The sequence below is a fragment of the Pseudochelatococcus sp. genome (genome assembly GCF_050946405.1).
Lineage (GTDB): Bacteria > Pseudomonadota > Alphaproteobacteria > Rhizobiales > Beijerinckiaceae > Pseudochelatococcus.
In genome coordinates this window covers 1-56,804 of the sequence record NZ_JBMNUS010000002.1, presented here as the reverse complement: position 1 = coordinate 56,804, position 56,804 = coordinate 1, and the positions used below count along the sequence as shown (strand labels likewise).

At 67.9% G+C, this 56,804-nt stretch carries 48 protein-coding genes and 1 tRNA gene (1 of these 49 running past the window's edge); 29 read left to right on the top strand and 20 right to left on the bottom strand.

The genetic code is table 11. The features are described 5' to 3' along the window. On the top strand, window positions 1–751 hold the 3' portion of the coding sequence (locus ACOYJQ_RS03760) for a LysR family transcriptional regulator (RefSeq protein ID WP_433456534.1). It extends 167 nt beyond the left edge of the window; 751 of the gene's 918 nt are visible here — the last part of the coding sequence; its start codon lies beyond the left edge, outside the window; the stop codon is at window positions 749–751. Here ACOYJQ_RS03760 and ACOYJQ_RS03755 read toward each other — a convergent pair. After that, window positions 726–1,370: an alpha/beta hydrolase gene (locus ACOYJQ_RS03755; protein WP_433456532.1), complete on the bottom strand. Its 645-nt coding sequence runs from the start codon at window positions 1,368–1,370 to the stop codon at window positions 726–728. The genes ACOYJQ_RS03760 and ACOYJQ_RS03755 overlap by 26 nt on opposite strands. Window positions 1,371–1,464: 94 nt before the next feature. Further along, entirely contained in the window at window positions 1,465–2,397 is a 933-nt protein-coding gene (locus ACOYJQ_RS03750) for a VOC family protein (RefSeq protein WP_433456530.1), read from the bottom strand. Between the two features lie 405 nt (window positions 2,398–2,802). Here ACOYJQ_RS03750 and ACOYJQ_RS03745 point away from each other — a divergent pair, with 405 nt between their 5' ends. Further along, window positions 2,803–5,037 carry a FepA family TonB-dependent siderophore receptor gene (locus ACOYJQ_RS03745; RefSeq protein WP_433456528.1) on the top strand — a complete coding sequence of 745 codons (2,235 nt, stop codon included), beginning with the start codon at window positions 2,803–2,805 and terminating at the stop codon, window positions 5,035–5,037. 71 nt (window positions 5,038–5,108) lie between these two features. Here the strand turns inward: ACOYJQ_RS03745 and ACOYJQ_RS03740 are convergent, their stop codons facing one another. Next, window positions 5,109–6,584: a protein adenylyltransferase SelO gene (locus tag ACOYJQ_RS03740; protein WP_433456526.1), complete on the bottom strand. Its 1,476-nt coding sequence runs from the start codon at window positions 6,582–6,584 to the stop codon at window positions 5,109–5,111. Window positions 6,585–6,740: 156 nt separating this feature from the next. Here ACOYJQ_RS03740 and ACOYJQ_RS03735 point away from each other — a divergent pair, with 156 nt between their 5' ends. The 8 genes from ACOYJQ_RS03735 (at window position 6,741) to ACOYJQ_RS03700 (ending at window position 14,647) form a co-directional block, all read left to right on the top strand. After that, the gene (locus tag ACOYJQ_RS03735; protein WP_433456524.1) at window positions 6,741–8,117 is read left to right on the top strand and encodes a V-type ATP synthase subunit B; all 1,377 of its coding nucleotides are present in this window, start codon (window positions 6,741–6,743) and stop codon (window positions 8,115–8,117) included. Between the two features lie 14 nt (window positions 8,118–8,131). After that, window positions 8,132–8,749, top strand: a complete 618-nt coding sequence (locus tag ACOYJQ_RS03730) for a V-type ATP synthase subunit D (RefSeq protein ID WP_433456522.1) — start codon at window positions 8,132–8,134, stop codon at window positions 8,747–8,749. Then, window positions 8,746–10,575, top strand: a complete 1,830-nt coding sequence (locus tag ACOYJQ_RS03725; protein WP_433456520.1) for a V-type ATP synthase subunit I — start codon at window positions 8,746–8,748, stop codon at window positions 10,573–10,575. Before ACOYJQ_RS03730 ends, ACOYJQ_RS03725 begins: the two co-directional genes overlap by 4 nt. A 12-nt stretch (window positions 10,576–10,587) precedes the next feature. After that, complete coding sequence (locus ACOYJQ_RS03720) at window positions 10,588–11,034, top strand: ATP synthase subunit C (protein WP_433456518.1); 447 nt, start codon at window positions 10,588–10,590, stop codon at window positions 11,032–11,034. Between the two features lie 24 nt (window positions 11,035–11,058). Beyond that, the gene (locus tag ACOYJQ_RS03715; RefSeq protein WP_433456516.1) at window positions 11,059–11,751 is read left to right on the top strand and encodes a hypothetical protein; all 693 of its coding nucleotides are present in this window, start codon (window positions 11,059–11,061) and stop codon (window positions 11,749–11,751) included. Continuing rightward, entirely contained in the window at window positions 11,748–12,443 is a 696-nt protein-coding gene (locus tag ACOYJQ_RS03710; RefSeq protein WP_433456514.1) for a hypothetical protein, read from the top strand. Before ACOYJQ_RS03715 ends, ACOYJQ_RS03710 begins: the two co-directional genes overlap by 4 nt. Next, window positions 12,440–14,266, top strand: coding sequence for a V-type ATP synthase subunit A (locus tag ACOYJQ_RS03705; RefSeq protein ID WP_433456512.1), 1,827 nt, complete (start codon window positions 12,440–12,442; stop codon window positions 14,264–14,266). The genes ACOYJQ_RS03710 and ACOYJQ_RS03705 overlap by 4 nt, the downstream gene beginning before the upstream one ends. Before the next feature lie 108 nt (window positions 14,267–14,374). Further along, entirely contained in the window at window positions 14,375–14,647 is a 273-nt protein-coding gene (locus tag ACOYJQ_RS03700; protein WP_433456510.1) for a hypothetical protein, read from the top strand. 100 nt (window positions 14,648–14,747) lie between these two features. On the opposite strand, the gene ACOYJQ_RS03695 is transcribed toward ACOYJQ_RS03700, so the two are convergent. Both ACOYJQ_RS03695 and ACOYJQ_RS03690 read right to left on the bottom strand, forming a co-directional pair. After that, entirely contained in the window at window positions 14,748–15,506 is a 759-nt protein-coding gene (locus tag ACOYJQ_RS03695; protein WP_433456508.1) for a M48 family metallopeptidase, read from the bottom strand. A gap of 108 nt (window positions 15,507–15,614) precedes the next feature. Further along, a complete protein-coding gene (locus ACOYJQ_RS03690) occupies window positions 15,615–16,919 on the bottom strand; it encodes a polyhydroxyalkanoate depolymerase (RefSeq protein WP_433456506.1) in 1,305 nt (434 codons plus the stop codon). Between the two features lie 552 nt (window positions 16,920–17,471). Between ACOYJQ_RS03690 and ACOYJQ_RS03685 the strand changes: the two genes are divergently transcribed. From ACOYJQ_RS03685 to ACOYJQ_RS03675, 3 genes are all read left to right on the top strand, one after another. Further along, window positions 17,472–18,815 carry an ActS/PrrB/RegB family redox-sensitive histidine kinase gene (locus ACOYJQ_RS03685; protein WP_433456504.1) on the top strand — a complete coding sequence of 448 codons (1,344 nt, stop codon included), beginning with the start codon at window positions 17,472–17,474 and terminating at the stop codon, window positions 18,813–18,815. 121 nt (window positions 18,816–18,936) lie between these two features. Then, window positions 18,937–19,506, top strand: coding sequence for an ActR/PrrA/RegA family redox response regulator transcription factor (locus ACOYJQ_RS03680; RefSeq protein WP_433456502.1), 570 nt, complete (start codon window positions 18,937–18,939; stop codon window positions 19,504–19,506). A 54-nt stretch (window positions 19,507–19,560) separates the two neighbouring features. Next, window positions 19,561–21,585: an SDR family NAD(P)-dependent oxidoreductase gene (locus tag ACOYJQ_RS03675; RefSeq protein ID WP_433456500.1), complete on the top strand. Its 2,025-nt coding sequence runs from the start codon at window positions 19,561–19,563 to the stop codon at window positions 21,583–21,585. Here the strand turns inward: ACOYJQ_RS03675 and ACOYJQ_RS03670 are convergent. From ACOYJQ_RS03670 to ACOYJQ_RS03660, 3 genes are read right to left on the bottom strand one after another with little or no spacing between them, the layout of a single operon-like run. Beyond that, window positions 21,521–22,453: an NAD-dependent epimerase/dehydratase family protein gene (locus ACOYJQ_RS03670; protein ID WP_433456498.1), complete on the bottom strand. Its 933-nt coding sequence runs from the start codon at window positions 22,451–22,453 to the stop codon at window positions 21,521–21,523. The two genes, ACOYJQ_RS03675 and ACOYJQ_RS03670, sit on opposite strands and share 65 nt — an antisense overlap. Window positions 22,454–22,467: 14 nt before the next feature. Beyond that, complete coding sequence (locus tag ACOYJQ_RS03665) at window positions 22,468–23,460, bottom strand: glycosyl transferase (RefSeq protein ID WP_433456496.1); 993 nt, start codon at window positions 23,458–23,460, stop codon at window positions 22,468–22,470. A 1-nt stretch (window position 23,461) separates the two neighbouring features. Continuing rightward, window positions 23,462–24,514, bottom strand: a complete 1,053-nt coding sequence (locus tag ACOYJQ_RS03660) for an NAD-dependent epimerase/dehydratase family protein (RefSeq protein ID WP_433456494.1) — start codon at window positions 24,512–24,514, stop codon at window positions 23,462–23,464. A gap of 193 nt (window positions 24,515–24,707) precedes the next feature. On the opposite strand from ACOYJQ_RS03660, the gene ACOYJQ_RS03655 reads away from it, so the two are divergent. The 3 genes from ACOYJQ_RS03655 to ACOYJQ_RS03645 all read left to right on the top strand — a co-directional run bounded on the left by ACOYJQ_RS03655 (window position 24,708) and on the right by ACOYJQ_RS03645 (window position 25,957). Beyond that, window positions 24,708–24,920: a CsbD family protein gene (locus ACOYJQ_RS03655; protein ID WP_433456492.1), complete on the top strand. Its 213-nt coding sequence runs from the start codon at window positions 24,708–24,710 to the stop codon at window positions 24,918–24,920. A gap of 213 nt (window positions 24,921–25,133) precedes the next feature. Further along, window positions 25,134–25,469, top strand: coding sequence for a DUF883 family protein (locus ACOYJQ_RS03650; protein ID WP_433456490.1), 336 nt, complete (start codon window positions 25,134–25,136; stop codon window positions 25,467–25,469). Next, window positions 25,466–25,957: a phage holin family protein gene (locus ACOYJQ_RS03645; RefSeq protein WP_433456488.1), complete on the top strand. Its 492-nt coding sequence runs from the start codon at window positions 25,466–25,468 to the stop codon at window positions 25,955–25,957. The genes ACOYJQ_RS03650 and ACOYJQ_RS03645 overlap by 4 nt, the downstream gene beginning before the upstream one ends. Before the next feature lie 132 nt (window positions 25,958–26,089). Here the strand turns inward: ACOYJQ_RS03645 and ACOYJQ_RS03640 are convergent, their stop codons facing one another. Continuing rightward, a complete protein-coding gene (locus ACOYJQ_RS03640) occupies window positions 26,090–26,914 on the bottom strand; it encodes a response regulator (RefSeq protein ID WP_433456486.1) in 825 nt (274 codons plus the stop codon). Window positions 26,915–27,290: 376 nt separating this feature from the next. Here ACOYJQ_RS03640 and ACOYJQ_RS03635 point away from each other — a divergent pair, with 376 nt between their 5' ends. The 3 genes from ACOYJQ_RS03635 to ACOYJQ_RS03625 all read left to right on the top strand — a co-directional run bounded on the left by ACOYJQ_RS03635 (window position 27,291) and on the right by ACOYJQ_RS03625 (window position 30,419). Continuing rightward, window positions 27,291–27,584, top strand: a complete 294-nt coding sequence (locus tag ACOYJQ_RS03635) for a NepR family anti-sigma factor (RefSeq protein ID WP_433456484.1) — start codon at window positions 27,291–27,293, stop codon at window positions 27,582–27,584. Between the two features lie 39 nt (window positions 27,585–27,623). After that, on the top strand, window positions 27,624–29,519 hold the full coding sequence (locus ACOYJQ_RS03630) for a histidine kinase dimerization/phosphoacceptor domain -containing protein (protein WP_433456482.1): 1,896 nt from the start codon (window positions 27,624–27,626) through the stop codon (window positions 29,517–29,519). Window positions 29,520–29,807: 288 nt separating this feature from the next. Beyond that, window positions 29,808–30,419, top strand: coding sequence for a sigma-70 family RNA polymerase sigma factor (locus ACOYJQ_RS03625; protein ID WP_433456480.1), 612 nt, complete (start codon window positions 29,808–29,810; stop codon window positions 30,417–30,419). Window positions 30,420–30,543: 124 nt separating this feature from the next. Here the strand turns inward: ACOYJQ_RS03625 and ACOYJQ_RS03620 are convergent, their stop codons facing one another. Continuing rightward, window positions 30,544–30,909, bottom strand: a complete 366-nt coding sequence (locus ACOYJQ_RS03620; RefSeq protein ID WP_433456478.1) for a hypothetical protein — start codon at window positions 30,907–30,909, stop codon at window positions 30,544–30,546. A 437-nt stretch (window positions 30,910–31,346) separates the two neighbouring features. Between ACOYJQ_RS03620 and ACOYJQ_RS03615 the strand changes: the two genes are divergently transcribed. Both ACOYJQ_RS03615 and ACOYJQ_RS03610 read left to right on the top strand, forming a co-directional pair. Next, window positions 31,347–33,191, top strand: a complete 1,845-nt coding sequence (locus ACOYJQ_RS03615; RefSeq protein WP_433456476.1) for a ShlB/FhaC/HecB family hemolysin secretion/activation protein — start codon at window positions 31,347–31,349, stop codon at window positions 33,189–33,191. Between the two features lie 179 nt (window positions 33,192–33,370). After that, window positions 33,371–33,446 (top strand) — tRNA-Glu (locus tag ACOYJQ_RS03610). Window positions 33,447–33,901: 455 nt separating this feature from the next. Here the strand turns inward: ACOYJQ_RS03610 and ACOYJQ_RS03605 are convergent. Further along, window positions 33,902–34,789: a class I SAM-dependent methyltransferase gene (locus ACOYJQ_RS03605; RefSeq protein WP_433456474.1), complete on the bottom strand. Its 888-nt coding sequence runs from the start codon at window positions 34,787–34,789 to the stop codon at window positions 33,902–33,904. A 127-nt stretch (window positions 34,790–34,916) separates the two neighbouring features. Here ACOYJQ_RS03605 and ACOYJQ_RS03600 point away from each other — a divergent pair, with 127 nt between their 5' ends. The 3 genes from ACOYJQ_RS03600 to ACOYJQ_RS03590 all read left to right on the top strand — a co-directional run bounded on the left by ACOYJQ_RS03600 (window position 34,917) and on the right by ACOYJQ_RS03590 (window position 37,080). Next, a complete protein-coding gene (locus tag ACOYJQ_RS03600; RefSeq protein ID WP_433456472.1) occupies window positions 34,917–35,723 on the top strand; it encodes a ComF family protein in 807 nt (268 codons plus the stop codon). 88 nt (window positions 35,724–35,811) lie between these two features. Further along, entirely contained in the window at window positions 35,812–36,075 is a 264-nt protein-coding gene (grxC, locus tag ACOYJQ_RS03595) for a glutaredoxin 3 (RefSeq protein WP_433456470.1), read from the top strand. Window positions 36,076–36,186: 111 nt separating this feature from the next. Further along, on the top strand, window positions 36,187–37,080 hold the full coding sequence (locus tag ACOYJQ_RS03590; RefSeq protein ID WP_433456468.1) for a carbon-nitrogen hydrolase family protein: 894 nt from the start codon (window positions 36,187–36,189) through the stop codon (window positions 37,078–37,080). A gap of 497 nt (window positions 37,081–37,577) precedes the next feature. Here the strand turns inward: ACOYJQ_RS03590 and ACOYJQ_RS03585 are convergent, their stop codons facing one another. Next, the gene (locus tag ACOYJQ_RS03585; protein WP_433456466.1) at window positions 37,578–38,396 is read right to left on the bottom strand and encodes a protein-disulfide reductase DsbD domain-containing protein; all 819 of its coding nucleotides are present in this window, start codon (window positions 38,394–38,396) and stop codon (window positions 37,578–37,580) included. A 124-nt stretch (window positions 38,397–38,520) separates the two neighbouring features. Between ACOYJQ_RS03585 and ACOYJQ_RS03580 the strand changes: the two genes are divergently transcribed. Continuing rightward, on the top strand, window positions 38,521–39,129 hold the full coding sequence (locus ACOYJQ_RS03580) for a YqgE/AlgH family protein (protein WP_433456464.1): 609 nt from the start codon (window positions 38,521–38,523) through the stop codon (window positions 39,127–39,129). Between the two features lie 39 nt (window positions 39,130–39,168). Here the strand turns inward: ACOYJQ_RS03580 and ACOYJQ_RS03575 are convergent, their stop codons facing one another. The 8 genes from ACOYJQ_RS03575 to hemC form a co-directional block, all read right to left on the bottom strand. Further along, window positions 39,169–42,018, bottom strand: a complete 2,850-nt coding sequence (locus ACOYJQ_RS03575; protein WP_433457173.1) for an EAL domain-containing protein — start codon at window positions 42,016–42,018, stop codon at window positions 39,169–39,171. A gap of 255 nt (window positions 42,019–42,273) precedes the next feature. Continuing rightward, the gene (locus ACOYJQ_RS03570) at window positions 42,274–42,873 is read right to left on the bottom strand and encodes a GNAT family N-acetyltransferase (RefSeq protein ID WP_433456462.1); all 600 of its coding nucleotides are present in this window, start codon (window positions 42,871–42,873) and stop codon (window positions 42,274–42,276) included. Window positions 42,874–43,227: 354 nt separating this feature from the next. Beyond that, entirely contained in the window at window positions 43,228–44,517 is a 1,290-nt protein-coding gene (locus tag ACOYJQ_RS03565) for a M16 family metallopeptidase (RefSeq protein WP_433456460.1), read from the bottom strand. Between the two features lie 20 nt (window positions 44,518–44,537). After that, on the bottom strand, window positions 44,538–45,941 hold the full coding sequence (thrC, locus tag ACOYJQ_RS03560) for a threonine synthase (protein WP_433456458.1): 1,404 nt from the start codon (window positions 45,939–45,941) through the stop codon (window positions 44,538–44,540). Window positions 45,942–46,198: 257 nt separating this feature from the next. Next, window positions 46,199–47,944, bottom strand: a complete 1,746-nt coding sequence (locus tag ACOYJQ_RS03555; RefSeq protein ID WP_433456456.1) for a heme biosynthesis HemY N-terminal domain-containing protein — start codon at window positions 47,942–47,944, stop codon at window positions 46,199–46,201. Between the two features lie 4 nt (window positions 47,945–47,948). Further along, on the bottom strand, window positions 47,949–49,565 hold the full coding sequence (locus ACOYJQ_RS03550) for a hypothetical protein (RefSeq protein WP_433456454.1): 1,617 nt from the start codon (window positions 49,563–49,565) through the stop codon (window positions 47,949–47,951). Window positions 49,566–49,689: 124 nt separating this feature from the next. After that, complete coding sequence (locus ACOYJQ_RS03545) at window positions 49,690–50,448, bottom strand: uroporphyrinogen-III synthase (RefSeq protein ID WP_433456452.1); 759 nt, start codon at window positions 50,446–50,448, stop codon at window positions 49,690–49,692. Continuing rightward, window positions 50,448–51,422 (bottom strand): hydroxymethylbilane synthase, encoded by a 975-nt coding sequence (hemC, locus tag ACOYJQ_RS03540; protein ID WP_433456450.1) that lies wholly within the window; start codon window positions 51,420–51,422, stop codon window positions 50,448–50,450. Before hemC ends, ACOYJQ_RS03545 begins: the two co-directional genes overlap by 1 nt. A 232-nt stretch (window positions 51,423–51,654) precedes the next feature. On the opposite strand from hemC, the gene tsaD reads away from it, so the two are divergent. The 4 genes from tsaD to acs all read left to right on the top strand — a co-directional run bounded on the left by tsaD (window position 51,655) and on the right by acs (window position 56,281). Further along, window positions 51,655–52,746, top strand: a complete 1,092-nt coding sequence (gene tsaD, locus ACOYJQ_RS03535) for a tRNA (adenosine(37)-N6)-threonylcarbamoyltransferase complex transferase subunit TsaD (RefSeq protein WP_433456448.1) — start codon at window positions 51,655–51,657, stop codon at window positions 52,744–52,746. Continuing rightward, window positions 52,743–53,738: an NAD(P)H-dependent glycerol-3-phosphate dehydrogenase gene (locus tag ACOYJQ_RS03530; RefSeq protein WP_433456446.1), complete on the top strand. Its 996-nt coding sequence runs from the start codon at window positions 52,743–52,745 to the stop codon at window positions 53,736–53,738. Before tsaD ends, ACOYJQ_RS03530 begins: the two co-directional genes overlap by 4 nt. Window positions 53,739–53,741: 3 nt before the next feature. Next, entirely contained in the window at window positions 53,742–54,155 is a 414-nt protein-coding gene (locus ACOYJQ_RS03525) for an EVE domain-containing protein (protein ID WP_433456444.1), read from the top strand. Between the two features lie 182 nt (window positions 54,156–54,337). After that, window positions 54,338–56,281, top strand: coding sequence for an acetate--CoA ligase (gene acs, locus ACOYJQ_RS03520; RefSeq protein WP_433456442.1), 1,944 nt, complete (start codon window positions 54,338–54,340; stop codon window positions 56,279–56,281). Window positions 56,282–56,804 lie beyond the last annotated feature (523 nt).

The following is a 56,804-nucleotide window of genomic DNA, read 5'->3' as shown; positions in this document are numbered from 1 at the left end:
CCGCCGCCTGTCGCTGACGCAGACCGGTGAGGCGATACGCGAGCGCGCCTTGCGCATTCTCGCCGAGGGCGAGGCGGCGGAAGCCGAGGCGGCCGACGCCGCCGTCACGCCGCGCGGGCTGGTGCGGGTGGCGGCGCCGATGTCTTTCGGCACCCGCTATCTCGCGCCGCTGATGCCGCGTTTTCTGGATCTCCATCCGCAGGTTGAAGTCGAACTGTCGCTCGCCGACCATCAGGTCGATATCGTCTCGGGCGGTTTCGACATCGCGCTGCGCATCGCGGCGCTGACGGATTCCTCGCTGCGCGCGCGCCGGCTGTGCACCGTGCGGCGGCCGCTGGTGGCCACTTCCGCCTATCTGGAGCGGCACGGGCGGCCCGCCCACCCGCGGGATCTCGCCGGGCATGCCTGCCTTCTCTACACCAACCTGCCCTCGCCGCATCTCTGGCGCTTCCACCACGCGACGGAGGGCGAATATACCGTCACGGTGCAAGGGCCGGTGCGCGCCAACAACGCCGATGCGCTGACCCCCGCCCTGCTGGCAGGATGGGGGCTCGCGCTGCAACCCGAGTTCCTGATCTGGGACGAACTGTCGGACGGGCGGCTGGAAGAGGTGCTGCCCGGCTGGAGCTTCAGCGCCATCGCGCTCAACCTCGTGATGCCGCCGGGCGGGTTGCGCCCGGCGCGCGTCACGGCGCTCACGCATTATCTGGCGCAGTCGCTGGCCGTCACGCCGTGGGCGCAGAGCCCGTGAGCGGAGCGCCGGCCGCGTTCTTGAGAAACGCCTCGACATCGGCGAGTTCGCCCCGCGACACCTCATGACCGCCGGGATGAAGGCTGACGCCGACCCGGCTGCCCTGTGCGCCGAAAAAGTCGACGAGCGCCTTCGTCAGCGGCCAGGGGCAGACGGGATCGCGCTCCCCGGCGGTGATCAGGATGTCGAGCGCGGCCAGCCGCGGATCGGGCGCCGGCTCCCACGGAACGAGCGGATGCATCAGCACCGCGCGGTCGTACAGCGCGGGCGCGTGAAGTATCGTTGACGCGAGGATGTTCGCGCCGTTGGAATAGCCGAGGCCGACCGCCGGCGATCGCGGATGCCGGGCGCGATGCGCGACGACGAAGCCGGCCATCCGCTCCGTGCGCATGGCGAGATCCGGCATGTCGTAGACGCCCTCGCCCGTGCGGCGGAAAAAGCGGTTCGCGCCGCGTTCGGACACGTCGCCGCGCGGCGAGACGACGCCGGCGTCGGGCAGCATGTCCCGGATCAAGCCGAAGAACTGGCTTTCGTCGCCGCCCGTGCCGTGAAAGGCGAAGACCAGCGGCGCGCCGGGCGCGGGATCGCGGTGCAGGTAAGGATAGGCATCGATGGACATGGCATGATCCTCCGGGATGAAGAGATAAGGCGCCCGCCGGCGCGCTCCGTCCGGGACGGGGCGCGCCGGCAGGCTTGAAGGCTTCCCGCGACGCTCAGTCGGCGATGGGATCGAGATGCGTCTCGATCTTTCCGCGCATCCCCTCGTAGCGCGCCGGCAGCTTCAGCGCCTCGCCGAGATGGGCGGTGTCCTCGTCCCGGTCGAAGCCGGGCTCGTTGGTCGCCACCTCGAACAGCACGCCGCCGGGAGTGCGGAAGTAGATCGCCCAGAAGTAGTCCCGGTCGATCACCGGTGTGACCTGGTAGCCCGTGTCGAGCAATGCGCGGCGCACCTCAAGCTGCGCGGCGCGGTCCTTCACCGCGAAGGCGATGTGATGGACGGAACCCGCGCCCAGACGCGCGCCGCCCGCCGACGGCAGTTCTTCCAGATCGATCGTGCCGGCCCCGTTGCCGCCCGGCACGGCGAGACGGATCAGGTTCTTCCGCATGTCGACGCGCTCATAGCCCATGAAGCGCAGCAGTTCCTCCGTGGCGTCCGCGTCATGCAACCGCAACCGCGCGCCATGGAAGCCGCGAATGGCCGCATCGGCCGGAACGGCGCCGCCCGTCCAGGGCGCGCGCGCGTCGTCCGCCGCCTCGACAAGCGCGAAGGCGTCCTGATCGGGGCCGAGAAAACGCAGCCGCGCGGCCCCGAACGCCTCGTCCCGCTCAAGCCCCGCGACGCCCTCGCCCGCGAGCCGCTCCTGCCAGTAGCCGAGCGAACCCGCCGGCACCGCGAACTCCGTCTCGCCGACCTCGCCGACACCCGGCCGCCCCTGCCCGATCAACGGAAACGGAAAGTAGGTCATCACCGTGCCCGGCGTGCCAACCTCGTCGCCGTAATAAAGATGATAGACGCTCGGCTCATCGAAGTTCACCGTCTTCTTGACGCGCCGCAAGCCGAGCGTCTTCGTGAAAAACGCGTTGTTGTCGTTCGCGTTGGCCGCCATGGACGTGACATGGTGCAGCCCCCTGATTTGCGTAAGCATTGCATTCCTCCTGTCCGCGCGCCCTTCGCGCCGGCCTTGTTGTCCGCCGATATTTGCGCATCTGCCGGTACGGTTTAAATGGCAATGATGGAACTTCATCATTTCCGTTTGTTTATTGATCAATGCGGAAACATCGTCGCAAGGCGTCGCCGCGCGCCGCGCGCAATCATGCAAATTATTATATTTCCAATTCGCGGCATAATTGACACAAGCATCCGCAAACTAAATGAGCGCCCCAAAAAATATTTCTGATTCTCCATGTAGTGAGTAATAAGCGCACAACAGGCGCACGGCGCAGCTATAGCCATTCACTGCGCGGCGAAGACTGGGACAGGAGTCGAATCGCCGCTTTAAAATAGATCAATTATAAAAAGGACACTGGACATGATACGTCGTGAGGAGTTGATGCGCGCTACCGCTATGGCGCTATTGTTTTCTCTCGTGTGCGGCGGCGCCCATGCCCAGAGTGCCCGGACGCAAAACCAGGAGGCGAACGCCGAGCTGGAGTTGACCGGCGACGAACTGCTGCTCGACGAGGTGGTGGTCGTCTCCGCGCGCGAGCAGCTCAATCAGGCGCCGGGCGTGTCGATCGTCTCCTCCGAGGAAATCCAGCGCCATCCGCCCGCGCGCGGCGACCTGTCGGAGATCATCCGCCGCCAGCCGGGCGTCAACCTGACCGGCAACTCGCCCAACGGCCAGCGCGGCAACAACCGCCAGATCGATATCCGCGGCATGGGCCCGGAGAACACGCTCATCCTCATCGACGGCAAGCCGGTGTTCTCCCGCAACTCGGTGCGCATGCGCCGCGGCGGCGAGCGCGACACGCGCGGCGACTCGAACTGGGTGCCGGCGGAAGCCGTCGAGCGTATCGAGGTGCTGCGCGGCCCCGCCGCCGCGCGCTACGGCTCCGGCGCCTCGGGCGGCGTGGTCAACATCATCACCAAGCGCCCCGACAAGCACACGTTCAGCGCGACGAGCTTCGCCAACATTCCCGAAAGCGACAAGGAAGGTCGCACCTTCCGCTCCACGATCGTCGCCGGCGGGCCGATCGACGAGCGCTTCTCCTATCGGTTCACGGCGAACTACAACCGCGCCGATGCCGATGACGTCGACATCAACGAATCCGCGACGCCGGAAGGCGAGAGCGTCGCGGCCGGCAACGAAGGCGTGATCAACACCGACTTCCGCGGCCTGCTGTCGTGGAAGATCGACGAGCGCCACGTGGTCGATTTCGAGGCAGCCTGGAGCCAGCAGCGCAACATCTATGCCGGCGACTCGCTTTTCCAGGATTCGCTCGATGCCGGCATCAACGAGGAACTGGCGCGCGGCGGCCGCGAGACCAACCGCGTGACGCGCACCACCCTTTCCGCCACCCATCGCGGCAAGTGGGACTTCGGCACATCGAATACGTATATTCAGTGGGAAAACACCAAGAACAAGCGTCTCGGCGAAGGTAACGCCGGCTCCGTCGAGGGCAAGATCAACTCCCAGTACGCCCAGGACCGTCACACGATCACGCTCGACAACGTGACCGCCAAGAGCGAGTGGAACTTCCCGCTGACCGTCGTGGTGCCGCAGACCCTGACGCTGGGCGCCGAGTTCCGCGGCGAGTGGATGGACGACGAGAACGCCAATCTCTCCACCGCGATCGTGTTCCCGGGCATCAACGCCGGCACCGGCACCATCTCCGATCCCACGCTGCGCAATCCCAAGAGCCAGGCGCTGCTGTTCGGCCTCTATGTCGAGGACAACATCCTCGTCACGGACAAGTTCATCCTCACGCCGGGCCTGCGCTTCGATCACCACTCGCAGGCCGGCAACAACTGGAGCCCCAGCCTCAACGCGTCCTACGCGATCACCGACGAGATCACGCTGAAGGCCGGTATCGCGCGTGCCTTCAAGGCGCCCAACCTGTTCCAGCTCAACCCCAACTATGTCTACACCTCGCGCGGCAACGGCTGCCCCTACATCTACGGCGGGCCGTGCTACGTCGTGGGCAATCCGAATCTCGACCCCGAGACCAGCATCAACAAGGAAATCGGCATCAACTATACCAACGAGAAGGGTTGGAACGCCGGCATCACCTACTTCCACAACGACTACAAGGACCGCATCCAGGCCGGCACCACGCCGCTCGGCCGCTACAACGGCCAGGTCGTCTACCAGTGGGAGAACGTGCCGAAAGCCGTCATCTCCGGGCTTGAGGCCAATCTGCGCGTGCCGGTGCTGGAAACGGTGACGTGGAGCACGAACGCCACCTACATGATCGAGTCCGAGGACAAGAGCAACGGAGAGCCGCTCTCGCTGGTGCCGGAATATACCATCAATTCCAACATCGAGTGGCAGGCCACGAAGGAATTGCAGCTCAACCTCGGCGTGACGCATTACGGCGAGATCGAGGCGCCGTCGCTCAACCTGTCGACGGGGCGCGACGCCACGAACACCCGTTCGCGTTCGCCCTACACCCTCGTCAACATCGGCGCGCGCTACGAGTTCAACGAGAACCTGCGCCTGCTCGCCGGCGTCAACAACGTGTTCGACAAGAGCGTCAAGCGCGAGGGCACGGGCAATGCCGCCGGCGCCAACACGTTCAACGAACCCGGCCGCGCCTATTACCTCTCGCTGACCGGCTCGTTCTGAGCCTTGCGCTCAGGCGCCGCCTTCGCGGGGCATTCGCCGGACCGGCGGGTGCCCCGCTTTCGTTTCATGCGTCAGGTGCCGCAGAACGTCTCGCGGACGATCTCGCCGGGCGTCGGCGGCAGGGCGTGGCGCGCGTGTTGCGGCCGGTCCGCGAACGGATCGGCCAGCACGTCGAGAAGCGTTCGCGCCGGCCCGGGATCGCCCGCGTAGGCGGCGGCGAGCGCCTCTTCGACGAGATGGTTGCGCGGGATGAAAAGCGGATTGGCCGCCTCGAGCCGCCGCGAGACGGCCGACGGATCGCTCCGGTCGGCTCCGGCCCCGTCAGCTTCGAGCCGCCTGCGCCAGCGCCCCAGCCAGCCGTCGAACGCCGGCGCGAAAGGCCGCTCCGCGCCGGCGGCCGGTGCGATCACCGCGCGCGCCAGCCGGCGGAAGGTGAGCGTGTAATCCGCCCCTTGCCCGTGCATGAGCGTGAGCAGATCGCGGACAAGCGACGCATCGCCCTCCTGCGCCGAAACGAGCCCGAGCTTGCGGCGCATCACCGCGAGCCACGCGGCTTCGTAGCGATCCGGGAAGCCGTCGACGGCTTCCTGCGCCGCATGCTGCGCCTGCGCGGCGTCCGGCGCGAGCAACGGCATCAGGGCCTGCGCGAGGCGGGCGAGGTTCCAGTAGACGATGCTCGGCTGGTTGCCGTAGGCATAGCGGCCCATGCTGTCGATGGAGCTGAACACCGCGCCGGGGTCGAAGGCGTCCATGAAGGCGCATGGCCCGTAGTCCAGCGTCTCGCCGGCGATGGACGTGTTGTCCGTGTTCATCACGCCATGAATGAAGCCGACGCCCATCCATTCCGCCACCAGCGCCGCCTGCGCGCCGATCACCGCGTCGAGCAGGGCGCGGCAAGGGTTTTCGGCCTGGCGCGCATGGGGATAGAGGCGCGCGACGGCATGATCCGCGAGCTCCCTCAACCCCTCGACATCGCCTGTAGCAGCGAAATACTGGAAGGTGCCGACACGCAGATGGCTGCGCGCCACGCGCACGAGCACGGCGCCGGGCAACGGCGTGTCGCGGGTGATCGTGTCGCCGGTGGCGATGGCCGCGAGCGCGCGCGTCGTCGGAATGCCGAGGCGGGCCATCGCCTCGGCGACGATGTACTCCCGCAGCACCGGGCCGAGCGCCGCCCGCCCGTCGCCGCCGCGCGAGAAGGGCGTGCGCCCGGAACCCTTGAGGTGGATGTCGCGTCGCTCGCCCGCCGGCGTCACCACCTCGCCGAGCAGCAGCGCGCGCCCGTCTCCCAGACGCGGCACCCAATGGCCGAACTGATGCCCGGCATAGACCATCGCCAGCGGCTGCGCCCCTTCCGGCAAATCATTGCCGCATAAAAGTGCGGCGATCTCGTCGGGCGTGCGCGAGGCGGGATCGAAACCGAGTTCGCGGGCAAGCGCCGCGTTGAAGAGCACGAGACGCGGCGCGGGCATCCGCTGCGGCTGCTGGCGGTGGTGGAAGCGCTCCGGCAATCTCGCGTAACTGTTGTCGAATGTTAACGACACCACGGCCTCCGTATGCGACGATCGCCCGTTCCATCGGGAGCCTGTTCCGAAACCGCCCGTCCGTCAACCCCGCGGCGCGACACGGTATTGCGGCAGATTAACATTTGTTTCACAGGAAATAATTACACGCAGCACGAACGGGTCCACGGGTAACGGCTGATGAACACGCTCTCCATCTACTACGACAAGGTATTGTCGATCGTCGGCGAAGTCGTGCGGATCGCCCTGCCCTCCCCCGGTCGCGACATCTCCGGCAGCGATATGGCCGGCGGAAACGGCGACGGGCCGCGCTACGGCGATCTCGCCGTCGTCAGCGAGGGCGACGGCCCGGCGGCGGGGCGGCTGGCGCAGGTGGTGCGCCTCGACGCCGGCGAGGTATCGTTGCAGGTCTTCGGCGGCACGCAGGGGCTTTCCACGCGCTCGAAGGCGCGCTTCCTCGGTCATGCGCCGCGCGTGGCGTTTTCCGGCAATATCCTCGGCCGCGTCTTCTCCGGCGACGGGCGCGTGTCGGACGGGGGCCCGGCGCTCGACCACGAGCCGCAGGCGGATATCGGCGGACCGTCGGTCAACCCGGCGCGGCGCGCGCTGGCCTCGCGCATGATCCGCACCGACGTGCCGATGATCGACGTGTTCAACTGCCTCGTCGAAAGCCAGAAGATCCCGATCTTCTCCCGCGCGGGGGAGCCGCACGACGCGCTGCTGGCGCGCATCGGCGTGCAGGCCGACGCCGACATCGTGGTCTTCGGCGGGCTTGGCCTCACCTTCGACGATTACTGGCGCTTCCGCTCCGCCTTCGAGGACGCGGGCATGTTCGCGCGCACGGTGATGTTCGTCAACCAGGCCGCCGACCCGCCGCTGGAGCGCCTGCTGGTGCCGGACATGGCGCTGGCGGTGGCGGAAAAGTTCGCTGTCGAGGAAAAGAAGCGCGTGCTGGTGCTGCTTACCGACATGACGGCCTTCGCCGACGCGCTGAAGGAGGTGGGCGTGGCGATGGAGCGGGTGCCATCCAACCGCGGCTATCTCGGCGATCTCTATTCCCAGCTCGCGCGCCGCTACGAGAAGGCGGCGGTGTTTCGCGGCGCGGGCTCCGTTACCATCCTGTCCGTCACCACCATGCCGGGCGGCGACGTCACCCATCCGGTGCCGGATAACACGGGCTACATCACCGAGGGGCAGTTCTACCTGCACGACGGGCAGATCGACCCCTTCGGCTCGCTGTCGCGCCTCAAGCAGCACGTCATCGGCAAGGAAACGCGCGAGGACCACGCGGCGGTGATGAACACCATGATCCGCCTCTTCGCCGGCGCGCGCGAGGCGGAGCGCAAGCAGGCGATGGCCTTCGAGCTCTCCGCCTACGACGAGCGGCTCGTGCGTTTCGGCGAGGCGTTCCGGCGCCGTTTCATGGATCTGTCCGTCGCGCTGCCGCTCGAGGATGCGCTCGATCTTTGCTGGCGCACGATGGCGGAAAACTTTTCGCCCGAGGAATTGTTGATCCGCCAGAGCCTTCTCGGCAAATATTATCCGCAGGCGGCCTGAAGGAAAGCGGGAGCATGACGCGGATTCCTCTCAACAAGGCGCAATTGTCGCGCGAGAAGGAAAGCCTGGCCGCGGGCCGGCGCTTTCTGCCCGCTCTCGACCTCAAGCGCCAGCAGCTCATGGCGGAGCGCAACCGGGCGCGGCGCGCGGCGGGCGAGGCGCGGGCGGCGGCCGAGCGAGCGGTGATCGAGGCCGGCGCGGCGGTGCCGATGCTCGCGGACCGGCGCATCGATCTCAAGGGGCTGGTGAAGGTCGAATCCGTGCGGATCGGCGAGCGCAACATCGCCGGCGTGCGGCTGCCGGTGGTCGAGGACGTGCGGATCGCGCTGCGCCCCTACGGCCGTTTCGCGCGCCCGCACTGGGTGGACGAGGTGGTGCGCCGGCTGGCGCTGGCCGCGCGGCTGCGCATCGAGGCGGAGGTCGCGGAACGCGGCGTCGCCCTGCTGGAGCGGGCGGTGACGCGCACGGCGCAGCGCGTCAACCTGTTCGACAAGGTGCTGATTCCGCAGGCGGAACGGAACATCCGCCGCATTCTGGTGGCGATCGGCGACAGCGACCGGGCGGCGGTGGTGGGCGCCAAGATCGCCAAGCGCAAGCGCGTCGCGCACGAGAGCGGGGAAGCGGACGCATGAGCATCGTTCCCATGCGCCGCATCACGCTGTGCGGATTGATCGGCGAGAAGGAGGCGATCCTCGCCGCCTTGCAGGAACTGGGCGTGGTGCATCTCATCCCGCTGCGCAAGCCCGGCGCGCTCGCTCCCGAAGATCCGGCGATGCGCCGGCGCACGGAAACGGCCTTCCGCCATCTCGACGAGGCGCCCTACAGGCTGCGCCCCTATCGCCCCGCGACCGCGTTCGATCTCGCGGCGGTGGTGGACGAGATCGTCGCCAACCGTGCCCGCCTGCGCCAGTTGCGCGACCGGCGCGACGCCATCGAGCAGCGCATCGCCACGCTGGAGCAATGGGGCGATTTCCGCCTGCCGCCGGTCGGGGCGATCGGCGGACAGCGCCTGTGGTTCTATGCCCTGCCGATCCACCAGCGCGCCGCGCTCGACAGGGTGGCGCTGCCGTGGCAGATCGTCGGCAAAGGCACGACGACGCTCTTCGTCGCCATCGTCTCGCCGGACGAGCCGCCCGTCGACGTGCTGCCGGTGACGCGCGCCCGCACGGGCGGCGTGCCGCTCGGCGAGCTGCGGGAAGCGCTGGAGGATACGCAGGTAGACATCGAGGACGCGGAAGTGAAACGGGCGGAGCTGACCCGCTGGCGTCTCGCGCTCGGCCTGCATCTGGCGGAGGCGGCGGACGGCGACGAGCGCCGCGCCGTCGCCGAGCAGACCCTTGACGACGACCGCGTGTTCGCCCTGCAAGGCTGGGTGCCGGCGGAGGCGGAAACGGCCCTGACAGCCTTCGCGCAACGGCGCGGCCTCGCCCTCGTCGTCGAGGAACCCGCTGCGGCGGACCGTCCGCCGACCCTGCTGCGCCCCGCCGCGCAGGTGGGAAGCGGCGCGGACCTGACCCTGTTCTACACCAGCCCCGGCTATCGGAGCTGGGACCCCAGCCTGATCGTCTTCATATCCTTCGCGGCCTTTTTCGCCATGATCGTGGCCGATGCCGGCTATGCCGCCGTCATCGCCGCCGCCACGGCGCTGTTCTGGCGCCGGCTCGGCGGGAGCCCCACCCTGCGGCGCGGACGCACGCTGCTGGCGGCGCTGTCCGGCGTCTCGCTTCTTTACGGCGTGCTGGCGGGCGCGTATTTCGGCGTTCCGCCGCCTGCGGGGAGCCTCGCGGCGCGCGTCGCCGTGATCAATGTGCATGACTTCGACGGCATGATGCGCCTGTCGGTGGGCATCGGCGTGCTGCATCTGACGGTGGCGCTCGCGGCGGCCGCCAGCGTCAACCGGGGTTCCGGCAAGGCGATCACCGCGCTGGGCTGGATCGCGACGATCTGGGCAGGCTTCGCCATGTGGATCGGCGGCGGCGAGACGGTCGCGACCTCCGTCGCGTCCGCGGCGCTCGCGGGCGGCCTTTTCGCGGTGGCTTTCGGCGGAGCGATGGAGCAGCCCGCCGGCGGCGGCGCCGGCTGGGGCAGGCGCGCGCTCGCCGGCGCTCTGGCGCTCACCGGCATCACGAAGATCTTCGGCGATATCCTCAGCTACCTGCGCCTTTTCGCGCTGGGCCTCGCGAGCGCCTCGCTCGCCGCCACCTTCAACACGCTGGCGCTGGACATGCGGGGCGACAATCCCGGCATCGGCACGCTGCTGTCGCTCGTGGTGCTGGTGCTCGGCCACGGCGTCAATTTCCTGCTCGGCGTCATGAGCGGCGTGGTGCACGGCCTGCGGCTCAATTTCATCGAATTTTTCAGTTGGGGGCTGACGGAAGAGGGCTATCCCTTCCGCGCCTTCGCCAGACGCCCGGCGGAAATGTCGCCTGTCGAAGCATCGCCTGTCCACGCCAGATGAAAGAGGCAATCCATGAATGAGTTCATCATCGCGCTCGGTTGGCTTGGCGTCTTCGCGCCGATGGGGCTCGGCGCGCTCGGCAGCGCCGTCGGCGTGGCGCTCGCGGGACAGGCGGCCATCGGCGCCATGCTGGAGACGGACGGCAATTACGGGCGCTATCTCGGCGTCTCGCTCATGCCCTCGTCCAACGTGATCTACGGCATCGTGGTGATGTTCTCGCTGCAACAGCCGATCACCGTCGAGAACGGCGGAGCGTTATTCGGCATCGGCTTCGTCACGGCGGTGGTGCTGCTCTATTCGGGCATGTGGCAGGGGCGCGTGTGCGCCAGCGCCATCGCCGCCTCCAAGAACAAGCCCGAGATCTTCGGCCTGAGCCTCGCGCCGGCGGCGATCGTCGAAGGATTTCAGGTCTTTTCCTTCGTGTTCGCGCTCGTGCTGGCGGGCTATATCGGGTCCTGATCCGGCAGTAACAGGAGGTCGCGCATGAGTGAACGGACAGCGGCGCAGCGCACGGCGTCGGGCGTCGAGGCGCTGATCGCCCGCCTGCGGGACGAGGGCGTGGAAGCGGGCCGGCAGGAGGCCGAGCGGATCGTGGGCGAGGCGCAGGCGCTGGCGCGCGCCACCATCGAGGATGCGGAGGCGCAGGCGGGCGCGATGCTGGAAAAGGCCCGCCGCGAGGCCGCCAATCTCCAGCGCGCCGGCGAGGATGCGCTGAAGGCCGCCGCCCGCGACGCGGTGCTCGACCTGCGCGACTATCTCTCCCGCCGCTTCGCCGGCGACGTGCGCCGGATGACCTCCGCTTCCATGCGCGACGAGGAACTGCTGAAACGCATGATCCTCGCGGTCGCCGGCCGGATGCGCGAGGAAGCGGGCGTCGACGCGGCGCGGGAGGTGGTGTTTCATCTGCCGCGCGCGGCCGTGGGGCTCGACGAGCTGCGCCGCAACCCGGAGGAGCTGAAGGAAGGCTCCCTCGCGCATTTCGCCGCCGCCTGCGCGGCCGGCATGCTGCGCGAGGGCGTGACCTTCACGCGCGCGGAGGACGAGGCGGACGGCCTGCGCATCCATCTGTCCGACAGGGGCGTCAGCGTCGATCTCACCGACGGCGCGGTCGCCGACATGCTTCTCGCGCACCTGCAACCGCGCTTCCGCGCGCTGCTGGAAGGCGTCGTCAAATGAGCGGCGCGGACCGCTACGTCATGCTGGTGGCCAGCCTGCCCGACCTCGGCGGGTTTCTGGAGGCGCAATCGCCGCCGATCACGTGGCTCCAGATCGAGGAGCGGCTCTCCGAACTCACCCCGGCCGACCGGGCGCAGCTCGACGACATCGCCAATGTCGTGGCGTGGGAGCGCCTGCGCGGCGACATCGAGGACGCGACCGTGCTCGCCCGCGCCGGGCGGGTCATCGCTTCCCTCGAAAGCGAGACGCTGCGCGAGCTGGTGCGCGACCGGCTGGAAATCCGCACGCTGGTGGCCGCGTTGCGCCGCCGCCACGCCGGCGAGGACGCGCCCGCAGCCGGCACGCCGCCCTGGGGGTTCGGCCGCTTCCTCGCCACCATCCGCGCGCATTGGGCCGATCCGGCGTTCGGCGTCGCGCGCGCCTTTCCGTGGGTGACGGAAGCGCAGGAGAAGCTGGCAAGCGGCGATACGGCGGGGCTCGAACGGGTGATCCTGCAAGCGGTCTGGAACGCGACAGGCCGCCACGCGCCGGCCCATACGTTCGACCTCGAGGCCGTCGCCGTCTACCTGCTGCGCTGGTCCATCGTCGACAACTGGGCGAAATACGACACCGCCGCCGCCACGTCGCGCTTCGCCCGCCTGCTGGACGAGGCGCTTGCCGACAGCCTTCCGACATTCGAGAGCGCGACATGACCCAGACATCCGCCACCGCTGCCGCCCCCGCGCCGACAGCGACCGTCGCCGCCGTGCAAGAGGATATCGTCCGCCTGCGCCTTGCCGATCCCGAGCGCGGCCGCCTCGTCAAGAACGAGGTCGTCTACATCCTGCCCGCCCGCGTTCCCGGCCGGAGGCTCAAGGGCGAGGTGCTGCGCGTGCGCGGCGACACCGCCGACGCGCAGGTGTTCGAAAGCACCGTGGGCATCGGCCTCGGCGACCCGGTGGAGCAGACCGGCCGCCTGCTGTCGATCCGCCTCGGTCCCGGCCTGCTGGGGCAGGTCTACGACGGCCTCCAGAACCCGCTGGAGGGCCTCGCGGCCGGGCACGGGCTGTTCCTGCCGCGCGGCGTGGAGGTGGCGGGCCTCGACCCGGCGGCGAAATGGGCCTTCGCCGCGACCCGGCGCGTCGGCGACAGGGTGAAGGCCGGCGACGTGCTCGGCCTCGTGCCGGAAGGGCCGATCAAGCACAAGATCATGGTGCCGTTCGATCTCGACGAGATGGTGACGGTCGACTGGATCCGCGACGGCTCCATGACCGTGGCGGAACCGCTCGCGCGCCTGAAGGCGGATTCGGGCGCCGAGCGCATCGTCACCATGCAGCAGGAATGGCCGGTGCGCGAGCCCCTGCCCCGCCGCCTGCTCGCCAGGGGCTTTTCCACCCGCCTCTATCCCGACGAGCCGATGGTGACGACCCAGCGCATCGTCGATACGTTCTTCCCGGTGGCGCAGGGCGGCGCGGCCTGCATTCCCGGCCCGTTCGGCGCCGGCAAGACCGTGCTGCTCAACCTCATCGCCCGCCATTCGGATGTCGATGTCGTCATCCTCGTCGCCTGCGGCGAGCGCGCCGGCGAGGTCGTGGAAACGATCACCGAGTTTCCGCAACTGGTCGACCCGAGAACCGGCAATGCATTGATGGACCGCACGGTGATCGTGTGCAACACGTCCTCGATGCCGGTCGCCTCGCGCGAGGCGTCCATCTATACGGGCATCACCATCGGCGAATATTATCGCCAGATGGGGCTGCGCGTGCTGATGATCGCGGACAGTTCCTCGCGCTGGGCGCAGGCGATGCGCGAGATATCCGGCCGGCTGGAGGAGATCCCCGGCGAGGAAGCCTTTCCCGCCTATCTCGACAGCGCCATCAAGGGCGTCTACGAGCGGGCGGGCCTGCTCGCCACCAACGACGGCGCGCGGGGCGCGCTCACCATCATCGGCGCGGTGTCGCCGGCAGGCGGCAATTTCGAGGAGCCGGTGACGCAATCGACGCTCGCCGCCGTCAAGTGCTTCCTCGGCCTCTCCTACGACCGCGCCTACAAGCGTTTCTACCCCGCCATCGACCCGCTGCAATCGTGGTCGCGCTACCGTCAGCAACTTGAAGGCTGGTACGCGGAACGCATGGGCGCGGGCTGGAACCGGCAGGTCGACGAACTGGCCGCGCTGCTGCGGCGCGGCGACGAGATCGCGCGCATGGAGCAGGTGGCGGGCGAGGAAGGCATCAGCACCGACGACTTCGTTACCGCCGAGGCGGCGCGCTTCGTGGACATGGTGTTCCTCCAGCAGGACGCCTTCGATCCCGTCGACGCCTCCTCTCCGCCGGAGCGCCAGAAGGAGCTTTTCGGCCTCGTCCACTCCATCGCCACCCGCCCCTACGCCTTCGAGGACAAGGAGGCGGTGCGCCGCCACTTCACGAAGCTCGCGGGCCTGTTCCGGAACTACAACTACGCGCCGGGCGGATCGGGCGAGGCGAAGCGGCTGCTGGAGGACATCGGGAAGCTCGACTCCAGCGCGCCCGTGAGCTGAGGCGGCCGCCGCCGCAAGCGTCATCGTCATCGGCCGGACGCGCCGCCTGTCTATCATCGCTTCAAGGAAATCGGCACCTACGCCGACATCCTCGCGCCCTACAAGACGTTGATCGTTCCCTTCAAGGACGGCAAGGCGGGCGAGCCCACCGGCCTCGCGGAGCGCGCGCATAACGCCGGCCTGCCGGTCGTCATCTGGACGCTGCGCCCGGAGAACAACTTCCTGCCCGCAAGCTTCCGCAAGGAGCCGGCCGGCGACAAGACAGCGCGCGGCGACAGCATCGGCGAGATCACCGTGTATCTGAACGCCGGCGTCAACGCCGTTTTCTCGGACGACCCGCAGGTCGCCCGTGCGGCGGTCGACGCATTTCTGAAGAAGTAACGCCAACGGCCGATGGGCTTGGCTCATCGGCCCCCGTCAGGCCCGCCTGTCGTTCGGAGCGCGTTCCGCCCGAACGGAACCGGCGGTTGCCCGCGCTCCTCTATCCGTATCGGTGCAACAGACTGCCGTGGCGCTTCAACCATGCCTCGGCCTGCGGCGTCGCGGGGCAGAGTTCGTGGGTGAGCGCCCAGAAACGGTCCGAATGGTTGAGTTCGCGCAGATGGGCGACCTCGTGCGCGGCCAGATAGTCGAGCACCAGCGGCGGCGCGAGGATGAGCCGCCAGGAGAAATTGAGCCGTCCCTGCGCCGAGCACGAGCCCCAGCGGCTTTTCGTGTCCCGCAGGGTGATGCTGCGGGCCGGCACGCCGAGCGCGCGCGTATACCGGGCGACGGCCTGCGACAGATCGCGGCGCGCTTCCGCCTGAAGAAAATCCCGCACGCGGCGCGCCACATGCGGCGCCTCGCCGGTCACGGAGATGATCGGCGCGCCCGCCGCGTCGACCGTCGCCGATGCCTGCCCGCGAAGGCCGCTCCAGTGCACGATCCGGTGCGGCACGTCGCGCAGCGGGATGAGCGCGCCGGGCTCGAAAGGCACGCGGCCGGGCACGCTTTGCATGCGTTGCGCCAGCCAGTCGCCGTGCGCGTCGAGAAACCGGCGCGCGGCGGCGATATCGCTGCGCGCCGGCATGGTCATGGTCGCCGTGCCGGTCGCCAGCGAAACGCGCAACGTGAAGCGTTTCACGCCCGCGCGGCGAACGACCCGCACGCGAAACACGCTTCCCGCGTGCGCGACATCGACATAGTCCGGGGCGGGATCGGGCGCCGGAGGCCGGCGGCCGCGGAACAGACGGGTCAACATCGGCTGTCAGATCGGCAAGAAGCGGGACATGGCCTGGATCACAGGAAAGGAGCGCCTATCTGTGCGCCATCCGCGGCCGCTGTCAACCCGACTGCGTCCGCCGCCCGGTCAGGCCACCGCCTCCAGCGCCGGGCGCAAGGCCGGACGCCGCTGCGCCGGGCGTTCGCCGGCCTCGCCGTCGCGTATCGCATCCACCCGCTCGATGAAGGCGGCGATGCGCGGGGCGATTTCCGTCACGAAGCGCCGGCCGTTGAACACGCCGTAATGCCCGACGCCAAGTTGCAGGTGGTGCTCGCGCAAATCATCGGGCAGATGCGGACACAGCCGATGCGCGGCCTTCGTCTGCCCCACGCCGGAGATATCGTCGCGCTCGCCTTCCACCGTCATCAGGGCGGTGCGGCGGATGGCGGAGAGGTCGACCCGCTCGCCGCGATGCTGCAAGCCGCCCCTCGGCAACAACTGCTCGACGAAGACGTTTTCCACCGTCTGCAAATAGAACTCGGCGGTGAGATCCATCACGGCCAGATATTCATCGTAGAAGGCGCGCTGCTTCTCGGCCGAATCGCCGTCGCCGGCCACGAGATGCTGGAACATGTCGTGGTGGGCGATGAGATGACGGTCGAGATTCATCGCCATGAAGCCGGAGAGTTGCAGGAAACCCGGATAGACGTCGCGCATGAAGCCGGGGCGCGTGAACGGCACCCGCGTGATGCAGTTGCGCCGGAACCAGGCAATGCCCCGCTCCTGGGCGAGACGGTTGACCTCGGTCGGGCTCTCGCGCGTGTCGATCGGGCCGCCCATCAGCGTCATCGAACGCGGCGCGGCCGGATCGTCCATCGCCTCCATGCGCGCCACCGCCGCGATCACCGGCACCGCCGGCTGGCACACGCCCATGACGTGAACGTCGGGACCGAGCAGGCGCAACATGGCGATGACGTAATCGATGTAGTCGTCGAGATCGAAACGCCCCTCGGACAGCGGCACCGTCGAGGCATCCACCCAGTCGGTGATATAAACGTCGTGCGTGGCGAGGAAGCGCTCCGCCGTGCCGCGCAGCAGCGTGGCGTAGTGGCCGGACATCGGCGCCACGATCAACAGTTTCGGCTGCTGGCGCGGGCCGCCCTGCCGCTCGAAGCGGATCAGCCGGCAGAACGGTGCCGTCCAGACCTCGCGCTCGCGGATGGCGACGCGGCGCCCCTCGATCTCGACCTCGCCGAAATCGAACGCCGGCTTGGCGTAACGGCGCGTGGAGCGCTCGAAAAGCTCGCAGGCGGCCGAAACCGTGCGCCCATACGTCGTATGGCTCAAGGGATTGACGGGAACGCTGAACGCGTAGCGGGTTGCATTCGTCACCGTGCGGGCGGGCCGCGCGAAAGCATAAGCCGCCTCATACCAGTAATAGGCGAGATTCATGATCCCGGCCTCCATCATTGTGGCGCCATGCGCTCTGACACGCACGAACGCGCAAGTCCTCCCAGGGGAAACGCGACAAGCGCGCCTCCCCGCCGGTCTGTGCCTTCACCGGGATTGGCCCGGCGGGAACGCCGCGCTGGATCTTCCAGCTTCCGGTTTCCCCTGTTCCCGATCCGGGCTTTTCCTGAGCGCCTCCGGCATGCGCGGAGCGCCTGCCTTCCCCGCTTTCATCCTCGTGAACGTTAGCCGGAGCGTAATTGTTTCAATCAAAACTTTCAAATTCAGTTAACGCGAATCAGGGAACTTTTTTGCCCTGCAACAAGTTTCTCTTGTAACTATTAACATATTTTTAACAGCCTTGCCGCATCCGCGAGCAACGCCGTGCTGCGCCGGCGTCGGAAAAACGGCCTCCGAAAGGCCACGGCGCGAATCACCCTGCGGCGTCGATGGACGATTCGCACGGCCCGTCCCCGGATGATCTGTGGACATGACTCGCCGCGCTTCGTCGGGTATAGCGTCCGGGCGGCCCGGCGCGGCCGCGAGGGGGCGGCGATGGACAGGGACGGAGGCGTCGAGACGGTACACGGCGCTCACAGGCTGAAGGTCGACACGCTGGTGCGCCTGCGCTGGCTCGCGGTCATCGGCCAGAGCGCGGCCGTGGCGGGGGTGCATCTGGGGCTCGGTTATCCGTTGTCGTTCGGCCCCTGCTTTCTGACGATCGCCTGTTCGGCCCTGCTCAACATCGTGCTGCGCATCCGGTATCCGATGAGCGCGCGGCTCGATCCGGCGCTGGCGTCGCTCATTCTGGGCTTCGATGTCCTGCAATTATGCGTGCTGCTGTTTCTGACCGGCGGCCTGCAAAACCCCTTCTCGCTGCTGGTTCTCGCGCCGGTGATGATCTCCGCGACGGCGCTGCCGCCCTGGCGCACGCTCCTGCTGGGGGGCTTCGCGCTGGCGCTCACCACGGGCCTCGCCTTCTTCCACCTGCCGCTGCCCTGGATTCCGGGCGAGACGCTGGCCCTGCCGCTGCCCTATGTCATCGGCATCTGGTGGGCCATCCAGCTCGGGCTCGGCTTCACCGGCGTCTACGCCTGGCGTGTGGCGGAGGAGGCGCGCCAGCTCGCGCACGCCCTTTCCGCGACGGAACTGGTGCTGGAGCGCGAGCAGCACCTGTCGCAGCTCGACGGCCTCGCCGCCGCTGCCGCGCACGAGCTGGGCACGCCGCTGGCCACCATCGCGCTCGTGGTGCGCGAGCTCGATCATTCCATCGGTCCGGGGCATCCGATGGCGGAGGATATCGCGCTGCTGCGGGAGCAGGTCGGCCGCTGCCGCGAGATCCTGGCGACGCTGACCTCGCTCGGCACGAACGACGCCGGCCCGCTGGACAGGCTCACCCTCTCGCATCTCATCGAGGAAGTGGCCGGCCCGCAGCGCGGCTTCGACGTGCCGATCGCCATCACCTGCGAGGGAGAGGGCCGCGAGCCCGTGACCGCCCGCAACCCCGGCGTGCTCTACGGGCTCGGCAACATCGTCGACAACGCGGTCGACTACGCCCGCACGCAGGTGCGCATCGAGGCACGCTGGACGGCGGATACGGTGTCGCTGACGGTGCGCGACGACGGGCCGGGCTTCACGCCGGACATCCTGCTGCGGCTGGGGGAACCCTATGTCACCTCGCGCGGCGCGGAGCGGCGGGGCATCACGCGGCGAAGCGACGACGGCGACGGCGACGCCAACGGCCACGGGCTCGGCGTGTTCATCGCCAAGACGCTCATCGAGCGCTCCGGCGCCGAAGTGCACTGGACGAACGCGCCGACGCCGGAGGAAGGGGCCATCGTGACGGTGATATGGCCGCGGCGGGCATTCGAGCCGGCGCAGGTCAACGGCAAGGCATGACGGCGGCCCGGAGTTGTCAACACCCGCGCGCGATATCTTGCCCGGCAATTTCCGTCCTCCCGGAATTTGCGAACGCGGCGAAATGGTGCATAAAGTGATGCCGGCGTTAAGGAGGAGTGCAATGACTGACGCGCAGGAGCCCGAAACGGACACGGATGGCCCGGCCGGCGACAGGAGCCTTGTGATCGTCGACGACGACCACGCCTTCCTCACCCGCCTCGCCCGTGCGATGGAACAGCGGGGATACGAGGTCCGCACCGCCGATACGGTGGCGGGCGGCATCGCGCTGATCGAGGAAGATCCGCCGGCCTACGCCGTCATCGACATGCGCCTTGCCGACGGCAACGGCCTCGACGCCATCACCCGCCTGAGCGAAGTGCGGCCCGATGCGCGCGGCATCATCCTGACGGGATACGGCAACATCGCCACCGCCGTGACGGCGGTGAAGCTCGGCGCGTTCGACTATCTGGCCAAACCGGCGGATGCGGACGAAATCCACGCCGCGCTGATCTCGCGCTCCGGCGAGCGCGCGCCGGTGCCGGAGAATCCGATGTCGGCGGATCGCGTGCGCTGGGAGCATATCCAGCGCATCTACGAGGCATGCAGCCGCAACGTGTCGGAAACGGCGCGCCGCCTCAACATGCACCGGCGCACGCTGCAACGGATACTCGCCAAGCGGGCGCCGCGCTGATGCGGCGGCCCGGACATTGACAACAGGCGCCGCGCGGCGGATACCCGGCGGGCAATGACCACGACGCACACCCGCTCATCGACCGGTTTCAAGAAATTCCTCATCATCGCCCATGACCTCGTCATGACCGGGCTGGCGGTGGCGCTGGCCTTCGCCATGCGGTTCGAGGGGCCGATGCTGGACACGCGCCTCGACGCGTTGCCGATCATCCTGCCCGGATTCGTGGCCTACGCGGGCATCGTCTACTGGATCTTCGCGCTCTACAAATCGCGCTGGCGCTTCGCCTCCCTGCCCGATCTCGCCAACATCCTGCGCGCCGTCACCGTTCTGGCGCTGACGTTGCTCGTGGTGGACTACGTGCTGGCGTCGAGCACGTTCTACGGCTTCTTCTTCTTCGGCAAGATCACCATCGTCCTCTACTGGATGCTGCAACTCTTCCTGCTGGGGGGGCCGCGTCTCGCCTATCGCTACCTGAAATACGCGCAATCGCGGCAGACGCTGGTACGCGAGGGCGCGGTGCCCGCGCTCATCCTCGGGCGCGGCTCGGATGCGGAAGTGCTGCTGCGCGCCATCGAATCGGGGGCGCTGCGCAAGATCCAGCCCAAGGGCATCCTGACGCCGCGCGACAGCGATCTCGGCCAGTCCATTCGCGGCGTGCCGGTGGTGGGCCGCTTTGCCGATCTCGAACAGGCGGTCGCGGATTTCGCCGAGCGCGGCTACAACATCCGCCGCCTCGTGCTTGCGCCGAGCGCGCTGGGGCAGGAGGCGGAGCGCGAGCATCTGCTGGCGCGCGCGCGCAAGCTCGGCCTTCCGCTCTCGCGGCTGCAAGGGCTCGATGTCGGCAAGGGCGAGATGACGGGCGAGATTGCCGGCGGCATCGCCTCGCTCGCCCCCGTCGAGATCGAGGATCTGCTGTTGCGCCCCACCGTGGAGATCGACCACGAACGGCTGGCGCGCTTCATCCGCGGCAAACGCGTGGCGGTGACGGGCGGCGGCGGCTCCATCGGCAGCGAGATCTGCATGCGGGCGGCCGCCTTCGGCGCCTCCGACATCCTGGTGATCGAGAATTCCGAACCGGCCCTGCACCAGATCACCGAGGAACTGCGCGCGCTCGATGCCGCATCCGCTGCCGGCCTCGTCGTCCACGGGGCCATCGCCGATGTGCGCGACAGCGCGCGGCTCCACCGGCTGCTCGCCGACTATCGCCCCTACGTGGTGTTCCATGCCGCCGCGCTGAAGCATGTGCCCTATCTGGAGCAGGACTGGGCGGAGGGCGTCCGCACCAACGTCTTCGGCTCCGTGAACGCCGCCGACGCCGCCCTCGCGGCCGGGGCGCGCGCCTTCGTGATGATCTCCACCGACAAGGCCATCGAGCCCGTCTCCATGCTCGGCGCGACCAAGCGGTTCGCGGAGATGTACGCGCAGGCGCTGGACAGCGCGCGGGCGCACGATCCCGGCGCGCCGCGGCTCATCGCCGTGCGCTTCGGCAACGTGCTGGGCTCGAACGGCTCGGTGGTGCCCAAGTTCAAGGCGCAGATCGCCCGCGGCGGGCCGGTGACGGTGACGCACAAGGACATGGTGCGCTATTTCATGACGGTGCGCGAGGCGTGCAATCTGGTGCTCACCGCCGCCTCCCATGCAGATCGCGACATGCGCGAGGCGCCGGCCGAAACCGAGCGTCCTTCGGTCTACGTGCTGAAGATGGGCCAGCCGGTGCGCATTCACGACATGGCCGAACGCATGATCCGGCTCGCGGGCTTCGAGCCCGGCACCGAGATCGAGATCGCCGTCACCGGCATCCGGCCCGGCGAGCGCCTGCACGAAATCCTGTTCGCGCACGACGAAACCATCACCGAAACCGGCATCGACGGCGTGATGGCGGCGCGGGCCGTCTTCGCCAGCCGGATACAGCTCGGCGTCTGGCTCGCGCAACTCGAGGACGCGGTGACGCGCTACGACCGGGCGGCGGCCGAAGCCGTGTTCGATGCCGCGATTCCCGATTTCGCCCGCCGCCCTATCGCCGCGCCAGCAACGCACCAAGCCGACGCAGCCCCTCCCGCGACGAAACGGCCGGCGTAAAGCCCGACCGGGCGAGCCGCCCGCCGTCGACGACGAGCGGGCTGTCGAGCCGCTCCAGCAGCGCCGCGCGTCCCACCGGTATCAGGCCGGCGCGCAGCAGAGGCAGCGGCACGCCGAGAAGGCCGGGCCGGCGCCCCATGCCCGCCCGCAGGGCGGCGACGATCTCCCCGACATCGAGCGGCCCCGGATCGGCGACGATGAACGGCCCCGCGAGCGGCGCGCCGTCGGCGTCGCGCGCCGTGAGCAGATGGCGCACCGCATCCGCCACCGTCTCCACCGCCACCAGCGAGCGCCGCGCGCGCAACGCGCCGAACGGCAGCGGAAGCGGCAGGCGCGCAAGGCGGATGAGCGCGCCCATGTTGCCGCGCACGCCCTCCCCGTAAACCAGCACCGGCCGCAGCGACGCGGCGAACAGCCCGTCGATCTCGGCCAGGTCGCGCTCGGCCGCCAGTTTCGAACGGCCGTAGTCGTCGGTCGGGTGCGGCGCATCCGCCTCGCTCAGCACCGTGGCGCTGGAAGGCCCCGTCTGGGCGCGGATCGAGGACAGGAAGACGAAACGCCCCACCCGCCCCCGCGCCGCATGCGCGAGATGCAGCGTGGCGGCGTGATTCACCTGCCGATAACGCTCCGGCAGAATCTCGGGGCCGGCATGGGCGATGCCGGCGGAATGGACAACGGCGTCGACGCCCGCCAGCGCCGCCCGCCAGTCCGGCGAACCGCCGATGTCGCCGACGACAGCGCGCTCCACCTCCGGCGCAAGGGCGATGTCCTCCCGCAGCGCGGCGCGCACGACATGGCCATCGCGCAGCAGCGCCGCCGTCAGATGACGACCGATGAAGCCGCTCGCCCCCGTGAGCAATATCCGCATCCCGCCCGCTCCCGCTATCGCCTCACCGAAAAACGAAACAGCACGAGGCCGACCAGCGCCCCCCCCGCCGCCAGCGCCGCCCCTTGCCAAACGGGCGCGTCGACGGCCAGCGTCAGCCCGGCGAGCAGCGCGAGCAGCCCGTTGAGCCCTGCCACATGGGCGATGACGGCCGGCACGGACCAGCCGTTGTCGGTGGCGCGCTGGTAGAAATGGCTGCGATGGGCCTCCCACACCTTTTCACCGCGCGACAGGCGACGCAGCAGCGTGATCGTGGCATCGCACAGATAGTAGAGCGGCAGCAGCAGCGCCGCCGCAAGCCCACCCTCCCCCGCAAGCCGGTAGAGCAGAAAACCGACGATGAGCCCGATGGGCAGCGATCCGACATCGCCGAGAAAAAGCCGCGCCACAGGCCGGTTGAACGGCGCGAAACCGATGAGAGCGCCGAGCAGCGCCGCCGCGATGACGCCGCTCGCCGGATCGAGCCGACCGAAAGCCGCGAACAGTGCCAGCGCCGCCGTGACGGGCGCCATTTCGGCGACCGTCATCCAGTCGAGCCCGTCCATGAAGTTGACGAGGTTGACGAACCAGATGCCGGCGAGCGCGACCAGCAGCCACTCGGCCGCCGCCGGCAGGGCGGGAAACAGCGTGCCCACCCCCGCGCCCGCCAGCGCAAACGCCACCGCCAGCGCCTGAATGACAAGCCGCAACGAGGCCGGAAGCGGACGGATGTCGTCGACGGCCCCCACCACGGCAAGCCCGACGGCCGCCGCCGCCAGCAGCAGGAAGCCCGGCAGGTCCGCCGCCGGCCCGGCGAGCGCGAGCCCCGCGCCCGCGCAGACGAGCGCCGCCGCGACAACCGCGATGCCGCCGCCCTGCGGGGTCGGAATCCGGTGGCTGGAACGGGCGTTGGGACGCGCCAGCGCATAGCGCTGCAACAGCGGCCGCAGCGCGACGATCAGCCCGTATGACAGCGCGAGCGCGGCAAGCAGAACGGCGACGGCCAGCACGTCATGCCCCGTGATAGGCGCGATACCAGTCCACGAAGCGGCGCACGCCGTCCTCAAGGGCCGTCGCGGGCGCGAAGCCGGTGTCGCGGACGAGATCGGCGATGTCCGCCGCCGTCTCCAGCATGTCGCCGGGCGGCAGCGGCATGTCGGTGCGCACGGCCTTGCTGCCCAGCGCATCCTCGATGATCGCGATCAGCCGGTTGAGTTCCTCGGGACGGTTGTTGCCGATATTGTAGACGCGATGCGGCGCCGACGAGGTGGCGGGGTCCGGCGCAAGCCCGTCCCAGAGCGGGTTCGGCGCGGCGGGGCGATCGAGCACGCGCAGCACGCCTTCCGCCACGTCGTCGACATAGGTGAAGTCGCGCCACACCTGCCCGCCGTTCGCGACGCTGATCGGCAGCCCGCGCGCGATCGCATCCGTAAAGATGTAGACGGCCATGTCCGGCCGGCCCCAAGGCCCGTAGACGGTGAAGAAACGCAGCCCCGTCGCCGGCAGGCCGTAGAGATGCGCATAGGAATGCGCCATCAGCTCGTTGGACTTCTTCGTCGCCGCGTAGAGGCTGACCGGATGGTCGACATTGTCGCGCTCGCAAAAGGGCACCTTGCGGTTGGCGCCGTAGACGGAGCTGGACGAGGCATAGACCAGATGCGCGATGCCGGCATGGCGGCAGCCTTCCAGCACGTTGAGAAAGGCCACCACGTTGTCGCCGACATAAGGATGCGGATCGACCAGCGACTGACGCACGCCCGGCTGGGCGGCAAGATGCACCACCTTGCGCGGCGCGACCTCGGCGAACGTCGCCGCCGTCGCGGCCGCATCGGCGAGATCGAACCGCAAGGCGCGAAAACCGGCATATCCGCCCAGCGCCGCGAGCCGCGCCTCCTTCAGCGCGGGATCGTAATAGGGCGACAGGCGGTCGACCCCCACCACCGTCTCGCCCCGCTCCAGCAGGCGGCGGGCGACATGGAACCCGACGAAACCCGCAACCCCCGTCACCAGAACGGGCGAGGCGGCGGAAACGGCGGGCGTGGATAGCGACGGGTCGTTTGGCAAGTGGTGTTCCGCTCAGGTCACGGTTCGATCATCAGCCAGCGGACAATAAAGCAATTTTTTGGGAATGGGAGAGCGAAAGCGCGCTTTCGCGCGCCGCATACACGCCTTTCGGCCGCAAGGTGAACAGACGTATACGGAACCTTTCCTCTGTGCGCACGTTCCTCTGTTGTCCAACCTACAGGGAGACATTATCATGAGCACTGCACAGAACACTTGGGATCGGATTCAAGGCAACTGGAAGCAGTTCACCGGTCAGGTGAAACAACAATGGGGCGAGCTCACCGACGACGACCTCACCGTCATCGACGGCAAGCGCGAGGAACTCGCCGGTCGCCTCCAGGAACGTTACGGCTACGCCAAGGAGCAGGCGGAGCGCGAGATCGACGACTGGACTTCGCGGCTCTGAGCCGGCCGTCCAGCGTTTTTAGAGCGGAGTGCATTCAAGTGGAATCGTCACGCCGCTCCAAATTCTATATTTTACCGCAACTTGCGTTCAATTCGATGGATCGGTTTGAACGCAAACTGCTCCAGTTCACCGCGTCACCGACAGGCGTCAGCCCGCAGGCCGGGGCTGGCGTCGCCCTTCACCCCACAATCTCACCCCCGAAAGGATCGCATCATGGCAGAGAAAACCGAAAACGCGTTCAACGCCGACATCGAGACCCTGCGCAACGATATCCGCACGCTCACCGATTCGGTGGCGGACCTTGTGCGCCGGGAGACGGAGAGCGCGCGCGCCGGCGTCAAGGGCGCGGCGGACAGCATCGCCGAAACCGTTTCGTCCACCACGGCGTCGGTCGGCGAAGCCGGGCGGCGTCTGGCTTCCGACGCCCAGGACAGCGTGCGCTCCGCCACGTCGCAGGTCGAGGCCTGCATCGAAAAGAACCCGGTGCAATCGGTTCTCATCGCCGCGGGCGTGGGCTTCGTGATCGGCCTGTTGAGCCGGCGGGTATGATCGGCCTTATCAGGGCGTTGCTCGGCGCGCAGGTTTTCGCGGCGCAAACCGCGCGCCTGCGCGATGATGCACGGCGCGCCGTCTTGCGCGCCGTCGGGCTTGTCGTTGCGGCCATCTTCGCTGCCGTCGGCGTGGGCTTTCTCACCGCCGCCGGGCATCGAACGCTCGCACGCATGCTGGACCCGGTCAGCGCATCGCTGATCGTGGCGGGCGTCTACCTGGGAGCGGCCGCCATCATATGGCTGGCGACAACGCTCGCCGCGCGCAGGCGTACCCGCCCCCCGCAACCGGCGGCGGATCTCGGCGCGGCGACGATGAGCGCGATGCAGGGGCTCGGCGAGACGGTGCGCGACCTGAAACCCGAGGAACTGGCGTTGAAGGGCGGGCAGAAACTGGCCCGCGCCGTGGGGCCGTGGACGCTGGCGGGCGTGGCGGTGCTCGCCGGCTACGTTCTCGCCCGCCGCGTCGATCGCGACACGCGATCGTGATCCGGTCGTCTGCATCGGACCACCGGAGCGCTTTCCGATGAGAGCGGGATGCGATCAGATTGAATCGCCATCCCGCTCTTTGCGTTTCGCTGAAATGCAAAAAGCCTATCGAAGCCCGGCAAAGAAACCCGCTCAGCCCGCCGCCGCGAGAGAAGCGGGGCCGCGCGCCTGCTGGCCGAAGAACAGCGCCTGACTGATCACGGCGCGCACCACGTCGACGCTGAACGGCTTGGTGATCAGGAATGCGGGCTCGGGGCGCTCGCCGGTGAGCAACCGTTCGGGATAGGCGGTGATGAAGACGACCGGCACCTCGATCCGCGTCAGAATCTCGTTCACCGCGTCCAGCCCCGAACTGCCGTCGGCGAGTTGAATGTCCGCCAGCACGAGGCCGGGCGGATGCGCCGCAACCGCGGCGACAGCCTCCGCATGCGTGCGCGCGATGCCCGTGACCCGATGGCCGAGCCCCTCGACAAGCGCCTCGATATCCATGGCGATGATCGGCTCATCCTCGATGATCAGCACGTCGGAGGCGATCTGGGCGGAAATCTCGCGGCTCGCCTGCTGCACGAGGTCCTCCACCTCATCCATCGAGACATCCAGCGCTTGGGCGATTTCTTCCCGCGACAGCCCTTCGAGCACATCGAGCAGGAAGGCCGCGCGCGGTTGCAGGCCGAGCGCGGCGAGCGCCCGTCCCGCATGCTGCTCGATCGCGCCGGCGACCGCCGCTTCCGGCGGGCTTTCCCGGCCGTTGGTGGGCACGCGCTGCCAGATATCGAGCAGCACGCGGAACAGCGCCACGCGCGGCGCGATGTCGCGGCGCAGCAGGCCGGGATCGGCGACGAGGGCCTCGAGCGCCGCGACCGCATGCGCATCGCCGCTCGCCTGGCTGCCCGTGAGCGCGCGCGACAGACGGCGCAGATAAGGCAGATGCGGCGCAACCAGTTGGGAAAGAGACATCGGAAACACCCCTTCGAGGAAATACGGGTGGAGGAACGCTATTCACGCGGATCAGCGGCCGCCAAAGGCACCGTGAACGGAGAATATACATATTTTCCGGATCTGCCTGCGGAAACAACCGCGCATCTTCGGACGTTTCCGTCTTGCCGACCGCGCGTCTTGCCGATTGCGCGCTGCCGGCCCGGCTGATCCGTGATATTAACGCCGCGCATCGCGAAAAGTTCCACCGCCGGGGAACCTTTTGCATGCATTGACGTTCCCCAACAGATTATGAGCCATCGTCAGGATATAGTGGACTGGATGCGAATTGGACATGAGGAATGAAGTGGCTGCGGATATGTCGACATATCCGGCGGCGGGACGGTTGGAGGCCGCGATGAAGGATACAGGTCGTTCCGGCAAAGGACAGCGGTCGCAAGCCGATGGTGCGGGCGCGCCCGGCGCGGGCGCGGACCATGAGGCGGCGCAGGCCGGCATCAGCGCGGACCGGCCGGAGCGCCAGGCGGATAAACGGACGCCGGACAAGCAGGCGTTGCCGCTGGCGCCCGATGTCCAGAACCGCATCGGCGAGCAGTTGCAGATGCTCTACAGCGATCTCCTGACGCAGGCGACGCCGGACCGTTTCCTCAAGCTTCTCGACGATCTCGATCGGAAGTCCCGGCAGCATTGACGCGCCCGCGATCCGGCGCGACGCAGGGGAGCGACGCCAGTGACGGCTTACGAGCGACAGCAGTCCGTGCGGCGCGCCCCTCTTTCCGCCACCGTCGAAAGGAAGGAGGGCGCGCCTTCCCGCAGGGGCCATATCGGCGGGCTCGGTCTGCGCAACCAGATCGTCGTCGTGCTGGGGCTCGTGCTGCTGCCCGCCGCCATTCTTTCGGGCATCTGGACTTTCTCGCAATACCGGCACCTGTGCGCCCTCAAACTCGCCGGGGCCGAGCGCGCGGCGGAGCGCATGGCGAGCGACGTCAGCGATTTTCTGCGCAACAACGGCACCATCGCGGCCACACAATTCGCGCCGGACGACCCGGCGGTGACGCAACGCGGCCGGTGCGAGGCCCGCCTTTCCGATGTGCTGCGGGAGAGACGCGAATACAGTTTCTCCGCCGTTTTCGTCGACGACGCGCTGATATGCGTCGTCGATTCGGGCGGTCATTTCATGTCCGACGAGCACGCCAGAGCGGAAACGAGCGCGTTGGCGGCGCGTTTGCTGGCCCGGCGCACGGACAGCGGGCCGGCGTTCCTGCACGTCCCGGACGGCCGCCATCTGATGCTCGGAGCCGTGGTGCGGCCGCCCGCGCCGAGGGAGGCCGGCAACGGCGGCGCGCCGGCGGCCCCCGCCCGGCATGTGCTCGTCGTCACCGCGCTGCGCACGGCCGTGCTGTCCTACGCGATCGGCGCCATGCGGCTCGGCATCGAACGCGGAACGGCCATCCTGTCGGCGGACGGCGACGTCATCGCCCGCTCGGCCTCGCCGCCGATCCCGGACAACTGGTTTCCCCAAGGCGCCACGACGCTAACGGACGCCATCGGACGCCTCTCGCCCGGCGAAAGCTTCGACAGCGCGGAAAATCCGCCGGCCCGGGTGAGCTTCGAAGCGCAATCTCAATCCGGGGAGCGCTTTCGCTATTTCCTCGCGCCGACGGTGAACCCCGACCTGCTCGTGATGACGGGCTATCCCGAGGCGTTGCTGTTCGCGTCGGAACGCTCCGTCCTGTGGAGTTCCCTGCTGCCCATGCTGCTGATGCTCATCGTGGCCACGGCGGGCACGTTGTGGGTGACGGAACGTCTCATCGTGCGCTGGATCACCTATCTGCAACGCGTCACGCGCGTCTACGGCAGCGGGCGGCTGTCCGTGCGCGCCGTGCGCATCGGCGACGCGCCGCGAGAGCTGGCGGAGCTGGGAACGGCCTTCAACGAGATGGCCGCGAACATCGCCGGCCATGCGCGCCAACTCGAGCGGGCGGCGGTGGAAAAGGACAGCCTGCTGCGGGAGTTGCATCACCGCGTCAAGAACAATTTCCAGGTCATCGTCAGCCTCCTCAGCCTGCACAAGCGCGCGGCGGCGCCGGAAGACAGCGCGGATGGCGACGGGCTGCGCTTCATCGAGGATCACGTACAGGCGATGTCTGTCGCCTACCGCGTGGGCTACAGCTCCGGCGATCTGGGCGAAACGCCGCTGGCGGAACTCATGCACGACGTCATCGACTGCCTGCGGCGCACCGCGGGCGTCGCGGAAGCCGATATCGTCGAAATGCCGCCCGCCACGGGCCATATCGTCGATCTCGACCGGGCGATCGGCATCGCGCTTTATCTCGCCGCGCTGCTGCCCGCTTATCTCGACGCCGTCAAACGCTCCCCCGCCGGCGTCGCGCGCAAGGCCGTCATCGGCGCGGAAGTGCGGACGACGGGGCGGGCGACGGCCGAGTTGCGCCTGACGCTCGATACGGCCCCTGCGCTCCCGGTCGCCGTATCGCCGCTGAAGGAGCGACTGGCCCGCGCCTACATCCGCCAGCTCGGCGCGGCGGTGGTGGAGCCGGAAGCCGGTCGAAGCGCGGAATCGCCGCGACGCGAGATCGCGATTCCGCTGGGCGCCGCAGACGCCTGACAACAGCATCGCGGCGAGAGATTCGCGACGGCAGAATATCCGTATATTCCATGCAGCATAAATTGTACTGGCTTATGTTTCATAATTTACTCTTATTTCCGCTTCATTCATCGAGGCATTGTTCTGCAAGGGATTACAGTCGCCGCATGCCGATCGTCGGAACTTTTTGCGCGGACATGCGTTCAACCGTCGACATCAACGGCCAAGCACAAGGCGACGGCGCGGCGACAGGCAACGCGGGAAGATGCCGCGGCCGGATCGGGAAAACCGAAGTCAGGGGGGATGCGTATGCCGCATGAAAAAACGAACGCGGGCAACGATCCGGCGAGCGGGGCCGGGGAAGCGAATGCGCCCGTCAGGCAGGAGTTGATTGCAACCATCCCGAAACTGCGCGCCTTCGCCATTTCCCTCTGCGGAAAGCCGGAGCGGGCGGACGATCTGGTGCAGGAAACGCTGATCCGGGCCTGGTCGAAACTGTCGTCTTTCACCGAAGGCTCGAACATGGCAGCCTGGCTCTACACGATCCTGCGCAACGTGTTCTACTCGGAATACCGCAAGCGTCGGCGCGAGGTGGAGGATGTCGACGGCCGGATAGCCTCGCAGCAAGCCGCCCCGCCGCCGCAGATGGGCCACATGAACATGCGGGACTTCCGCGAGGCGCTGATGAAGCTGCCGAACGACCAGCGTGAGGCGCTGGTGCTGGTGGGGGGCGCGGGCCTGTCCTACGAGGAGGCCGCGGAAGTATGCGGCTGCGCGCTCGGCACCATCAAGAGCCGGGTCAACCGGGCGCGAACCCGCCTCGCCAGCCTGCTGTCGATCGATTCGGCCGGAGAAATCGGCCCCGACCCCGCGTGGCACGGCGTGCTGGAGCAGACGGCGAGCCCCGGCAGTTCCCGCTAGAGCATTTCGGCGTTTCGTTGAAACGTAGAAATTCTCTATCTTATTGACTTGACGCGTTTTCTTCACGCAAAGCGGTATCCACTTTGCTTGAAAACGCTCTAGAATGCATTCCGCTCAAATGGAATCATTTGATCGATAAGAATCCGCTCGAAATTGGAAAGTTATCGTATGCCGGCGTTTCGATGAAACGACGACATGCGCCGGAGCGCCGTTCTTTGAAGCGGAACGGGCATTTTTCTCCATCTCCCTGTTCATGCATCAAATCGAAAAGCGTGCATTGTTTGGCTTGATGCAACGAAGCATCTTCGCCTTCCGTCGCAACGCGGAAATGCCCTGTTCTTTTGCTTGAGCACGATCTTTTTCCGAAAGCGGCACCCGCTTTGAGGATCGTGCTGCGGGCTTTCCCTGAATCATGCCGCCCCGGAACCATGCTTGCCTGATATGGGCCGAGCGCCGTGCAAGGCACGGCAGATAATACGTCAGAACTCAACCCGCGCCTGCATCCCTACAGAAAAATGAAACAGGGCAAACAAGATATTAAAATCAATATCTTAAAATAAAAATTAATTTTTTAAATATTACTAGATTTAATAAAAAGTAAATTTCTATCTATAAACATTTATATTTATATATAAGCATCTATATTAATGTTTATTAAACGTATATATTGTATTAAATTTATCTCATAATTCTGTCAAACCTTCATATATTATGGAGAACTATGATTTATGATAACATATAAGGCATATAGGACTGACGTCAGGATATGGATTTGGCAATGATATAATTTGATAAAGAAATATTCTTCGTATTGATTTACATCTTCATTGGAAGAAAATTATGATTATCGGAAAAACGCCTCACATAACTGCATCTGCGGCGCTTGTCCTGCTTTCCGCATTCGTCGATCCTGCATGGACTCAAACCGTGCTTCCAGCGGGAATAGCGGGCGCGCAGCGTTCCACGCCGCTGGAACGCCATCTGCCTCCCGTTCCCGAACGCACCCACAGCGATATCGCGCCGCGCCCGGCGGCATCTGCGGAAGATCCCACGCCGCTCGGCGTCCATGTCAAGCGGGTCCGCATTTTCGGCCTCGCCGGCAAGGTCGCGGCGGATTTCAGCGGCGACATCGAGATCGAGTCCATCGAGGGCGTGTCCGAAGCGGAGATCCGCAAGGCCATCGCGCCGTTTCTGCACAAGCCGCTCTCCATGCAGCTCATCGCGCAGATGCGCGCGGCGCTGGTGCAGGTTTACCGTGAGGCCGGCAAGCCGCTCGTATCGGTGAGCGCGCCGCCGCAGGAGGTCACGGGCGGCGGCCTGCAATTGCAGGTCGTGCCCTATCGTCTGGGCGAGACCCGCGTGCGGGACGCCGCCACGGGTGCGCCCGCGGCCGCTGTCGCGCGCTCGTCGGACCTGCGCGCGAACGTCGGGGAGTTGATCGACACGCGGGACCTGTCCGAGGACATCGACTGGCTGAACCGCTTCCCCTATCGGCAGATCAACGGCGTTTTCGAGCCCGGCAGCCTTCCCGGCACGACCGACCTGACCTTGAACATCACGCGCGACAAGCCCTGGCGCGCCCACGCCGGCTATACCAATTCCGGCAGCAGGGATACCGGCTACGATCGTTATTTCGCGGGCTTCGCCGCCGGCATCGAAGCGCTCAACGACCTGACGCTCTCCTACCAGCTCACGGGCAGCGACAATTTCTGGACGTCGCCCTCGACAGGCCGGCTCGCCGGCCACCACTGGCCGGATTACCTCAGCCACGCGGGCCGCATCGCGATCCCCACGCTGGCCCGCCAGGGGCTCGACATCTCGCCGAATTTCATCGCGACGCGGCAGCAAACCGTCAACGGCATCCTGTCTTTCCGCAACACTACTTTCGAGCTGCCGGTGCTCTATAAATCCGCGCTGTCCAACATCTGGAGCGGCGCGCCCTTTCAGGGGGAAATCTACGCCGGGACCGCGCCCAAGTGGGCCAAACGCAAATTCGCCTCTCATACGGGCAACCCTCTGGGCGATTTCAACCTGGCCAGCCATTCCGCGACGTTCAATCTCATGACCGGCCTGTCCGCGACGTGGGGGAAAGACGGCGGCGCGTCGCATGCGCTGGATTTGCGAATCGTCGCCAATACCGGCGGGGTATTGCCCGGCAATACGGACAGCATCTGGAACGCCTGGACCAACGGCCGCGTGACCACGAGCCGGTACGTATACGGCCTGATCCAGTTCGACCGCCACGTTCCGCTGGACGACATATTGCCTTTCAAGGGCTTCGGCCTCAGCACCAGCCTGACGGGGCAGATCGCCAGCCGCGCGCTGCCCGATACGGAGCAACTGACGCTGGGCGGCGCATCCGCCACACGCGGCTATGCCTCACGTGACGGCGCGGTCGACGCGGGCATCGTGCTGCGCCACGAATTGCGCCTGCCCGCCTTCGCCCTTTTGAAGCAGTTGGCGGGTAGCGCCGATTCGCCGCCCGCCCGCGTCCCCGCGGACAGCGTGTCGCCCTATCTTTTCCTCGATCTTGGATACGGCCACAATTTCTACAACCGTTCCTACAGCCTCGCCAACGGCTTTCCGGCGGCAAGCGTATCGCTGGCGAGCGCCGGGCTGGGGCTCGACTACCAGATCGAGCGCAACCTGCAAGCCTCTCTCTCGGCCGCCTGGGCGCTGAAGGACGCCCCCGACGCGAGACGCATCGGCACACCCGACCTGACGCGGCAGGGCGACATGACCATCCACGCCCGGCTCATCCTGTCCTATTGATTCGACAAAAAACGGACCGGGCACCCGCCGCCATCAGGGACCACGCGGCGGATATCCGGGGCCGAAACGCCCGTTTCGCGCCGCCGGAAGCGATTTCATCCACAGCCTGCGCCGATCATCGAGAATCGCACTTGCATTGCCGGCAATCAGCCGATATACGAACCACCTGTCCCGCAGATGCTCCCATCGTCTAGCGGTCTAGGACGTCGCCCTCTCACGGCGAAAACAGGGGTTCGAGTCCCCTTGGGAGCGCCATTTTTTGTCTGCAAGCAGCCGCCACACCAACCCTGCTTGCGGGTGCGGTTCGAGGTTTCACCTCTCATCCGCGCCATTGCGGTTAGCGAGAATAGTGATAGATCCCGCTAACCTGATGCTTCATGCGATCCGGCAGCCTATATTCCCATCCCACAGCGATTGTCTGCATCGCGCATCCGGCGTGAACGGATGCCGGTCAGCGTGCGGCATGTTTCGCCTTTGCGGACGCTTCGGCCGTTCGATTTTTCCTTGATGACGCCCCGCGTCTCACCGCTCATCGTATCGCGCGGGAACTCTTTTCGGCGCCCGTGCGTTGCAGAGTCATCGACAGGCAATAACGGGAGAGGAGAATTCAAATGCTTCGCGGCGCGCTGCTCTGGTTGATCGGCATCCCGATCCCCATCATCCTTTTACTGCTGATCTTCGGCTACCTCTGAGCGTCGCCGGATTATAATTTACACTGACGACGGGTAATCTTTCGATGTATCCGGCAGGACATCGCCCAGCCTCACCCGCGCCGAGCCGGGGCGGAGCGGCTTCTGCTGGCTGTCGTGCGGCGCCCAGCCGGACAGCCACAGAATATCGAAGGTCGCCGCGATACGGCCGTCCGCGGCGGCGAAGCGTTCCATGTAGATCTCGCATGCCCGCATGAGCGTGGCCCGGCGCAACGGTTTGCGGCTGCGCTCGTGCAGGGTGTTGCTCAGGCCCATGCTGCGCAGTTCGCGCATCAATGCGACGGGATGGCCGTAGCGCACATTCACGCGATCCACGTCGGTGACGGGCAGCGCGAAGCCGGCCCGCTGCAACAGGCCGCCGAGATCGCGCAAATCGGCGAAAGGCGCGACGCGCGGGCTGGCGCCGCCTTCCAGCTCCGCTTCGGCGAGCATCATGGCCTGCCGCAGCTCCATCAGCGTGTCCCCGCCGAGAAAGGCGGCCAGAAACAGCCCGTCCGGCCGCAGGGCGCGCCGCACCTGCACGAGCGCGCCCGGCAGATCATTGACGTGATGCAGCGACATCGCCGAGACGGCAAGATCGAACCGCCCCGCCGCCAGCGGCAACGCTTCCTCGTCGGCGACGAGATCGCCGGGCCGCGCGGCCTGCACAGCCGGCGCGGCGCGAACGACCTGTCGAACCGCGCCCGCGCGCAACAGCGCCTGCGCCGCCGCATCGGTCGGCGTGCAGAGATCGAGCGCCGTGTCGAAACGGCGGCTGACCGTCGCAACCCGGTCGACGAGATCGTCCGCGACACGGGCAAGCAGGAAATCCCCGAAGCCGTCGCCGATGGCGCGCGCCAGGCGGCGCCGCTGCAAGGCGCGATCGAATATGCGGGGCGTTCCGGTCATGGCGCGGTTTTTAAAGCATCCCGGCCAAAAGGGAAGCTGGTTTTCAACGCCCCACCACCGATGGTTCAGCCCGGCGCAAGCCATGCCCCATAGGCTCATGCTCGATCCACATCCGGCTCGCACGGGAATGGCGCCTTTGCACCCGCAGATCCAACCCACGCCGCACGAGACGCCGGCAGCACGGAAGGCCGGCGAAATCGGGCGGCATGTGCGCGCGGGCTGGCATGCGCTGCTCGATTTTCTCTATCCGCCGGCCTGTCCCGTGTGCCTTGCGGCGACCGCGCAGCACGATGGGCTGTGCGCGACCTGCTGGAGCGGCCTTTCCCTCATCGAGCGGCCGTATTGCGAGCGGCTCGGCCTGCCTTTCGATATTGACGTGGGCACGCCGCTGCTGTCGCCTGCCGCCCTCGCCGACCCGCCGGCTTTCCAGCGGGCGCGGGCGGCGGTGCGCTACGACGCGACGGCGCGGCTGCTCGTCCACCGCCTCAAGTACAGCGACCGCGCGGAACTCGCGCGGCTGATGGCCGGCATGATGATCCGCGCCGGGCGCGACCTTCTGCCCGACGCCGACCTCATCGTGCCGGTGCCCCTGCACACGCGCCGCCTGTGGGCGCGGCGGTTCAACCAGTCCGCCCTGCTCGGCATGCGCCTGTCGGCGCACACCGGCCTGCCGTGCGACACGGCGGCGCTGGCGCGGCGCAAGCCGACGCGGCCGCAGGCGGGCCTGTCGCGCGCCGAGCGGGCGACGAACCTGCAAGGCGCGTTCCACGTCGGCGAGCACCGGCGCATGGCGGTAGAAGGGCGGCGCATCCTGCTCGTCGACGACGTGCTCACCACCGGCGCGACCGCCAACGCCTGCGCCCGCGCCCTGCTGCGGGCCGGCGCGCGCGATGTCGACGTGCTGGTCTTCGCGCGCGTCGTCGCGGCGAACTGACCGGCATCCGGGCGAACGGGTTTGCGCTTTCGGCCGCAACGTGATCAAAATACATGAGCCGCAACCGGCCGAGGCCACGGAACCTTTCATGCCCCCGATCACGATCTACACGAAATCATGGTGCCCCTACTGCCAAAGGGCGAAGGCTCTGCTGAACGGCAAGGGCGTGTCGTTCGACGAAATCGACATCGAGCGCCAGCCGGAGGCGCGGGCCGTCATGATCGAGCGCGCGCGGGGGCGCAAGACCGTGCCGCAGATCTTCATCGGCGATCGCCATATCGGCGGCTACGACGATCTCCATGCGCTCGACGAGGCCGGCGAACTCGACGGGCTGCTGCGCCCGGCCGCGTGACAGCCGCGCATGCATCGGAGCGTTTTCCGATCGGAATTCGTTCAGAAGAAAGAATCGCAGAGCATTCGCCGATCCGGTCAGGCCGTCGCATGCTCCAGGAAGGACCGACAGATGCCCGATTCCCCCACCGCGTTCATCGCCGCCTGCCTTCAGATGCGCTCGACGACCGACCCCGCCGCGAACCGCGAGACGGCGCTCGCCGGAATCCGGCAGGCGGCGGAGGCCGGGGCGGTCTATGTCCAGACGCCGGAAATGACCTCGCTCGTGGTGCGGGACCGCAAGGAACTGTTCGCCAGGGTCTCCGATCAGGCGCACGATCCGCTGATCGCGAGCGCCCGCGAACTGGCGCGTGAAAAGCGGATCACCGTGCATCTCGGCTCGCTGCCGCTGCGGGAGAGCGACCGCATCGCCAACCGCGCCATCCTTATCGATGCGCAGGGTGAAATCGCGGCAACCTACGACAAGATCCACCTCTTCGACGTCGATCTGCCCAGCGGCGAGAGCTGGCGCGAATCGGCGACCTACACCGGCGGACATCAGGCCGTGACGGCCGCCCTCGCCCTCGGCAACGCGACCGGGACGCTGGGCCTGACGATCTGCTACGATCTGCGTTTTCCCTATCTTTACAGGGCGTTGGCGGAAGTGGGCGCGGATATCCTCACCGCTCCCGCCTGCTTCACGCGCCAGACCGGCGAGGCCCACTGGCAGGTGCTGCAACGCGCGCGGGCCATCGAAAACGGCTGTTTCGTCATCTCGGCCGCGCAGGGCGGGCTGCACCAGGATGGCCGCCAGACTTACGGCCATTCCATCATTGTCGATCCATGGGGCCGCGTACTGGCGGAGGCCGATGCCGAACCCGGTCTCATCTACGCCACGGTCGATCTCTCGCTCGTGGAGAAGGTGCGCGCCCAGATTCCCTCTCTGCGACATACGCGCCTGTTCTCGCTGCCCGGCACGGGTGACGACAATGTCGTGCCGCTCCAGCCGCACGGCACGGAGGCTTGACGGCGACGCAGCCGCGGACATTCGTCGACGCTCCGCCGGCACCCGGCGGGGCTCGTGCCGCACCGCAGCAACCGTTGATTCACCATGCCGTTCGAAGCCGCAATTCCGGCTTCTTTCGCTGCCGATTTCCTCCACAATCGACTGCAAAATGAAACCCGTTCGCGCCATTCGTCACCGCAGGGTCCCGATGGTGCGCCGCATCCTCTCCAGAACGCGAAACGGGTCATATCATGCAGACCGTGGTTACTGCCGTCGCCCTCGTGGCCGTATTGAGCATCTTCTTCATGCTGCATCAGGTGAGGCCGCGATGATCCGCATCACCCCGCCCCTTCCGCGCGCTTTCCGATCAAATGGAATCATTTGATCGACAAGAATTCGCTCAAGACAAAAGAATCTAGAGCAGTTTGCGTTCAAATCGATCCATCGAATTGAGTGCAAGTTGCGATAAAATATAGAATTTAGAGCGGCGTGACGATTCCACTTGAATGCACGCCGCTCTAACGCGCCGGCGTCTCGACCGTCACCGGCACCTCGATGGCGGCGTTGTTCCCGACCACCGTCAGCGTTACCTGAACCGGCCCTGCGGCATCGCTGCGCGTCCCGGCCGGAAACGTGAACACGGCGCCAGCCGCGCGCTCTTCCCGCACCGGCGTACCGAAACGCCACGGTGCGGGCGCTTCCACGAAAACATCCGCCGCTTCGCCCGCGATATCGACGACAAGGCCGGTTTCATCCAGCCGCGCGCCGCTGACCGCAAGGCCGGCGAACGCTTCCCCCTGCGGCGTGCGGCGCGGAACGTGCGCCATCGTTTCGTCCCACAAACCCGCCACATCCGCGATCGCGCCCAGCACGCGTTGCACCGACACCTGCTCGGGAATGCAGATCTCCTTGCAGACGCCGAACGACAATTCGAGCGCCAGCGTCACCTCCCCTTCCCCGGCGGGCTCGACGAGTACGGGAAAACGCACGGTCCGCAGATAGCCTACCGCCTGGCCGACGCCGTCGAAGAAACGCTCGGGAGCCGGGAAAAGCGCCGCCGCCGCCGCGACGTTGCGCGATCCCTCCCACGCGAACTCCGCCGGCACGCCGGAATCGCCCGGCTCCCGCCAATAGGTCTTGTAGCCCGGCGCAAGCGCGATCTCCACCAACGCGCGATAGCGGCCCGTATCATCATCACGCCCGGCGTCGAGCAGCCGCACCTGCGCGGGCCGTTCCACGGCGGATCGTTGCCGGAACGGCCCGGCGCGCAACGCATCCCCGGTCGCGAGACAGCACACGAGCGCCGCGAGCACGGCAACAGCAAACCTGAAAAGCATGATCGCCACCTGTCTGACGGATAGTGCGACAACGCGAAGCGCCCGCGAGAGCGGCAAAATCGGCCCTGCTGCCGCTTCCCTTGCCGCAATTTCTCGCATAGCATGCCCTTGTCAGGAGAATGCCATGTACCGCGATAACGCCTCAACGATCCAAAGCCAATATCTCGACGGCCAGTTCCTCGTCGCGATGCCCGGTATGCTGGACGAGCGTTTCGCACGCACGGTCATCTATCTCTGCGCCCATTCCGAAGAGGGCGCGATGGGCCTCGTCGTGAACAAGCCCGCCATCGACCTGCGCTTCGCCGACCTGCTCGTGCAGCTCGACATCGTCGGGGAAGACGAGGCGATCCGGCTGCCGTCGCGCGCCGAAAACATCGAGGTGCTGCGCGGCGGGCCGGTCGAGGCGGGGCGCGGTTTCGTCCTGCATACGCCCGATTTCATGATCGACAATTCCACGCTCGCCATGAGCAACGGCATCTGCCTGACAGCCACCATCGACATCCTGCGCGCCATCGCCGCCGGGGAAGGGCCGGAAAGCGCGCTGCTGGCGCTGGGCTATGCGGGCTGGTCGCCCGGCCAGCTCGAAAGCGAGATCCAGGCCAACGGCTGGCTGCATTGCCCCGTCGACATGGCGCTGCTCTTCGACACAGCTATCGAGCACAAATACGACATGGCGCTGCGCAGCCTCGGCGCGGATATCGCCACCCTCTCCGGGCAGGCCGGCCACGCCTGAAACGGCGCGTTTCCGCCTTCGGCAGGATGCGGAGCAGCTTCAGGCGGCTGCGGACGTGGCGCCGAGGAAGCGGCGCGCATCGTGCGATGTCATCGCCTCGCCGAAAGCGAAACCCTGCCCGTAGCGGCAGCCGAGGCCCGACAGGAACGAGGCGCTGGCTTCGTTCTCGACGCCATCGGCGATGATATCCATGTCGAGGTCCTGGGCGAGCGTGATGATCGCCCGCAAGGCCCCCGGCCGGGCGCCTTCCGGCCGGTCGCGCACGAAGGTGCGGTCGACGCGCAGCGTGTCGAAGGGCAGATAGCGCATCTGCGACAGGGAGAAATAACCCGCGCCGAATCCGTCGAGCAGCAGGCCCGCGCCGAGCTGGCGCAGGCGGATGAGCATCTGCGCCGCGAACTCGGGATTGTCGGTGAGCATGCTCTCGCGGAAACCGATCTTCAGCGATTGCGGATGCACCGGCGTCGCCGAGAGCACGCGCTTGACGTCGGAGATCAGCTCGTGGCGCAGCAACAGCGGGCTGAACAAGGTGAGCGTGGCGAAGATAGGCGGCTCCACCTCCAGCGCCGATTGCCAGGCCGCCAGTTCCCGCGCCGTGCGTTCCAGCGCATGCAGGCCCAGCTCGCCGATGATGCCGATTTCTTCCGCGATGGGCAGGAACTCGCCGGGTTCGAGACGCCCGAGGCGCGGATGATCCCAGCGCAGGCGCACGTCGAAACCGGCGATCGTGCGGTCTTCCAGGCTGACCACGGGCTGAAAGATCATCCTGATCTCGCCCTTGTCGAGGGCGCGGCGCAGATCGCCTCCCAGCACCAGCCGCGCCGTGCGCTGCGCGCTCATGCCCGGCCGGAACACCTCGATGCGGTCGCCGCCCTGCTGCTTGGCGTGCAGCATGGCGATCTCGGCGTTCTTCAGCATGTCCGCCTGTCCGGCGGAGGATTGCGCGTCGTAGAGGGCGATGCCGACGGAGGCTTTGAGAAAAATCTCGCGATCGGCGAAACTCACCGGCGTCGAGATCGTGCGCCGGATCATGTCGGCAAAGGCGATGATGCGTTCGGGCTCGGTCTCCGAGAGCAGGATGAGCCCCCATTCGTCGCCGCCCAGGCGGGCGATGGTGTCCTGCGGCCGCAGCAGCCTCCCCAGCCGGCGCGACAGGGTGAGCATGATGGAATCGCCCACGGACGGCCCGACGGCGTCGTTCACCTCCTTGAAGGCGTCGATGTCGACGGAGACGACGGTCGGCCGCACGCCGGCCTCCTGCGCGGCGAAGGTCAGGGCGGTTTCCAGCCGGTCCTGAAAAAGCTGCCGGTTCGGCAAGCCGCTCAGCGTGTCGTAGACCGCATCATAAAGCAGCCGTTCCTCGGTGTTGCGCGCGTCGGTGACGTCGCTGAGAATGCCGACGACGCGGATCACCTCGCCGTCCGCGCCCACCACGGGGCGCGCGCGGAGATTGAACCAGAAATACTGGCCATCCGCCGCCCGCAGGCGAAAATCCACCGCCACGCGCCCGCTCCGCTGCTCCAGCACCCTGTCGAGCACCACGCGGTAGCGGTCGCGGTCGAGCGGATGGATGACGTCCAGCCAGTTCGCGATCGCCCCCTCCAGCGCGCCGCGCTTCAGCAGCAGCAGGTCCTCCACCTCGCCGCTGACGAAGATGCGGTCGGCGCTCACGTCCCAATCGAACACCACATCGCCGGAACCCGCGAGCGCGAGCGCCTTGCGCTCCGTGTCCGAGACCAGCCCGTGCGCCAGCGCGCCGCCGGCGAACGCATGCTGGACCACGGTGAACCCGATGAGAAGCACGATCAGCACCAGACCGCCGATAAGGGCGGAAGGCACGATGTCGCGCGTCAGCTCGCCGTTGACGGTAAAGCCCGCCGCCGTCACCCACACCAGCAGCAGGAACCATGTCGGGATCAGCATCACCGCGCGGTCGTAGCCGTGGCTTGCGAGATGCACGACGAGAATGAAGCCGATGCCCGCCACCACCGCGATGGAGATGCGCGCCACGCCCGCGGCCACCGGCGCGTCGAAGGCCGCGAGCCCGACGAGCGTGCCCAGGAACAGCAGCCACGCGATCGTGAAATGGCTGTAGCGCACATGCCAGCGGCTCAGGTTGAGATAGGCGAAGAGAAACACCAGCAGCGTCGCCGCCAGCACCGCCTCGGCCGCCGCACGGTAAATGCGGTTGGTCGAGGCCGCGATGGGAAATAATTGCTGGAAGAAGCCGAAGTCGATGCATGCATAGGCCAGCACCGCCCAGGCCAGCGCCGCGGCGGCGGGGAAGATCACCGCCCCCTTGACCACGAACACCACCGTGAGAAACAGCGCCAGCAGCCCGGCGATGCCGATGATGATGCCCTTGTAGAGCGTCAGCCCGTTCACCTTGGCCTTGTAGGCCTCCGGCTCCCACAGATAAAGCTGCGGCAGGCCGGGCGTGCGCAGCTCCGCGATGAAGGTGACGGTGGAACCGGGATCCAGCGTCACGTTGAAAATGTCGGAATCGGCCGACTCCACCCGCTCCGGGCGGATGCCCTCGCTCGCGGTGATCGCCGTCACGCGCGAGGCGCCGAGATCCGGCCAGACGACGCCCGACCCCACCAGCCGGTAATGCGGCACGACGAGCAACCGCTCGAGCTGCTCGTCCGTATCGTTGGAGAGGGCGAAGACGATCCAGTCCGGCCGCGTGCCGCCTTCGCGCGCCCGCACGGCGATGCGGCGCACGATACCGTCGGCGCCCGGCGCCGTCGAGATCTGGATGAGGTCGCTCTCCGCCCGGTAATGCTCCACGACGGGGGTGAGGTCGATCGCCAGCGCATCCGGCGCGACGCGCACGGCTTCCACGGCCGACGCCTGCCTCACCGCGCCGGCCGCCAGAAAGACCATCATTGTCAGGAGCAGAACGCGGATCACTCGCAACGTACGGTCTCGTTTTCTCTGGCTTGCGGCCCGCTACCTGCGGGCTGCCGGCGCGGGATACGCCAGCCCTGGTTTCCGGCCGGAAAGCAACGCCTTCCGGGTATACGAAATCGCCCGGCAATTGCAAATCCCGCGGCGGATTTTCCACGGAACGGCGGTTACAAGGCGCGATGCGTCAGCGAACGGGTGGAACGGCGGCGCGATTCGGTCCGAACGTCCGTCGCTCTACAGGGCGTAGCGCTTCGTGAAGTCTTCCTTCAGCAGCGCATAAAGGAAATGATCTTCCCACACCCCCGCGATGCACAGATATTGTCGGGCGTATCCCTCACGCATGAATCCGACTTTTTCGAGAAGCCCGATGGATGGCTCGTTGATCGGCAGGCACGACGCTTCGATCCGCCTCAGGCCGAGAGACTTGAAGACGAAACAGGCGGCGGCCACCACCCCCTTGCTCATATAGCCCTGGCGCGCGAATCGCTCGCCCATCCAGTAGCCCAGCGTACATGCCTGCACGACGCCGCGGCGCACCGGCCCCAGCGTCAGCCCGCCCACCAGCGCGTCGTCGCTCTCGCGGAACAGGAAGAAGGGATAGGAGGCGTCGCGGGCGATATCCTCCTCATACCAGCCGACGCGGCGACGGAAAGCCGGACGCGTGAGATCGTCGGCAGGCCAGAGCGGTTCCCAGCGCTCGAGAAAACGCCGGCTTTCCCCTCGCACCGTGGCCCACGCCTCGAAATCCCGCATCTGCGGCACGCGCAGGCAAATCCCGCCGCCGCGAATGTAGGGAGCGTGGCTGCCCGGCGGCGAGAAACGGAACTGCGTCAAGTGGGTGTCAGCCCTTATCATCTCTCGTCGCGACGCTCCCGATCCTCGTACCTCCAGAGCATTTACACCGTCCGCTGCAACGCAGAAATGCCCTATCGTTCCGTTTGAACATAATCTTTTCCAGGAGGCGGCGCCCGCTTCCCGGGATCATGCTTCAGAATATGTCCTGTCCAGACTGAAACAGGACATACTCCAGATTCCTCGTGTTGAGCACATTCCGTTCAAGCGATTCCGTTTGAACGGAATGTGCTCCGGAGCAGGATGCGATCGGACTGAATCGCCATCCTGCCCTCAACTCCATATTTTACCGCAACTGGCGTTCAATGCGATGGATCGACTTGAACGCAGACTGCTCTAGCCGCCGGACGCGGATTTCAGGCCGCGTACCACCCGCACGACGCCATCCACCTCTTCCGGCAAGGGGCCGACGAGCGCGAAGGTCGGTTCCGACTCCATCAGTCCGCCAGCCACGAATCGGATGTCGTCGAGTGTAATTAGATCAAGTTTGACAATCACTTCATCCTGCGGCAAGACCCGTCCCAACGCAAGTAGCTGCCGCGCGATCTGATCGGCGCGCGCCATGGGCGACTCCAGCGCCGACAGATGCGCCACCTTGAGCTGCTCCCGCGCCCGGCTCACCTCCGCGGCAGTCGCATCGCGCGCGGCCTCGCGCAGGGTGTCGATCAGCACGGGCGCCAGTTCCTCCACATCCTCCGGCGCGGTGCCGGCCGACATGCCGAAAAGCCCCGTATCGGCAAATCCCCAATGGAAGGCGTCGACCGAGTAAGCGAGCCCCCGGCTCTCGCGCACCTCCTGAAACAGCCGCGACGACATGCCCCCGCCCAGCAGATGCACGAACACCTGCATGGCATAGGCGGCCTCCGACACGCAGGAGAGGCCGCGAAAGCCGATCAGAAGCTGGGCCTGCTCCAGGTCGCGATCCAGCAGGATCTCGCCTCCCAGATAGCGCGCGGGCGCGGGTGGCGGCGGCTCGGCGGCCGGCAGGGTCGACAGCAGCCGGCGGGCCTGCGCCACGACCGCCTCGTGGTCGACCGCGCCGACCGCCGAGAGCACCATGCGCGGCGCGCGGTAGTTTCGCGCGAGGCAGGCGAGAATGTCCGCGCGGGTGAAGGCCCGCACGGATTGCGGCGTGCCGAGGATGCTGCGCCCCAGCGCCTGCCCCCTGAACGCGGCCTCGAGAAACAGGTCGGCGGCGAGATCGTCCGGCGTGTCCTCGACGGCGCCGATTTCCTGAAGGATGACGTTCTTCTCCCGCGCCAGCTCAACTTCGTCGAACCGGGAATCGACGAGGATATCCGCGAGGATCTCGATGCCGAGCGGCACATCCCGCCCCATCAGCCGCACGGTGTAGGAAGTATGCTCCACGCCCGTCTCGGCGTTGAAATCGCCGCCCACCGCCTCGATCGCCTCGGCGATGGCACGCGCGTCGCGCCGGCCCGTGCCCTTGAAGGCCATATGCTCCAGAAGGTGAGACAGCCCGTGCTCGTGCCCGCGTTCGTGGCGCGCGCCGGCCCCCACCCAGACGCCGACAGCCGCCGTCGCGACATGCGGCATCGCCTGCGTGACGACCCTCAACCCGTTTTCCAACGTGGAAAGCCGGACGGCGCCTTCGCCCGTTTCCATTTCTCCCGCTTTCATGCCGGCTACCGGCCCGCCCTGGCATGCCTGCGGATATAGGCTTCCACCGTCGCCTGCTGGTTGGGCAGGACGACGGTGCGCTCATCGCGCCCGAAGAGGTCGGCGAGATGGGCGGGCAGCGCGGGACGAATGCCGGTGGCGCGTTCCACCACCTGCGGAAACTTCGCCGGATGCGCCGTCGCGAGCGCCACGACCGGCACCGCCGGATCGCGCTTCAGCGCTGCGCGCGCGGCATGCACGGCGATCGCGCTGTGGGGATCGAGCACATAGCCGGTGCCCCGCCATGTCGCCGCGATCTCCGCCTCCGTCTGCGTCTGGGACACGGCGGAAGCATCGAAATCGGCCCGGATGCGCGCGAGCGGCTCCTCCTCAATGGTGAAGGCGTTCGACTGGCGCAACTGCTCCATGAGCCCGCGCACGGCTGCGGCGTCGCGCCCGCAGGCGTCGAACAGCAGCCGCTCGAAATTGGAGGATATCTGGATATCCATCGACGGCGACGACGTGGGCGTGACGCCGCGCAACTCGTAGCGGCCGCTCGCCAGCGCGCGCGCCAGGATGTCGTTGACATTGGTGGCGATGTGCAGGCGCCCGAGCGGCAGCCCCATGCGCCCGGCGACGTGGCCGGCGAGCACGTCGCCGAAATTGCCCGTCGGCACGGCGAACGACACCGGCCTGCGCGGACTGCCGAGCGAGACGCCGGCCGTGAAGTAATAGACCGTCTGGGCCACGATCCGCGCCCAGTTGATCGAATTCACCCCGGAAAGCGACAGATCGTCGCGCAGCGCGTGGTCGTTGAACAGCGCCTTCAGCATGTTCTGGCAATCGTCGAACGTGCCTTCCAGCGCGATGGCGTGGACGTTCGGCGCGTCGACCGTCGTCATCTGCAGGCGCTGCACCTCCGACACGCGGCCCTGCGGGTAGAGAATGAAGATATCGACCTGATCGAGCCCGCGAAACGCCTCGATGGCGGCGCTGCCGGTGTCGCCCGACGTCGCGCCGACGATGGTGGCGCGCCTGCCGCGCGCCTTCAGCGCGTGGTCCATCAGCCGCCCCAGCAACTGCATCGCCACGTCCTTGAAGGCGAGCGTCGGGCCGTGGAACAGCTCCAGCAGAAACAGGTTGTCGTCGAGCTGGACCAGCGGACACACGGCATCGTGCCGGAAGGTGGCGTAGGCGTCACGGATCATCGGCGCGAGGATCGCCTCCGGTATTTCGCCACCCGTGAGCGCGCCGACGACATGATGCGCGATGTCCTCATACGCCTGCCCCGCCCAGCCGGCGATGGTCGCGGCGTCGAACACCGGCAGGTCGCGCGGCACATAAAGCCCGCCGTCCCGCGCCAGCCCCGTCAGCATGGCGTCGGTGAAGCCGACTTCCGGCGCTTCTCCGCGTGTCGAGATATGCAGCAAGGGGAGCCTCCTCGTCCGTTGCGGCGGGAGCGCCGACGGCCCCTGCCCCGCGCTCCCGTGCGTTCTGTCCAAGCGTTTCATCTACGCCGACGCGGGAGCGGTGACAAGGACCGTGTTGGCGATCGTCCAAACGATTCCGTTCGAACGGAAAGCGCTCCGGCGTATGTCCTGTTCGATTGAAACAGGACATACGCCGGATTCCCTGTTTTTGAGCGAATTCCGATCGTTCAAACGATTCCGTTCGAACGGAAAGCGCTCTAGGTTGCCCGCTCCGGCATGGTCACGCGCACGGGTTCCGCCACGATCTCTTCGGGGGCGTCAGGCCCCGGATCGTCCGGTGCGTGGCCGAGCGGAAATACGACGCCCTGCTCCGCCTGCACAGTCGCCTCTCGCACCGCCGGTTGCTCCTGTACGGGCTGTTCCTGCGCAACCGTCTCGACGGCCGTCTCCTGCACCGCGGGCACGGTCTCCGCCACCGCTTCCGCCGGAAGCGATTCGACAGGCTCCGCAACGACGGGAGCGGGATGCGCCGCCGCCGCGATCCCGGAATAGGCCCCTGCCGGCGCTTCCTCGAGCGGCGTCGCCTCGACAACCACAGCAGGAGCGGCTTCGACGGAAACGGGTTCCGGCGTGCCGGCAGCGACAGCGGCGGCGGCGATCGGCGCCGGGCTTGCCGGAGCGGCGGAAGCGGGCTCCTGCCTCGCGCCGGCGACATCGCCGATACGCTCCACCGGCGCGCTCCACTCGAAGGCGTCGAGCCGCCCGGTCACGGGCGACACCGGCTGCCACGTCTCGGAGACGACGCCGTCCGCGATCCACGCCGGATCGCGGCGCGCGCGCGAGGCGCGGCCGATCCACTCGCGCCACTCGCCGCCGGTGCCGTGCTCGGCCTCCGCGATATCCGCCATCAGCAGGCAGGTGCGCACCGTGGGATATTCTTCCAGCAGCGGCGCCAGCGCGGCGCGGGCCTGTGCGAAATCCTGGATCTCCAGCGCCGTGGCCGCCCGGATGAAGCGCGCCTCCGGGTGATGCGGCACGAGACGCGCCAGCGCCTCGGCGCGCTCGTGGCGGTCGCGCGCCGAATCGCCCGGCCGCAGATCCACGTAGGCCGCCGCGATATCGGGGTGCGGCGAGAGCTTCCACGCCGTTTCCAGAACCTTCGCCGCCTTGCGCAGATTGCCCTCGCGCGACAGCAGCCGGCCGGCGAGCACCGCGGCCGGCACGAGGCCCGGCGCGAGCTTCGCCGCTTCCTTCGCCTCGCGCAGCGCCTCGGCGGGGTCCCGCTCCAGCCGGGCGAGCGCATCGGCCGTCAGCAGGACGGCGCGCACGCGGCGCGCGGTGTCGCGGCCCACGGCCTTCTGCCGCGTCTGGCGGTCGAGCGTCGCGAGAGCGCCGCGCCAATCCCGATCCGCCGACTGATATTCAAGCACCGCCTCGCTGGCCCAGCCCACGCGCGGCGCGAGTTCGCTCGCCTTCTGCGCATAGGCGCGCGCGGCATCGGCGTCGCCCTTGCGGCGCGCCTCGACAAAAAGCCCCCGCAGGCCGAGCACCCGCGTCTCCGGCGTATCGAGCATCAGGTGGAAGGCGCTTTCCGCCCCCGCCCGGTCGCCCGCCATCTGCGCCGCCTGCGCCTTCAGCAGCAGCGTCAGGGGCTCGCGTCCCAGCAGCCGCTCCGCCTCGGCGGCGTGGCGGCGGGCGGAAAGGGCATCGCCCGTGCCCACCGCGACCAGCCCGCGCGACACCGACGTCACGCCCTTGGCGTGGCGGCGCGTGCGCGACGAGAGCGAAAGCGCGGCCGGCAGGCCGAACACATAGCGGATCACAGCCCAGACCAGCGCCAGCGCCAGCGTCGTCGCGACGAAGGCCGCCAGCGCCACGACCACCGACGTCTCGATGCGATAGCCCTGCCAGACGACTGCGACGTCGCCGGGCCGGTCGGCAAGCCAGCCGGCGCCGAGGCCGATCAGGCCGACGAGAAGGATGAAGCCGACGATACGCAGCATGGCCTCATTCTCCCTTCGCCGCGGCGGCGACCGTCTCCAGCGCCTCCACGCCGGCGCGGGTCAGCGCCTCAAGCGCCGCCTGCGCATCGACGCGCGCCTGCAATGCCTGGCCCACCGCGCCGGTCTGCTCCTGCGCGGCGCCGGGCAGACGCCGCCAGGCGTCGAGCGCCGCCGCCGCGTCGTTGCGGCGCAGAAACGCCGCGACCTGCCCGGCGATGTCGGTGGAATCCGCTTCCGCATCCACCGGCCGGATGCGCACGATCCGCGACGCGCTCGCCGCGAGCCGGTCGACGATGCCGGCGTCGGCCGGCACCTCTTCCACACCGAAGGCTTCGGCCGAGCGGGAGAAGCCCGCCGCCAGCGAAGCCGGCAGCGCCACCCCGCTCGCCGCGACCCGGCGCAACGGCGCAAGCTGCGTCTCGCCCGCGCCGAGCTGCGCGAGGGCGTCAAGCTCCCTCGGGAAAGGCTGGCCGCTCTCGAAGGCGTCGCGCAGGCGTCCGATGACGGCGATGCGCGCCACCGCCGCGAGGCGTTCGCCGCTCGCGGCGCCGGCGGCCAGCACCCTGCGCTCCGTTTCGCTCACGGCCCCTTCGGCCGTGGTCACGCGCGTCGCGAGCCGGGCGATATCGCCCGCCTGCTTGTCCACCAGCGCCGCGATGCGCACGGGATCGAACAGACCCAGCTTGTCCTGCACGACGGTCTCGATCCCCGAAACGCGCTGCGCCAGGGCGGCCTGTTCGTCCACCGTCGCGACGACGCGCGCCGGATCGAGCGTGGCGATGGTCTGTTCCACGCCGCCGAGCTGGCCCGCGAGCGCCGACAAGCGCTCGTCGACCTGCGCCGCGCGGCCGGCCGCCTGATCGCCGGCGGTGGTCAGGCGCACCTCCAGATCGCCGATCATGCTGCGCAGGTCCGCGATGGCGCTGTCCGCCGCGGCGAGGGATTCGCTGTCCGCCGCCGGGCCGCCGGGCGCGGCCGCGAGCGCCGCGATTCGCTCTTCCGCCGATGCGGCGCGCGCGCGCAACTCCTCCAGCCCTCGCGACACCGCCTCGATCTCGCTGCGCGGCGCAGCCTGCGCAAGCGAGCGCTCGATGGCTTCCAGCCGCGGGGCCACCTGATCGGCGCCGGGCGGCGCAAGAAGCAGCGGCAGGGCGGCAGCCACGGCCGCGCCGGCGACGCCGCCGGCGAGAAGGGCCACGATCAGCCCGCCCGCGCGCGAAGGTCCGCGCTGCGGGATCGGCTCAGGCGCGGCAGGCTCCTCGTCGCGGCCGGACGTTTCGGCCGCCGGAGCGGAAGGCTCCTCGCCGGGCGGGGGCGAATCCCGGAAGGATTCCGCATCCCGGAAAGATTCCGCCCGCGCGGTATCGGAAGCACTGTCGCCGGAAACGGACGCCTGCTCCGGCGCGTCGTCGGCGGCCGTCGGCGAGGCAGCGATCGTCCCCGCTCCCGCGGCGGGCTCCGCGACGGGGCGATCCGTTTCCGCGCCCTCCCCGGCGCCTGCCGGGACGGCGGCGTCGTCTGGCCCGACGGTGACGGAAAGCGGCTTCTGGTCGATCGTCGCCGGCTCGCGGCGCGGCCTCGCGCGGCCCATCCTGCGACCGCTGGACGTTTCATCGGTCATGCGGCTATCCCTCCGTGCATTTATCCGGCCAATCATCATCGGACCAGATGTATCCGATACCTGATGGCATATTCGTGAAGCCTTCGCTATACGCGCCGCTGTTCTTGTATCATCGCCGCCCTGCTCATGGCGAGCCTTGCCGAAGATCAATCACCGGCAAAAGCGCAAGCAGAGCGTCTTCGTGCGGCCGGTCGGCCGTCAGCACGCGGGCGACGCCGCGCTCATGCAGGGGCGCCGCCACATCCTCCGACAGAACGGCGTGCGGCAACGGCGCGAAAGCCTCCCACAGCCCGGCCCGCGCGACGAGATCCATGGCGATGGCGGCGCTGCGCCGGGAGTAATGCAGCACCGCGTCGACCTGCCCATCCGACAGGGCGCGGCGCGCGGCCTCCGGCAACTCCGGCTTCGCCTGCGCGGCATAGACGATCCACTCGACCGGATCGACGCCCGCCCCGCGCAGCAGCTCCGTGGTGTCCGCCTTGTGATCGCGCCCCAGCGCCAGCAACAGGCGCGCTCCCCCGGCGGAGGCGAAAAGCCGGCGCGCGAGCCGCGCGAGCGAATGGCGCTCGCCGTCCGCCGCATGCACCCTGGCGAAGCCGTCGGCGCGTGCCAGCAGCGCCGTGCGCTCGCCGACGGCCAGCAGCGGCAGATCCCGCATGTCGTCCGGCAGTTGCACCAGCGCCGGCAGCGCCGCGGCGCTGGTGACGGCGAGGGCGTCGAACGGGCCTGCCGGCGGCGGCGCGCCCGTCGCCGCGATGGACATCACCGGCGCGGCCAGCGGAACGTGACCGAGCGCCGCAAGACGCGCCGCCGTGCGCAGCCCCGCCGCCTGCGGGCGCAGCACCAGCACGCGCAACCCGGCGGCGGCCGCGCCCGCCGCCATCACGAAGACCCGCCCGCGCGATGCGCCAGCAGCGCCGGCGCGGCGCGCGCCAGCACTTCCCGCCCCGCATCCTCGCCGAGCGCGCGCGCCTCCTCGGGCGCTCCCTCGCGGGACGCGGCCACCGCTTCCCGCCCGTCCGTGGAAAGCAGCAGGCCGTCGAAGCGGATGCCGCCATCCGTAAGACGCGCGTAGCCCGCGATGGGCGTGCGGCACGAGCCGTCCAGCACGCGCAGGAAGGCCCTCTCCGCCTCCAGCGCGATGCCCGTGGGCCGGTCGGCAAGGCGTGCCACCGCCTCCCGCACGCCTTCGTCCGCCTCGCGCGCCACGATGGCGATGGCCCCCTGCCCGATCGCCGGCAGCATGTCCGCGACCGGGATGGCCGCCGTCGCCCGGTTGGCGAGCCCCAGCCGGTTGAGCCCCGCCATGGCGAGCAATGTGGCGTCGACCGCGCCTTCGTGAAGGCGTTGCAGGCGCGTGCCGACATTGCCCCTCAGGAGGGTGACGGCGAGATCGGGCCGCAGCCGCAGCACCTGCGCCTGGCGCCGCAACGAGGCGGTGCCGACCACGGCGCCCGCCGGCAGCGCCGCGAGCGAGGCGGCCGTCAGGCTGATGAAGGCGTCCCGCACGTCCTCGCGCGGCAGACAGCCGGCGATGACGAGGCCCGGCGGCAGCTCCGTGGGCAGGTCCTTGGCGGAATGCACGGCCAGATGCGCGCGGCCTTCGAGCAGCGCGGCGTCGAGCTCCTTCGTGAACAGGCCCTTGCCGCCCGCCTCCGACAGGGCGCGGTCCTGGATGAGATCGCCGGTCGTGCGCATGGCCTCGATGACGATGCCGTCCGGCGCGCTGTCGCCGAGCGGGTCGCCGATGCCCAGCACGCCGCCGAGCGCGCGCGCGGTCTCGCGCGCCTGCGCCAGCGCCAGCGGACTGCCGCGCGTTGCGATGACGAGCGGGGTGGGCAAGGAATTCAGCGTCACGGCGAATCGATCCCGGTTCGGACATGGTCGGGGCGTCGTCCGGCCCGGCCGGGCGAGGACGACGGCGGCGGCGAATGACTCTGCCGGTGGAAAACGGCCGTTTCCGGCCTCCGATCCCGCCGCACGAGTCGCGCCTTCTTCGCCGGCGACTATATAGTGAGGGAGGGCGAAAGCGAAACCCGGCGGCAAGTTTGTGCTATGCTGCGAAAATTCATGGTGAATGAATCAGACGATGCGAGTTCTCGGAATCGAATCCACCTGCGATGAAACCGCCGCCGCGGTGGTGGAGACGGATGAAAACGGCCGCCCCGGCATCCTCTCCAACGTCGTGCTCAGCCAGATCGCCCAGCACGCGCCCTATGGCGGCGTGGTGCCGGAGATCGCGGCGCGCGCCCATGTCGAGGTGATCGACCACATCGTCGCCCGCGCGCTCGGCGAGGCGGGCGTGAGCCTGCGCGACGTCGACGCGGTAGCGGCCGCCGCCGGCCCCGGCCTCATCGGCGGCGTGATCGTGGGGCTCACGGCCGCGAAGGCGCTGGCGCTCGTCGCCGGCAAACCGTTCATCGCCGTCAACCATCTGGAAGCGCACGCGCTCACTCCGCGCCTCACCGACGAGGTGCCGTTTCCCTACCTGCTGCTGCTGGTGTCGGGCGGCCATACGCAGCTCGTCGCGGTGCGCGGGGTGGGCGACTACCTGCGCCTCGGCACCACCATCGACGACGCCATCGGCGAGGCCTTCGACAAGACGGCGAAGATGCTCGGCCTGCCCTACCCCGGCGGGCCAGAGGTGGAAAGACAGGCGGCGCGCGGCAATCCCGAGCGCTTCGCCCTGCCGCGCCCCCTGAACGGGCGGGCCGCGCCGGACTTCTCGCTCTCCGGGCTCAAGACCGCCGTGCGCATCGAGGGCGAGCGCGTCTCGCCGCTGAGCAGCACCGATATCGCGGATCTGTGCGCGTCGTTTCAGGCGGCCATCGTCGATATCGTCGTCGACCGCACGCGGGCGGGCCTGCGCGCCTTCCGCGAGGTCGCCGGGCGGCCCAACGCGCTCGTCGTCGCCGGCGGCGTGGCGGCCAACGGCGCGATCCGCGCGGCGCTGCACCGGCTCGCCGCCGAGAGCGGCCTCAGGCTGGTGACGCCGCCGCCGGCGCTGTGCACCGATAACGGCGCCATGATCGGCTGGGCGGGGCTGGAGCGCCTGCGGCTGGGCCTCGTCGACGACCTCGCCGCCCCCGCCCGCGCGCGCTGGCCGCTCGAGAGCGTCGGCGCGGGCGAAACAACGGAAAGCCGCACGGCCGGAACCACCGTCGCGGAGGCGCATGCATGACCATTCCCGCGCGCCCCATCGCCATTCTGGGGGCCGGCGCCTGGGGCACGGCGCTCGCCAACGCCTTCGGCCACAAGGGCCTTTCCGTCACGCTGATCGACCGGGACGCCGGGCGCGCCGCCGCCATCGCCGCGGCGCGCGAGAACGCCCGCTTCCTGCCCGGCGTCGCGCTGTCGCCCAATGTCGAGGTCACGGCCGATCCGGCGGCGCTCGCCGCGGCGGGCGCGGCGCTGATCGCCGTGCCGGCGCAGCATCTGCGCGCGGCGCTGGCGTCGGTCGCCTGCCGGCTGCCGCTCGGCATGCCGGTGGTGGTCTGCGCCAAGGGCATCGAGCGCGGCACCGGGCGCTTCCTGAGCGAGATCGTGGTCGAGGAAGCGCCGTCCGCCATTCCCGCCGTGCTGTCCGGGCCGAGCTTCGCGGCGGATGTGGCGCGCGGCCTGCCGACCGCCATCATCCTCGCGAGCCGCGACGAACCGCTCGCCGCCGCGCTGGCGCGGGCGCTGTCGAGCCCGACGCTGCGCATCTACCACGGATCGGACGTGCGCGGCGTCGAGATCGGCGGCGCGGCCAAGAACGTGCTCGCCATCGCCTGCGGCGTCGTGCACGGCCGGCGGCTCGGCGAAAGCGCCCGCGCCGCCCTGCTGGCGCGCGGCTTCGCGGAGATCGTGCGTTTCGCCCGCGCCTTCGGCGCCCGCCCGGAAACGCTGATGGGACTTTCCGGCCTCGGCGATACCGTGCTGACCTGCGGTTCCGGCCAGTCGCGCAACTTCTCCTTCGGCGAGGCGCTCGGCCGGGGCGAGCCGCCCGTGCGGGCCGCCGGCGGCAAGCTGGTGGAAGGCGCGCTCACCGCCTCCGTCCTCACCGCGAAGGCGCGCGAGGTGGGCGTCGAGATGCCCGTCTGCGAGGCGGCGGAGGCCGTCATCGCCGGCCGCATCTCGATCGGGCAGGCGATCGAGACACTGATGAACCGCCCCGTCAAACCGGAGACCTGAACCATGGCGCACTGGCTCTACAAGTCCGAACCGAACGTATGGTCCTGGGACGATCAGGTGGCGAAAGGCGATGCGGGCGAGCCGTGGAACGGCGTGCGCAACTTCCTCGCGCGCAAGCACCTACAGGCGATGAGGAACGGCGACACGGGCTTTTTCTACCATTCCAACGAGGGCAAGGCGATCGTGGGCGTCGTCGAGGTCGTGCGGGAATATTATCCCGATCCCTCCGACGAAACGGGCCGCTTCGGCATGGTGGACCTGAAGGCGGTGCGGCCCCTGAAGCGGCCGGTGACTTTACAGGAGATCAGGCAGGAGCCCCGCCTTGCCGACATGGTGCTGGTCAACAATTCCCGCCTCTCGGTGCAGCCGGTGACGGATGCGGAATGGGCCGTCGTGCTGGAGCTCGGCGGGCTGTAACCGGCCCGCCGCGACACCTGCGTCGCGTTTTGCATTAGCAGAAAGTGGAATAGATCCAAGACTTGCGGCCGGCCCGTTCCTGCGCCTACATTCCCTGCACGGATCCGCGAAAGGATCGCGATGAATAACCTGCGGGGGCGGCATTGCGCCCGCCCCGAACGCGGACAGCCGGGAGAGAAGCGATGTCAGAGATTATTCATACCGTCACCGACGAATGGAAGCAGCGGGCCCTCATCGACCGGAAGACCTACCAGGAATGGTATGCGCAATCGGTCAACGACCCTGACGCCTTCTGGGGCGAGCACGGCAAGCGGCTCGACTGGTTCGCGCCTTACACGAAGGTCAAGAACACTTCGTTCGAGCCCGGCAACGTTTCGATCCGCTGGTTCGAGGACGGCGCGCTGAACGTCGCGCACAATTGCATCGACCGGCATCTGCCGCATCGCGCCAACCAGACCGCGATCATCTGGGAAGGCGACAATCCGTCCGAATCCCGCCACATCACCTATCAGGAACTGCACGACCGCGTGGCGGAACTCGCCAACGTGCTGCGCAACCGCGGCGTCGAGAAGGGCGACCGCATCACCATCTACCTGCCGATGATTCCCGAGGCCGCCTTCGCCATGCTGGCCTGCGCGCGGCTCGGCGCGGTGCATTCGCTCGTCTTCGCCGGCTTCTCTCCCGATTCGCTGGCCAGCCGCATCGAGGATTGCGGCTCCAAATTCGTCATCACGGCGGACGAGGGTCTGCGCGGCGGCCGCAAGGTGCCGCTCAAGGCCAATGTCGACGCGGCCCTCAACCGCGTGTCGGGCGTCGAGCACGTTCTCGTCGTGCGCCGCACCGGCGCCGACATCCCGATGGAGCCGGGCCGCGACGTCTGGTATCACGAGGCCGTCGAGCAGGTGACGACCGATTGCCCGGCCGTCGAGGTCAACGCCGAGGATCCGCTGTTCATCCTCTATACCTCCGGCTCCACCGGCAAGCCGAAGGGCGTGCTGCACACGACCGGCGGCTATCTGGTCTACGCCGCGCTGACGCACCAGTACGTGTTCGACTATCACGAGGGCGACGTCTACTGGTGCACGGCGGACGTGGGCTGGGTGACGGGCCACAGCTACATCGTTTACGGCCCTCTCGCCAACGGCGCGACGACGCTGATGTTCGAGGGCGTGCCGACCTATCCCGACATTTCCCGCTTCTGGCAGGTCGTCGACAAGCACAAGGTCAACATCTTCTACACCGCCCCCACCGCCATCCGCTCGCTGATGCAGGCGGGCGACGAGCCGGTGAAGAGCACGTCGCGCGCCTCGCTGCGCCTGCTGGGCTCGGTCGGCGAGCCGATCAACCCCGAGGTGTGGGAATGGTATTACCGCGTCGTCGGCGACAACCGCTGCCCGGTGGTCGACACGTGGTGGCAGACGGAAACCGGCGGCTTCATGATCTCGCCGCTGCCCGGCGCCACCGATCTCAAGCCCGGCTCCGCCACCCTGCCGCTCTTCGGCGTGCAGCCGGCCATCGTGGATAACGAAGGCCGTGTCATCGAGGGCGCGGCGGAAGGCAATCTCGTCATCACCGATAGCTGGCCGGGCCAGATGCGCACCATCTACGGCGATCACAAGCGCTTCGAGGAAACCTATTTCGCGACCTACCCCGGCTTCTACTTCACAGGCGACGGCGCGCGGCGCGACGCGGACGGCTATTACTGGATCACCGGGCGCGTCGACGACGTGATCAACGTTTCCGGCCACCGCATGGGCACGGCGGAAGTGGAATCCGCGCTCGTCGCCCACGCCAAGGTGTCGGAAGCCGCCGTCGTCGGCTATCCGCACGACATCAAGGGCCAGGGCATCTACGCCTATGTCACGCTGATGGAAGGCGAGGAACCGTCCGACGAACTGCGCAAGGAACTCGTCACCTGGGTGCGCCGGGAGATCGGCCCCATCGCCTCGCCGGACCTCATCCAGTTCGCGCCCAACCTGCCCAAGACCCGCTCCGGCAAGATCATGCGCCGCATCCTGCGCAAGATCGCCGAGGACGAATTCGGCAATCTCGGCGATACGTCGACGCTGGCCGATCCTTCCGTCGTGGACGATCTGATCGGCAACCGCCAGAATCGGCACGACTGACCCTTCCGGCAAGCATCTTCCCGGCCGAACGAACATCCGAACCCCGGCTCCGCCGGGGTTTTTTTATGGCTCGACGACGGTTTTCATGCCTCGACGACGGAATGCCGGCTAATATCTTACGACAATTATATCACATCTCATGTAAAGCATGTCATGCATTCTGGAAAAATTGCGATTGCACAACCGCGCATGGCGCAATGCGCGTTATCTGTGCGATACATGCGTCGCATGATCTAAGAATCCTTAGCAAAAGGGTTGAGGAAGGCCGGGAGATTTTGGCCCTCCTGCAAGGCGCCGAAGGTCGTCGATGCTGGTTGCATCGGCGAGTACCGGCAACGCCGCAGGAGGCTGAAAGTATTGGCCAGCCGACCTGAGAGGTTTTGTTAGGGGGATCTGAGCCCGTCAAGGAAAGCAAGATGTTGAACACCGCAATAGACTACTCCGCCCTCAATAAAAAAAAAGTCAGTACTCCTTGGGAGGGGGGGGGGGGGGGGGGGGGGGGGGGCACCCCCCCCAAAAAAAC

Bases quoted from the DNA above. Each gene is read 5' to 3' on its own strand.
- ACOYJQ_RS03685 (WP_433456504.1), top strand. From the start codon at position 17,472: ATGGACAGGGACGGAGGCGTCGAGACGGTACACGGCGCTCACAGGCTG.
- grxC (WP_433456470.1), top strand. From the start codon at position 35,812: ATGCCCCCGATCACGATCTACACGAAATCATGGTGCCCCTACTGCCAA.
- ACOYJQ_RS03710 (WP_433456514.1), top strand. From the start codon at position 11,748: ATGAGCGGCGCGGACCGCTACGTCATGCTGGTGGCCAGCCTGCCCGAC.
- ACOYJQ_RS03690 (WP_433456506.1), bottom strand. From the start codon at position 16,919: ATGAATCTCGCCTATTACTGGTATGAGGCGGCTTATGCTTTCGCGCGG.
- acs (WP_433456442.1), top strand. From the start codon at position 54,338: ATGTCAGAGATTATTCATACCGTCACCGACGAATGGAAGCAGCGGGCC.
- ACOYJQ_RS03675 (WP_433456500.1), top strand. From the start codon at position 19,561: ATGACCACGACGCACACCCGCTCATCGACCGGTTTCAAGAAATTCCTC.
- ACOYJQ_RS03720 (WP_433456518.1), top strand. From the start codon at position 10,588: ATGAATGAGTTCATCATCGCGCTCGGTTGGCTTGGCGTCTTCGCGCCG.
- ACOYJQ_RS03550 (WP_433456454.1), bottom strand. From the start codon at position 49,565: ATGACCGATGAAACGTCCAGCGGTCGCAGGATGGGCCGCGCGAGGCCG.
- ACOYJQ_RS03735 (WP_433456524.1), top strand. From the start codon at position 6,741: ATGAACACGCTCTCCATCTACTACGACAAGGTATTGTCGATCGTCGGC.
- tsaD (WP_433456448.1), top strand. From the start codon at position 51,655: ATGCGAGTTCTCGGAATCGAATCCACCTGCGATGAAACCGCCGCCGCG.
- ACOYJQ_RS03585 (WP_433456466.1), bottom strand. From the start codon at position 38,396: ATGCTTTTCAGGTTTGCTGTTGCCGTGCTCGCGGCGCTCGTGTGCTGT.
- ACOYJQ_RS03545 (WP_433456452.1), bottom strand. From the start codon at position 50,448: ATGGCGGCGGGCGCGGCCGCCGCCGGGTTGCGCGTGCTGGTGCTGCGC.
- ACOYJQ_RS03680 (WP_433456502.1), top strand. From the start codon at position 18,937: ATGACTGACGCGCAGGAGCCCGAAACGGACACGGATGGCCCGGCCGGC.
- ACOYJQ_RS03725 (WP_433456520.1), top strand. From the start codon at position 8,746: ATGAGCATCGTTCCCATGCGCCGCATCACGCTGTGCGGATTGATCGGC.
- ACOYJQ_RS03555 (WP_433456456.1), bottom strand. From the start codon at position 47,944: ATGCTGCGTATCGTCGGCTTCATCCTTCTCGTCGGCCTGATCGGCCTC.
- ACOYJQ_RS03655 (WP_433456492.1), top strand. From the start codon at position 24,708: ATGAGCACTGCACAGAACACTTGGGATCGGATTCAAGGCAACTGGAAG.
- ACOYJQ_RS03605 (WP_433456474.1), bottom strand. From the start codon at position 34,789: ATGACCGGAACGCCCCGCATATTCGATCGCGCCTTGCAGCGGCGCCGC.
- ACOYJQ_RS03750 (WP_433456530.1), bottom strand. From the start codon at position 2,397: ATGCTTACGCAAATCAGGGGGCTGCACCATGTCACGTCCATGGCGGCC.
- ACOYJQ_RS03705 (WP_433456512.1), top strand. From the start codon at position 12,440: ATGACCCAGACATCCGCCACCGCTGCCGCCCCCGCGCCGACAGCGACC.
- ACOYJQ_RS03650 (WP_433456490.1), top strand. From the start codon at position 25,134: ATGGCAGAGAAAACCGAAAACGCGTTCAACGCCGACATCGAGACCCTG.
- ACOYJQ_RS03525 (WP_433456444.1), top strand. From the start codon at position 53,742: ATGGCGCACTGGCTCTACAAGTCCGAACCGAACGTATGGTCCTGGGAC.
- ACOYJQ_RS03645 (WP_433456488.1), top strand. From the start codon at position 25,466: ATGATCGGCCTTATCAGGGCGTTGCTCGGCGCGCAGGTTTTCGCGGCG.
- ACOYJQ_RS03745 (WP_433456528.1), top strand. From the start codon at position 2,803: ATGCGCGCTACCGCTATGGCGCTATTGTTTTCTCTCGTGTGCGGCGGC.
- ACOYJQ_RS03730 (WP_433456522.1), top strand. From the start codon at position 8,132: ATGACGCGGATTCCTCTCAACAAGGCGCAATTGTCGCGCGAGAAGGAA.
- ACOYJQ_RS03580 (WP_433456464.1), top strand. From the start codon at position 38,521: ATGTACCGCGATAACGCCTCAACGATCCAAAGCCAATATCTCGACGGC.
- ACOYJQ_RS03695 (WP_433456508.1), bottom strand. From the start codon at position 15,506: ATGTTGACCCGTCTGTTCCGCGGCCGCCGGCCTCCGGCGCCCGATCCC.
- ACOYJQ_RS03575 (WP_433457173.1), bottom strand. From the start codon at position 42,018: ATGATGGTCTTTCTGGCGGCCGGCGCGGTGAGGCAGGCGTCGGCCGTG.
- ACOYJQ_RS03530 (WP_433456446.1), top strand. From the start codon at position 52,743: ATGACCATTCCCGCGCGCCCCATCGCCATTCTGGGGGCCGGCGCCTGG.
- ACOYJQ_RS03670 (WP_433456498.1), bottom strand. From the start codon at position 22,453: ATGCGGATATTGCTCACGGGGGCGAGCGGCTTCATCGGTCGTCATCTG.
- ACOYJQ_RS03625 (WP_433456480.1), top strand. From the start codon at position 29,808: ATGCCGCATGAAAAAACGAACGCGGGCAACGATCCGGCGAGCGGGGCC.
- ACOYJQ_RS03590 (WP_433456468.1), top strand. From the start codon at position 36,187: ATGCCCGATTCCCCCACCGCGTTCATCGCCGCCTGCCTTCAGATGCGC.
- ACOYJQ_RS03715 (WP_433456516.1), top strand. From the start codon at position 11,059: ATGAGTGAACGGACAGCGGCGCAGCGCACGGCGTCGGGCGTCGAGGCG.
- ACOYJQ_RS03640 (WP_433456486.1), bottom strand. From the start codon at position 26,914: ATGTCTCTTTCCCAACTGGTTGCGCCGCATCTGCCTTATCTGCGCCGT.
- ACOYJQ_RS03635 (WP_433456484.1), top strand. From the start codon at position 27,291: ATGAAGGATACAGGTCGTTCCGGCAAAGGACAGCGGTCGCAAGCCGAT.
- ACOYJQ_RS03565 (WP_433456460.1), bottom strand. From the start codon at position 44,517: ATGGAAACGGGCGAAGGCGCCGTCCGGCTTTCCACGTTGGAAAACGGG.
- ACOYJQ_RS03600 (WP_433456472.1), top strand. From the start codon at position 34,917: ATGGCGCCTTTGCACCCGCAGATCCAACCCACGCCGCACGAGACGCCG.
- ACOYJQ_RS03755 (WP_433456532.1), bottom strand. From the start codon at position 1,370: ATGTCCATCGATGCCTATCCTTACCTGCACCGCGATCCCGCGCCCGGC.